43 protein-coding genes and 3 pseudogenes are annotated in these 49,266 nt (G+C 60.2%); 24 read left to right on the top strand and 22 right to left on the bottom strand.

What is annotated here, in order from left to right:
• On the bottom strand, window positions 1–737 hold a 737-nt coding region (locus IC66_RS0107895; protein ID WP_038947283.1), incomplete at its 3' end, for an outer membrane protein.
• Between the two features lie 107 nt (window positions 738–844).
• Here IC66_RS0107895 and IC66_RS0107890 point away from each other — a divergent pair.
• Window positions 845–1,441, top strand: a complete 597-nt coding sequence (locus IC66_RS0107890; protein WP_038947282.1) for an addiction module antidote protein — start codon at window positions 845–847, stop codon at window positions 1,439–1,441.
• Between the two features lie 462 nt (window positions 1,442–1,903).
• Here IC66_RS0107890 and IC66_RS48180 read toward each other — a convergent pair whose 3' ends face one another.
• Complete coding sequence (locus IC66_RS48180) at window positions 1,904–2,098, bottom strand: hypothetical protein (protein WP_244429092.1); 195 nt, start codon at window positions 2,096–2,098, stop codon at window positions 1,904–1,906.
• 169 nt (window positions 2,099–2,267) lie between these two features.
• Between IC66_RS48180 and IC66_RS0107875 the strand changes: the two are divergent.
• The 5 genes and pseudogenes from IC66_RS0107875 to IC66_RS46145 form a co-directional block, all read left to right on the top strand.
• Window positions 2,268–2,501 (top strand): annotated as a pseudogene (locus IC66_RS0107875) (ERF family protein); the annotation flags it as partial.
• A 32-nt stretch (window positions 2,502–2,533) separates the two neighbouring features.
• Window positions 2,534–3,112 (top strand): hypothetical protein, encoded by a 579-nt coding sequence (locus IC66_RS0107870; protein ID WP_038947279.1) that lies wholly within the window; start codon window positions 2,534–2,536, stop codon window positions 3,110–3,112.
• A gap of 263 nt (window positions 3,113–3,375) precedes the next feature.
• Window positions 3,376–5,052 (top strand): recombinase family protein, encoded by a 1,677-nt coding sequence (locus tag IC66_RS0107865; RefSeq protein WP_049806486.1) that lies wholly within the window; start codon window positions 3,376–3,378, stop codon window positions 5,050–5,052.
• 713 nt (window positions 5,053–5,765) lie between these two features.
• The gene (locus IC66_RS0107855; RefSeq protein ID WP_038947276.1) at window positions 5,766–5,972 is read left to right on the top strand and encodes a hypothetical protein; all 207 of its coding nucleotides are present in this window, start codon (window positions 5,766–5,768) and stop codon (window positions 5,970–5,972) included.
• Between the two features lie 589 nt (window positions 5,973–6,561).
• A complete protein-coding gene (locus IC66_RS46145; protein ID WP_157158039.1) occupies window positions 6,562–6,729 on the top strand; it encodes a hypothetical protein in 168 nt (55 codons plus the stop codon).
• A gap of 418 nt (window positions 6,730–7,147) precedes the next feature.
• Here the strand turns inward: IC66_RS46145 and IC66_RS0107850 are convergent, their stop codons facing one another.
• Window positions 7,148–7,711 carry a D-glycero-alpha-D-manno-heptose-1,7-bisphosphate 7-phosphatase gene (locus IC66_RS0107850; RefSeq protein ID WP_038947275.1) on the bottom strand — a complete coding sequence of 188 codons (564 nt, stop codon included), beginning with the start codon at window positions 7,709–7,711 and terminating at the stop codon, window positions 7,148–7,150.
• A gap of 1,688 nt (window positions 7,712–9,399) precedes the next feature.
• Here IC66_RS0107850 and IC66_RS0107835 point away from each other — a divergent pair.
• On the top strand, window positions 9,400–10,341 hold the full coding sequence (locus tag IC66_RS0107835) for an NAD-dependent epimerase/dehydratase family protein (protein WP_370093412.1): 942 nt from the start codon (window positions 9,400–9,402) through the stop codon (window positions 10,339–10,341).
• 610 nt (window positions 10,342–10,951) lie between these two features.
• On the opposite strand, the gene fcl is transcribed toward IC66_RS0107835, so the two are convergent.
• Both fcl and gmd read right to left on the bottom strand, forming a co-directional pair.
• Entirely contained in the window at window positions 10,952–11,905 is a 954-nt protein-coding gene (fcl, locus tag IC66_RS0107830; protein ID WP_038947272.1) for a GDP-L-fucose synthase, read from the bottom strand.
• On the bottom strand, window positions 11,886–12,956 hold the full coding sequence (gene gmd, locus IC66_RS0107825) for a GDP-mannose 4,6-dehydratase (RefSeq protein ID WP_038947271.1): 1,071 nt from the start codon (window positions 12,954–12,956) through the stop codon (window positions 11,886–11,888). The genes fcl and gmd overlap by 20 nt, the downstream gene beginning before the upstream one ends.
• Before the next feature lie 447 nt (window positions 12,957–13,403).
• Between gmd and IC66_RS47055 the strand changes: the two genes are divergently transcribed.
• Complete coding sequence (locus IC66_RS47055; RefSeq protein WP_049806485.1) at window positions 13,404–13,712, top strand: hypothetical protein; 309 nt, start codon at window positions 13,404–13,406, stop codon at window positions 13,710–13,712.
• On the top strand, window positions 13,642–14,925 hold the full coding sequence (locus IC66_RS0107815) for a glycosyltransferase family 4 protein (RefSeq protein ID WP_083859272.1): 1,284 nt from the start codon (window positions 13,642–13,644) through the stop codon (window positions 14,923–14,925). Before IC66_RS47055 ends, IC66_RS0107815 begins: the two co-directional genes overlap by 71 nt.
• Here the strand turns inward: IC66_RS0107815 and IC66_RS0107810 are convergent.
• The 3 genes from IC66_RS0107810 to IC66_RS0107800 are packed head-to-tail and all read right to left on the bottom strand — an operon-like array spanning window position 14,922 to window position 17,560.
• Window positions 14,922–16,019: a DegT/DnrJ/EryC1/StrS family aminotransferase gene (locus IC66_RS0107810; RefSeq protein ID WP_038947268.1), complete on the bottom strand. Its 1,098-nt coding sequence runs from the start codon at window positions 16,017–16,019 to the stop codon at window positions 14,922–14,924. The genes IC66_RS0107815 and IC66_RS0107810 overlap by 4 nt on opposite strands.
• Window positions 16,020–16,031: 12 nt before the next feature.
• Window positions 16,032–16,502, bottom strand: coding sequence for an acyltransferase (locus IC66_RS0107805; RefSeq protein ID WP_038947267.1), 471 nt, complete (start codon window positions 16,500–16,502; stop codon window positions 16,032–16,034).
• The gene (locus IC66_RS0107800) at window positions 16,499–17,560 is read right to left on the bottom strand and encodes a Gfo/Idh/MocA family protein (protein WP_038947266.1); all 1,062 of its coding nucleotides are present in this window, start codon (window positions 17,558–17,560) and stop codon (window positions 16,499–16,501) included. Before IC66_RS0107800 ends, IC66_RS0107805 begins: the two co-directional genes overlap by 4 nt.
• 327 nt (window positions 17,561–17,887) lie before the next feature.
• Between IC66_RS0107800 and IC66_RS0107795 the strand changes: the two genes are divergently transcribed.
• From IC66_RS0107795 to IC66_RS0107765, 7 genes are all read left to right on the top strand, one after another.
• Window positions 17,888–19,243, top strand: coding sequence for a hypothetical protein (locus tag IC66_RS0107795; protein ID WP_063712056.1), 1,356 nt, complete (start codon window positions 17,888–17,890; stop codon window positions 19,241–19,243).
• Complete coding sequence (locus tag IC66_RS0107790) at window positions 19,230–20,543, top strand: hypothetical protein (RefSeq protein ID WP_038947264.1); 1,314 nt, start codon at window positions 19,230–19,232, stop codon at window positions 20,541–20,543. Before IC66_RS0107795 ends, IC66_RS0107790 begins: the two co-directional genes overlap by 14 nt.
• Entirely contained in the window at window positions 20,491–21,732 is a 1,242-nt protein-coding gene (locus IC66_RS0107785) for a CgeB family protein (RefSeq protein WP_244429090.1), read from the top strand. Before IC66_RS0107790 ends, IC66_RS0107785 begins: the two co-directional genes overlap by 53 nt.
• A 116-nt stretch (window positions 21,733–21,848) precedes the next feature.
• Window positions 21,849–22,295, top strand: a complete 447-nt coding sequence (locus IC66_RS0107780; RefSeq protein WP_038947262.1) for a hypothetical protein — start codon at window positions 21,849–21,851, stop codon at window positions 22,293–22,295.
• Entirely contained in the window at window positions 22,292–23,410 is a 1,119-nt protein-coding gene (locus IC66_RS0107775) for a DegT/DnrJ/EryC1/StrS family aminotransferase (protein WP_038947261.1), read from the top strand. Before IC66_RS0107780 ends, IC66_RS0107775 begins: the two co-directional genes overlap by 4 nt.
• Window positions 23,407–24,174 (top strand): class I SAM-dependent DNA methyltransferase, encoded by a 768-nt coding sequence (locus IC66_RS0107770; RefSeq protein ID WP_038947260.1) that lies wholly within the window; start codon window positions 23,407–23,409, stop codon window positions 24,172–24,174. The genes IC66_RS0107775 and IC66_RS0107770 overlap by 4 nt, the downstream gene beginning before the upstream one ends.
• Window positions 24,171–25,382 carry a glycosyltransferase family 4 protein gene (locus tag IC66_RS0107765; RefSeq protein ID WP_038947259.1) on the top strand — a complete coding sequence of 404 codons (1,212 nt, stop codon included), beginning with the start codon at window positions 24,171–24,173 and terminating at the stop codon, window positions 25,380–25,382. The genes IC66_RS0107770 and IC66_RS0107765 overlap by 4 nt, the downstream gene beginning before the upstream one ends.
• A gap of 6 nt (window positions 25,383–25,388) precedes the next feature.
• On the opposite strand, the gene IC66_RS0107760 is transcribed toward IC66_RS0107765, so the two are convergent.
• A complete protein-coding gene (locus IC66_RS0107760; RefSeq protein ID WP_038947257.1) occupies window positions 25,389–26,852 on the bottom strand; it encodes a hypothetical protein in 1,464 nt (487 codons plus the stop codon).
• A 445-nt stretch (window positions 26,853–27,297) separates the two neighbouring features.
• Window positions 27,298–27,606: a hypothetical protein gene (locus IC66_RS46140; protein WP_157158038.1), complete on the bottom strand. Its 309-nt coding sequence runs from the start codon at window positions 27,604–27,606 to the stop codon at window positions 27,298–27,300.
• On the opposite strand from IC66_RS46140, the gene IC66_RS46135 reads away from it, so the two are divergent.
• Window positions 27,601–28,449: a hypothetical protein gene (locus IC66_RS46135; RefSeq protein ID WP_157158037.1), complete on the top strand. Its 849-nt coding sequence runs from the start codon at window positions 27,601–27,603 to the stop codon at window positions 28,447–28,449. The two genes, IC66_RS46140 and IC66_RS46135, sit on opposite strands and share 6 nt — an antisense overlap.
• A 44-nt stretch (window positions 28,450–28,493) precedes the next feature.
• Here the strand turns inward: IC66_RS46135 and IC66_RS0107750 are convergent, their stop codons facing one another.
• The 5 genes from IC66_RS0107750 to IC66_RS0107730 form a co-directional block, all read right to left on the bottom strand.
• On the bottom strand, window positions 28,494–28,943 hold the full coding sequence (locus tag IC66_RS0107750) for a VOC family protein (RefSeq protein ID WP_049806483.1): 450 nt from the start codon (window positions 28,941–28,943) through the stop codon (window positions 28,494–28,496).
• Window positions 28,943–29,884: a class I SAM-dependent methyltransferase gene (locus IC66_RS0107745; RefSeq protein WP_038947254.1), complete on the bottom strand. Its 942-nt coding sequence runs from the start codon at window positions 29,882–29,884 to the stop codon at window positions 28,943–28,945. The genes IC66_RS0107750 and IC66_RS0107745 overlap by 1 nt, the downstream gene beginning before the upstream one ends.
• A gap of 11 nt (window positions 29,885–29,895) precedes the next feature.
• On the bottom strand, window positions 29,896–31,761 hold the full coding sequence (locus IC66_RS0107740) for an HAD-IIIC family phosphatase (protein ID WP_157158036.1): 1,866 nt from the start codon (window positions 31,759–31,761) through the stop codon (window positions 29,896–29,898).
• A 60-nt stretch (window positions 31,762–31,821) separates the two neighbouring features.
• A complete protein-coding gene (locus IC66_RS0107735; protein ID WP_038947252.1) occupies window positions 31,822–32,058 on the bottom strand; it encodes an acyl carrier protein in 237 nt (78 codons plus the stop codon).
• Between the two features lie 94 nt (window positions 32,059–32,152).
• Window positions 32,153–33,043, bottom strand: a complete 891-nt coding sequence (locus IC66_RS0107730) for an AAC(3) family N-acetyltransferase (protein WP_083859271.1) — start codon at window positions 33,041–33,043, stop codon at window positions 32,153–32,155.
• A 210-nt stretch (window positions 33,044–33,253) separates the two neighbouring features.
• Between IC66_RS0107730 and IC66_RS0107725 the strand changes: the two genes are divergently transcribed.
• Window positions 33,254–34,219 carry a glycosyltransferase family 2 protein gene (locus IC66_RS0107725; protein ID WP_038947250.1) on the top strand — a complete coding sequence of 322 codons (966 nt, stop codon included), beginning with the start codon at window positions 33,254–33,256 and terminating at the stop codon, window positions 34,217–34,219.
• Between the two features lie 9 nt (window positions 34,220–34,228).
• On the opposite strand, the gene IC66_RS0107720 is transcribed toward IC66_RS0107725, so the two are convergent.
• The 3 genes from IC66_RS0107720 to IC66_RS0107710 are packed head-to-tail and all read right to left on the bottom strand — an operon-like array spanning window position 34,229 to window position 36,874.
• Window positions 34,229–35,152: a transketolase family protein gene (locus tag IC66_RS0107720; RefSeq protein ID WP_038947248.1), complete on the bottom strand. Its 924-nt coding sequence runs from the start codon at window positions 35,150–35,152 to the stop codon at window positions 34,229–34,231.
• Window positions 35,149–35,979 (bottom strand): transketolase, encoded by an 831-nt coding sequence (locus tag IC66_RS0107715; RefSeq protein ID WP_038947247.1) that lies wholly within the window; start codon window positions 35,977–35,979, stop codon window positions 35,149–35,151. The genes IC66_RS0107720 and IC66_RS0107715 overlap by 4 nt, the downstream gene beginning before the upstream one ends.
• Entirely contained in the window at window positions 35,945–36,874 is a 930-nt protein-coding gene (locus IC66_RS0107710; protein WP_038947245.1) for an NAD-dependent epimerase/dehydratase family protein, read from the bottom strand. The genes IC66_RS0107715 and IC66_RS0107710 overlap by 35 nt, the downstream gene beginning before the upstream one ends.
• Before the next feature lie 175 nt (window positions 36,875–37,049).
• Here IC66_RS0107710 and IC66_RS0107705 point away from each other — a divergent pair, with 175 nt between their 5' ends.
• The gene (locus tag IC66_RS0107705) at window positions 37,050–38,003 is read left to right on the top strand and encodes a sulfotransferase family protein (RefSeq protein ID WP_038947244.1); all 954 of its coding nucleotides are present in this window, start codon (window positions 37,050–37,052) and stop codon (window positions 38,001–38,003) included.
• The gene (locus tag IC66_RS0107700; RefSeq protein WP_038947243.1) at window positions 37,993–38,880 is read left to right on the top strand and encodes a phosphotransferase family protein; all 888 of its coding nucleotides are present in this window, start codon (window positions 37,993–37,995) and stop codon (window positions 38,878–38,880) included. The genes IC66_RS0107705 and IC66_RS0107700 overlap by 11 nt, the downstream gene beginning before the upstream one ends.
• On the opposite strand, the gene rfbG is transcribed toward IC66_RS0107700, so the two are convergent.
• Entirely contained in the window at window positions 38,881–39,948 is a 1,068-nt protein-coding gene (gene rfbG, locus IC66_RS0107695) for a CDP-glucose 4,6-dehydratase (protein ID WP_038947242.1), read from the bottom strand.
• Entirely contained in the window at window positions 39,945–40,715 is a 771-nt protein-coding gene (gene rfbF, locus IC66_RS0107690; protein ID WP_038947241.1) for a glucose-1-phosphate cytidylyltransferase, read from the bottom strand. Before rfbF ends, rfbG begins: the two co-directional genes overlap by 4 nt.
• A gap of 188 nt (window positions 40,716–40,903) precedes the next feature.
• On the opposite strand from rfbF, the gene IC66_RS0107685 reads away from it, so the two are divergent.
• From IC66_RS0107685 to IC66_RS46130, 3 genes and pseudogenes are all read left to right on the top strand, one after another.
• Entirely contained in the window at window positions 40,904–42,469 is a 1,566-nt protein-coding gene (locus tag IC66_RS0107685) for a hypothetical protein (protein WP_038947240.1), read from the top strand.
• A 152-nt stretch (window positions 42,470–42,621) separates the two neighbouring features.
• Window positions 42,622–43,170 carry an acyltransferase family protein gene (locus IC66_RS43225; RefSeq protein ID WP_157158035.1) on the top strand — a complete coding sequence of 183 codons (549 nt, stop codon included), beginning with the start codon at window positions 42,622–42,624 and terminating at the stop codon, window positions 43,168–43,170.
• An 813-nt stretch (window positions 43,171–43,983) separates the two neighbouring features.
• Window positions 43,984–44,557, top strand: a pseudogene (locus IC66_RS46130) (SGNH hydrolase domain-containing protein).
• 15 nt (window positions 44,558–44,572) lie between these two features.
• Here the strand turns inward: IC66_RS46130 and IC66_RS0107665 are convergent.
• The gene (locus tag IC66_RS0107665; protein ID WP_038947236.1) at window positions 44,573–46,225 is read right to left on the bottom strand and encodes a hypothetical protein; all 1,653 of its coding nucleotides are present in this window, start codon (window positions 46,223–46,225) and stop codon (window positions 44,573–44,575) included.
• Between the two features lie 170 nt (window positions 46,226–46,395).
• Between IC66_RS0107665 and IC66_RS0107660 the strand changes: the two genes are divergently transcribed.
• A complete protein-coding gene (locus IC66_RS0107660; protein WP_038947235.1) occupies window positions 46,396–47,436 on the top strand; it encodes an acyltransferase family protein in 1,041 nt (346 codons plus the stop codon).
• A 121-nt stretch (window positions 47,437–47,557) separates the two neighbouring features.
• Here the strand turns inward: IC66_RS0107660 and IC66_RS0107655 are convergent.
• A pseudogene (locus IC66_RS0107655) lies at window positions 47,558–49,266 on the bottom strand (M10 family metallopeptidase C-terminal domain-containing protein); the annotation flags it as partial.

The following is a 49,266-nucleotide window of genomic DNA, read 5'->3' as shown; positions in this document are numbered from 1 at the left end:
AGCGAGGTCGAGATCGTCTGGTTCCAGCTGTTGGCCCGGACGCTGTTTGCCAGCGGCAAGTCGCCCACGTTGGTGAGCTCGGTCTGGGTCTTTGCGCTGTAGAAGGCCGAACGATATTCAGTCTTCATGAACCAGCCGGGCGAGTTGATGCCGAAGAAGTTCAGGCTGTTCTCTACACCACCACCGACGAACCAGCCGTGACGATCGTAGCCATTAAGATGGACACCAGCGTCAGCACCAGCCAAAGTCATGAAGTTGGTGCGGCCGAAGTGAGCGCCAGAGTAGCCGCCGTTGACGTAGGTGAGGACATTCGGAGCGGCCAACCAGCCGAGGCGGACACCCGCAGCCCAAGAGGTTTCCAGCTTCTGGGTACCAGTGATGTCGAAGATCGGGTCCTGGATGGTAGCACGGATGCTGCCGAACTGCGCATCGCCGAACACGCCCGCAACCCAGGTGCCGTTGAACTGCCAGTCGTAACCAGCACCGACAGTGCCGAACCAGCCAGAACCACCCTGGCGCTGATCGATCGTGAGCGGAATGCCAGTTGCAGTATCGCGGATATGCTGGTCAGCATTGGAGAGGCCGCCGCCACCACCGCCGAAGACGTAGAAGCCGGTCCAATTGGCGACAGGCGCAGCCATGGGAGCCTTCGCATAGGGACGGGCGGCAAGGTCAGCAGCCGAGGCCGAACCGGTCATGGCAGCAACCGCAGCCAGAGCAATCAAAATATTCTTCATTTTCGTGGTCCCCAGTCAAAGCGGTCATGTCTGATAGGGCTAATCTAGACTAGTCGGTTGGAAATGCTGTAGCTCGGCGGCCACAGTGACGGACAAACCCTCCCGCGATGCTTGCAAGCAATAGCGCAAATATAGCCGATTTGGTCCGCGACAATCCGGCCGCTATATCCGCTTATCTCACTGAAAGCTTTGCAGAAAATGACGCATCAAAGGCGCAGAAGGCGCTGAGTGCGGTAATGAAAGCCCAAAATGTACAAATCTTGGCGCGGGACGCTGGCTTACGGCGAGACGCCCTCTACAGGACGTTTGGCGGCCGAATCGACCCCCAGCTCAGCCGGATTCTCAAACTCCTCGACGCCATGAACGTAAGGCTCAGTGTTGTGCCCGGGCCGGATGGCTCCGACACTGTTGCGGGGCGCCTAAGTGAAGCTTTCGCTCGCGCAGACCCTGCGGACGCCATCTTGGGATTGAGTGAGGTGGTCAAATCTCAGAACGTGAGCGCCCTAGCCCTTAAACTCAAAATCATGCGGACCACGGTGTACAAGACGTTCGGTGGAACTGTCGATCCGACACTAAGCCGAGTCCTCAACCTCTTCGCAGCTCTGCAAGTGACATCGAAGTTTGTGACCATTGAGCCCAAGGCCACGCCCCCACGCCCAAAGCTCGGCCGACCTAAGAAAACCCGGGAGGGCAACGGTGGCTAAGAAAAAGCGAACGCCTGATAGCTTGGCCGGCTTGTGAGGCAAGACTCCACCGGACGGCTAATCAGCATCTGTCGCAGCGCGACAGAAGGCCGGTATCTGCCAGCAGACTTTGGCCAAGAAGCTCGGACGGCTGCAATCGTGCATCGCCAAGTACGACGGGCGAACGGCGGATCGACGTCGTGGAATTTATCGCCCAAGCTCTAGGCGTGGATCCCGTGAAGCTATTGTGGGGATTGCTGTCGGCAAAAACGCCTGAGTCGACGCTCAAGCAGCCTTCTCGCCCGGCCGGTCAGCATTTGGCGCGCGCTGAGAAGCTTTGCGCAGCAAGGGAAGCGGCGCGGCCGATTTCCAGAACGAAGCCAAGTGCCCCGCGTCAATCTTCCTTGAGACTGAGCGAGCGAACCGCTCGCCCCTGTTCCGCCAAAGCGGCTCGCTCATAGCGCTCCAGCCCTTGAAGCCGTTTTAGCTCTGCCGGAGTTGGCCGACCAACAGTGCGGCCATCATCGCCTGCCGCAAACTGCGGAGCCGCAGCAGCGCGAGCTTGGACCGCGCCAGCGCCATCGCCGCATCGGGCGTGACCGGATGCCCGAGCCCCCTAGCAATCGCGACGGCAAGATTCTCGATCTCGGCAGCATCGCCGATAGCACTCCGCGCCAACCCATGGCGCAAAGCATTTTGGCTCGACCTTGCCTTGCCGGGCGCCGTTTTCGGCCCCGTGCTGCGTTTCGCATTGCTGCGATTGGCTTCGATTTGTCGAATGGACGCCATGTCCGGGGCCCTCGGCCGATGCTGATCGTGGCGGCCGAAAGCTTGCTCCAATGCATTGACCCCGTGCGATGCCCATCATCTGAAATTCGCTCAAGCCCGGGCGCTCGGCCGCAAGGTCAGCGATGAGTTCACCGTCCCGCTGTGCCGCGCCCATCACGAGGAGCTGCATCAGCATGGCAACGAACGGGCGTGGTGGGCGAACCTGCAGATCGCGCCGCTGCCGGTGGCGCAGGAGTTGTGGGCGGCAAGCCCCGTCCACGATCCCGCCAACCTCGCCCTGAGCGCCGCGTAGCTTGCGGCAAACCTGGATTCGGAGGCCGCCGGATGAACGGTCTGTTCCAAATCGGGCGCGAGCTCACCGTCACCGCGCTGCTGGTCGAGTTTGAGTCCTTGGCGCCGTCGCCCCTGCTGTTGCCGGGCGAACAGCTCGAACACTACCAGGCGCTCCAGCAGGCGATCTTTGCCGACCTTGCGCCGCGGTCCGCCATCGAGTGGCTGCTCGCCATCGACGTCGCCGAGCTGTCCTGGGACATCCAGCGCTACCGCATGTTGCGGCATAAATTGCTCGAGACCTATCGCCAAAAGGCGGTTGAGGCGGCGCTGCGGCGCATCGACATGGTCGGAATTGATCCCGAGTTCGAAGCGGAGGCCGAGACCTACACGCTACAAAATGCCCTGAGCTGGCGGTGTGACCCCGTCGCTGCGTCCGAGATCGACGCGCGGCTTGCGACTTATGGCTTCGACCAACACGCCATCACCACCGAAGTCTACGTGCAGGCGCGCGAGGTCCTGGTCATGTTCGAGGGGCTGCTCAACGCCGCACAAACCAAGCGCATGCTGCTCCTTCGCGAGATCAGGAATCAGCGTTTCCTCAATGGACCGCTGCGCCAACCGCGCGTCTGAGGGGAGACCGAGCCAGAGCGCCAGCGCGACCGAGACCCGTGCAGAAGCCGGCGGCCCTGGCAAGCGGCGCATTGCATCTCTATCAACCGGGCCGGCATGATGCGGCTGCGTTGCTCGGCCGAATGGTCGCGACCGAGCGCCAGAATCGAACCAACCCTTCGCAGGCGCAATACGAAGGCGACACTTTTCCAAGCGATCCTTCTTGAAGAGCCGAGTCCTGAGGAGTTCTATGCCGCGGTAACCTGCGTCGGACGAAGGTGAAAATGAGTAATGCGCTCATCGTCCACAAAGCCCATCTGCCCAAGTCGCTCCTCGGCGTACGGGCAGCTCAATATCTCCGCATGTCGACCGACCGGCAACAATACTCGATTCAAAATCAGGCCGCCGTCATCGCGGCGTACGCGCACGCCCATAACTTCACGCTTGTCCGCACTTACAAGGACGAGGGCGAGAGCGGGTTACTGATCAAGAACAGGACTGGCCTGCTTCAATTGCTGGAGGATGTCGAGAGCAACCAAGTCGATTTTGGCCATCTCCTGGTCTACGACGTCAGCCGATGGGGACGCTTCCAGGACGTTGACGAAAGCGCGCATTACGAGTTCGTTTGCAGACGCGCTGGCATCAAGGTTGCCTATTGTGCTGAGCAATTCGAAAACGACGGCAGCATGCTTGCGAGCATCGTCAAGAACATCAAGCGGGTGATGGCGGCCGAGTACAGCCGCGAGCTTTCGGCGAAAGTCTACGCCGGTCAATGTCGGTTTGCGCGGCTCGCCTACAAGCCATGCGGTCGCGCCGGCTACGCTCTGGTGCGAGAGCTCGTCGATGAAAAGATGCAAACCAGACGTGTGATGAGGAAGGGGGAGCGAAAGTACATCCTCACTGACCACATTCGCATAAGACCCGGTGCCCCGAAGGAAATCGCGGTCGTGAAGTGGATATTCGACAAATTCTTGGAGGTCAGATCCGAGACGGTCATCGCTTGGGAGCTCAACCGGAAAGCGCTCGCCTCGAGCACTGGCTTGCCATGGACCCGCGCTGCGGTCGGCATTGTTCTTAGAAATGAGAGCTATATCGGAAACCTCGTCTTCAACCGAAAGTCTCAAAAGCTACGGCAGGCGGCAGTGAGGAATCCGCCTGAACAATGGATCAGAACCGAGGGCTGCATCGAACCCATCATCGATCGCGAGGTCTTTTTCAGAGTCAAGAAGATCATCGAGGAACGCCGCGTTGATCTCTCCGAGCAGCTGTTGCTTGTCCGGCTGCGCCGAACCCTACTCAAAGAAGGCCGTTTGACCCCGGCCATCATCGATCGAACACCGGGATTGCCCTGCTCGGCGACCTGTCAAATACACTTTGGCAGTTTTCGAAACCTCTATCGATTGCTTGGTTACACACCGAAGCGGAATTACGAATATCTCGACGCTCGTCCTGCCTGGTCCGAGTTGAGGTCAAAGCTTGTCCAACAGGTCGCCGCCGCGATTAGGGCGGCAGGCGGGCGCATTGGTTCGGGCGGCTGGAGCGATTGCCTGCGGGTGGACGGGACCGCCTGTCTCTCCGTTAGGGCGGCCCGCTGGACCCCTGGTCGAAAGCCAAGCCATGCCCCCCACTGGAGCATTCAGCGCGAGACGTGCCTCCCTGACGGCTGGATTGCCGCTATCCGGCTAGGCGAGCACAACACAACCGTACTCGATTACGTATTGTTGCCGACCGACGGCAAAGTAAGGCGCACGATCCGCTTTTCCGAATCATCGCGAGCGCGGCGGGGAATTGCGAGCTTCAAGACGATCGATGGCCTCGTTCACGCCATCACCCGACGACTAACAAAGCCGGATCCAGCCTCCCGCGCCACGCAGAGGCCAAGGAGCAAGCGGCCGAAAGCACCTCATCTCAAAACCAGCAACATCCACCGACGACGTCGACGTCCGGCAAACCGCTTTTAAGAACTTGTGCCGACGCTCAGGGTCAGCTTTGATGCTCGCATTTAGGATATGCCTACAATGAGTGTCCAATATGAGTGTTAAGTCGATTGTCGCGAAAATCCTAAGGGACGAACTCACCTCTTTGGGCATCCGGTCGCTGACTGTCCAGGAGTCGGAGAGGATCGCTGCTCGCATCTTCGAGCGGATCACTGAGCTCGAATTGGAGCTTGCCGCTCGTGATTTCGCCGCCGTAGGCCCAGATCGCGACTAGCCTCTTCTCGAGGTGCTGCTTCGACGAGCGGCCACGCAAGTATTGGGCGCCACCGAGCCGGCCCGACCTCCGTCGGCAAGTTGCAGAGCGCGGATCGCGTCAGGCTCGAAAGGGCGGGTGGTACCGACCGGGCTGCTGCCGGGTCAGCAATCTCAGCTTCGGCTGCTGTAAACCACAACGCCGTCGTCGCCGGCCGCAGACCGTGCATGGATGAGCAAAAAACGGGCAAGCCCCCCGTTTAACACTGGCAAGCCGCCGTGCTAGGGACAGCAGGCGACCACCACGCGGTCGCAATCTCAGTTAACTCCCGCCGGCTCCCAAGTCGGCGGGTTTTTCTATGAATCTTAAGACCGATGAGACGCCGATCCGGACTGGCGGGACATTAATATGGCTTTAACACCCGTTGTGCAGCGGCGCCGGCTCATATAGATAAGGCCTTCAGCGTCAGTTGCGTTTGAGAGTCATGATTACGTACAAACAGTACCACATTGATCGATTTGAGCACGGCCAGCGGGGCTGGGTTGCCCGCATCACGCGGGCGGATGGCCAGAACATCCGCACCATCCTGCCGGCTTCTGAACATCCCTACCTTGATACGAAGCCCACCGCTTCCGCAGAGGAAGCCGAGAAGCTCGCCAAGGAAGGCATCGACTTCGGCGGGGTGGTTTAACGGGCCCCTCATCAGCACGTCTGCACCTTGCAGCGATCTCGCCGCAGTCAAATCGCTCGCGTGGTCGTGAGGTGCATCGCCCTTTGATTGAGAGAGCGCGGATTGTGAATCATGCACCGCCAACGGCCAATTGTTTTCCAGCCGATCACCTGCGGCTTATAGCGAGATACCCCGCTTCCCCAGCCACGCCAGCGCGGCGGAGCAAACGGCTGAAAGCAGAGCGGTCCAAAACCAGGACCGTCCACGGGCGGCACTGATCGAACGCAGATATAAGAAAGCTCCAAGAAGCTTCCCGTAGTTCCTTCGGAATTCTCCGTTAAGCTTGGCTAGTTCCGGCAGATCGGACAAAGCCTTGCATTCGTCGGCCATTGGCTGGGCTCCATTAGCGGCTGGACCAGCACCTCATAAACCACTGTTTTGCCCGACAGAGCAAGCGAAATTTCGGTTTTTTCGATGCACGCCGTTTGGCGACCACTGACCCTCGTAGGCCGGTTGTCTAGCGATATGCCGACGTAAGTCACAGGGGCGCCTACCTCAGACTGGAATCCGGCCAGCGAGGAACTTCATCCGCGGGCCGGGATCGACGGAGATGCTGCCGCGCCATAGCGTAGAGCATAAAAAGGCCGATGGTGATGGCGACGGCCAGCAGTGGGAAAATGTAGTTCATGCACGCTCCAAGGCTTTGAAAATATTATTAGCAGCAGAATGCGAGCTGTCCAAATTGGACGAGATTTCCCGGGTTGCCCGCGCATTTTGAGTCCGCCTCGACGCTCCCGACCCGCTTGTGATCTCATACCTCGTGCCGCTACAAGCGTTTGAGCCCAAGTCGACAGCAATCTCATTTCCTTCGTTCAGCGCCCTCGACCCCGACCAGGATCAGACCTAGCCCGAGGAGTTCGCGGGATTTTCTTGACTCCTGAGTTAAGTCAGATCTTGAAGTGCAGCTTCCAAATTCGCGCCCTTGAGCTCCCGGGCAAAAGCTGCATCGAGCCCAGTAAAACCAGGACCAACGGTTTAGACCATGCCGATAAGCGTTGCGGCTTGCTATTGCTTTCCCAGCGAGCCGGTACTGTTCGCTGCATTTGCGCGATTGGCTTCGATTTGTCGCTTTGGCGCCAACTTTCTCCCGGATTTCAGCAGCTTGCGATCGATCCGTCGATTGCGAAATAACGGCATCAATCTTTCGTTCCCGAACCTCTGCGGTGCGGCAGTATTTGAGGCGGGGGACCGGGGGACCACTCCGTTAACAGCCGGCCGATAAACGAATGGAGGTTTGACCCATCAAATAGGTAGGCCGCGATGCCAGCCGCTTGCGCCGCATCAAGATCACTCTGCTTGTCGCCGATCATGAAGCTAGCATCGATATCAACTGGGTACCGCTCAAGCAGGGCTCTGATCATCCCCGGCTGCGGCTTACGACAGTTGCAGAGGAGACGGTAACGCTCAATGAGGCCATCGGGGTGATGTGGACAAAATTCGAACGCATCGATATGCGCGCCAAAGCTTTCAAGCTCACGCGACATCCATTCGTGCAAATTGCGAACATGCCGCTCCTCGTAAAATCCCCTCGCAACTCCTGATTGGTTCGTCACGACGAATGCGAGATAACCGGCATCATTGACCGCTTTGACGGCCTCTTGGGCTCCGTCAACCCATCGGATCTTGTCCGGGTCAAAAGCATAGCCGTCGTCCTCATTGAGGACGCCATCACGATCAAAAAACACTGCCGGACGCTTCAAAGCTCAGTGGTCCAAGTTGTAGGAGATATCCTCCGATCTTCTGACAATGACTACTTCATTTCAATATGTCGCAACGGTCCGACCGGTGCTCTTTATACACCTTAACAGCTGCTCTTTGCTGCTCATGCGAAAATTGGGTGAGTTTTGTCACTTTGGAACTAAGCAGCCTGGTCGTCCTTTGCCCAAAGCGCGTGAAAGCAAGGAGCCATTCTCTCCCGTTAAATCGAGCAACAATGCTGCTGCAGAAAGAACTGGCCTTCATCGGTGATTGGAGCGGTACTGAGTCGACAGGGCGCCTACGTCGATCATTGCGCCGGTATCCCGCCTCGCGGACGCGGGCTTTAGGCATTCGGCCGCGGCCCTAACAATACATGTGGTGACAGCCGCCCGCAGCTCGGTGCTCTCCCGGTGGCGGCATATGGGGCGAGAACAAGATCCACGCTGATCCGCTCTATCAGCCCTCCTGCTCACGACCGAAAAGCAGTTCTGGCGCTCTGTCCAGAGCGGCGAGCCGCCCATCCTCTCCAATTCGAGACGACCTGTCCGCGCCCGGAAGCTGTCAAGGTCGCGATATGTCGACCTTTAACCAGCGGCGACCTAGGTGGTGACGCGAGAGTCCCATAGCGGACACGAGGCTGCCAAGGCCGATCTGAAAAAGCTGATGCCGGAGGATGCACGTCGACAAGGTCGGCCTCGCCTTCCCCAAAGAGCCCGCCGCGGAAACGAAGCAAGGATACCTCGCCTTTATTCGGACCCAGGGTTGCCTTTACCAGAAGACCCCCGCTGATGCACATCACTTGAAGTTCGCTCAACCACGGCCCCTGGGACGACCTGATGGAGCAATATGCAGATCTCGCCTCTTCTGATCGTTGGGGTGCGAGTCCCGTCCATCCAACGAACGGAGCGGCCAGTTGGGGCACAGTCGTCGCATCCCTATGACGCGAGGTCAATGAATGGTTTGTCAGCCTCTATCGCAGTAGCCGAACGTCTTGCCTCCTCAGTTTGAGGCGCCATGTCCACCGCCGCATTTTCTGCCCAGAGAGCACCAACCACGCCGAACTCGCATGGCAGATGCAACACTATCGAGTACTGCGTCATAAGCCCCTGAATACCTACGGCCAAAAGGCTATTGAGATGACCCATCCCCGCTTCGATCTTGCGGGCACGCCCACCTCCAGGATGTGGCTGAAATCTACACCATCCATAACGCGATGGATTGGCAACTAGATGCGTCTGCTGCGATCGATCTTGAAGCCCGTCTTCGACCGTATGGCTTCGATCATCATGGGATTAGCATGGAAGTCCACGTTCAGGCGCGCGAAACTCGTTCGTTATTCGAAGCGCTCCTAAAACGGCACACAGTTTCGACGCCTAATGCTGCTGAGAGAGATGAACAATCTTCGCCGAAACTGCAAACCTCTGCTCGTAACTGAGATGAGTCGGAGGGGAGTAAAGCTGGCCCCTCGGGTGCTATTCCAGGTCGCAATACAACGTGCCTGGCTCTTCGTGTTGGAACCCGCTTTTGCTCCTCATCGGGACGCCCTTGTCCTTAGTTGATGCGGGATCATCTTGTTGAATAAGAGATGACCACGAATTATTTGAGTTGTGAGAATGTGTCTCAACGCGCAGATGCGTCGCACGACACGGCAGAATCTGTAGCAGTCAGCATTTGCCAACGAGGATGGAACATGATGCCCGATAGAGTGCTCGTAACCGGAGCGAACGGTTTTATCGGTCGTCATGTTACACCCACTTTGGAGCGCGAAGGATGGTCGGTCCGGCGTGCTGTCCTTCACTCCGAGGGCATAGACAATGAAGTTGTGATCGAATCCATCGGACCCAACACCGATTGGTCAGCCGCACTCGAAGGTATCGATTGCGTTGTGCATCTCGCCGCCCGTGTACATCACAAGTACGAGGAGCATGCGGTCCAACTTTACCACGATGTCAACACTGCAGGCACGTTGCACCTGGCGCGCCGTGCTGCGATGGCGGGAGTGCACCACTTCATCTTCGTCAGCACAGTTCTTGTGCATGGCCGCAGCAATGATGGCCGTGCGCCTTTTAGCGAGGTTGATCTCCCCACACCGCAAGGGCTCTACGGCAAGTCCAAGGCGGCGGCGGAAGCTGGGCTAAGGGCGCTGGCGCGCGAAAGCGCCATGAAGATATCGGTGATCAGGCCGCCGCTCGTCTATGGTGCGGGTGCGAAGGGTAATTTTGCGCTGCTCACGCGAGCCGTTAATTTGGGTCTGCCATTGCCCTTTGCAGCGATCCAAAATCGTCGGGCCTTCCTCGCAGTGCAAAATCTCTCGTCCTTCATCTTTTATCGGCTGGCACATCCGGATCGTGAGGGCAACTTCGATATCTTTCTCATTGCCGATCACGAGCAGGTCTCGACTCCCGAATTCATTGAGCGCCTAGCAATGGCGTCCAACAAGAAACCACGGCTGCTTAGCGTACCGCCGAAGCTACTTTGCAGACTATTTGACCTGATCGGTCAGCAGGGTATCCAGGACAGCTTGATCGGGTCGCTTCAGCTCGATACCTCCAAAGCGATCGCCACGGGATGGCGACCGCAAGTTCCGCTCGACGAGGGTCTGCGGCTCGCCTTGCAAACCCAACGCTCATAGATGCCGCGCAGCGCGGCAATCAAACCAATCTAAGTTGGCCCAATATCTCCTCCGGGTGATGACAATCTTAAACTGCGGGATGCATGCTTACCGGTTCCACTATTGGGCCATGAGCTGATAAGGTTCGCGGGTTAACAGGGCTTTGTAACAACTTCCCTGGAGAAACAACGTGCGTTTCGCTCACCATGGAACGTAGAAGGCGACAAAACCGACGGTTGCAACTAGCAACGCTATCCAGAGCAAAGCCCTGATGGATGCCCAAACGCTTCCTGCCTGGCTTCTTAGATCTTTCGCATTTCGCCGGGACACTAGACCATTCACTCCATTCCCTCACTAAGCTAGCTGCTTGCTGCGACTGCTAGAGCATGCGGGCAGTCCCTTCGGTGTCAAGGTGTGGGATGTAGTTTCTCGATGATTGCGTTCTGTTCAACTCTGTCGAGGCTCCGCGCTTGTTCCAGGCCGATCATCTGCATACGTCGAACTATTATGTGCCCGGTTCGATGTGACTAGGCCGAAGCGCTGATGAGTTCGGTTGTGATTTGGACCTGCTAGCGATTCACCGCGAAATAGTTGCGAGCAACTCCAGGCATGCAACTGACTCGATCAACGACTACAAGCTGGTGGAGTATGTCAACGAATATTCCTGGTAGACTTGCCGTAACCCGTGTTCGAGCGGCGTCTTGGCGCGCCAGCCGAGCTCGGCGAGCCGGCTAATGTCGAGTAGCTTGCGCGGTGTGCCATCGGGTCGCGAGGTGTCAAACCTAATCTCGCCTTGATAGCCCACGACCGCCGCCACAACGCGCGCGAACTCAGCTATCGTGATGTCTTCACCAGAGCCGATATTGATCAAGTTTGATCCGGAATAGACTCTAATGAGATGTACACAGGCATCCGCCATGTCATCTACATGGAGGAATTCGCGCCTCGGCTTGCCAGTTCCCCAAACTGCTACGCATTCTGCGTGCGCGAGTTTTGCTTCGTGAAAGCGGCGGATCAGCGCGGCGACCACATGGCTGAGTTCAGGATGATAATTATCACCGGGGCCGTACAGATTGGTCGGCATCACGCTGATGAAGTCGCTGTTGTACTGTCTGCGATAGGCCTCCACCATCTTGATTCCTGCGAGCTTGGCGATCGCATAAGGTTCGTTGGTTGGCTCCAGCGGACCTGTGAGAATGGAGTCCTCGCGCAGCGGCTGTGGCGCTAGCTTCGGATAGATGCAGGACGACCCAAGAAACATAAGCTTCTCAATGCCGTTCATATGGGCAGCATGGATTACGTTGGCCGCGATCGCGATATTCTCGTAAATGAACTCGGCACGCAGCGTATTGTTGGCGACGATACCGCCGACCTTTGCCGCGGCTAGGAAAACTACCTGCGGTCGTGTCTTGGCGAACCAGTCGAATACGGCGGCCTGGTTGCAGAGATCGACCTCGCACCGATCTGCCGTGACGAGTTCGACGTCCTCCCGCGCCAGCCGACGCACGAGGGCGCTGCCAACCATCCCGCGGTGGCCGGCGACGAAGACCTTCTTACCCTTCAGCTCAAAAGCTGCGCTTACCATTGCCTGCGTCTCGTTTCGCCTCGGCGAGATCACTCGTCATCATCTCTTCGACTAGTTGGGCAAAGCTCCGCTTCGGTTTCCAGCCGAGCACATGGCGCGCCTTGCTGGCATCGCCGACGAGAAGATCCACCTCGGTGGGCCGGAAATAGGTTGGATCGACTTTCACGACAGTCTTGCCGCTAATAGTATCCACGCCGATTTCCTCGACGCCCGCACCGCGCCATTCGATGCGTCGGCCGACTTTGGCAAATGCAAGCTCGACCAACTCTCGTACCGAATGCATTTCGCCAGTGGCGAGCACAAAATCATCAGGCTTGTCAGTTTGGAGGATCATGTGCATGCCCTCGACATAGTCCCTAGCGTGCCCCCAGTCGCGCTTTGCTTCGAGATTGCCTAGATAAAGCGCGTCCTCTAGCCCGATCTCAATGCGAGCGACGCCACGAGTTATTTTGCGGGTAACGAACGTCTCGCCGCGAATTGGGCTCTCATGGTTGAACAGAATGCCGTTGGACGCGAACATGCCATAGGCTTCTCGGTAATTCACCGTGATCCAGTAACCATAGAGCTTGGCGACGCCGTAAGGAGACCGCGGATAGAACGGCGTCGTCTCCTTCTGCGGGATCTCCTGTACGAGACCATAGAGCTCGGAGGTCGAGGCTTGGTAGAATCGTGTGTCCTTCTCCATACCAAGGATACGGATCGCTTCCAGCAAACGCAGCACGCCAACTGCGTCCGCGTTGGCGGTGTATTCGGGACTCTCGAAGCTGACGCCGACGTGACTTTGAGCTGCAAGGTTATAGATCTCCGTCGGTCGGATCTGCTGCACCAGACGGATCAGATTAGTCGAGTCCGTCATGTCGCCGTAATGCATCAGGAATGGTACGTCGCCGACATGCGGATCCTGGTAGAGATGATCGACGCGTGCAGTGTTGAATGAGGACGAGCGCCGCTTGATTCCGTGGACGATATAGCCAAGCGACAGCAAATGCTCGGCGAGATAGGCGCCGTCCTGACCCGTCACGCCGGTGATGAGAGCGACACGTTGAGTCATGACCGACCTTGTTCCCACAGGTTCGAATTGATGGATCAGGGGGCCAAACGAAGCGCATTTCCCCGTGCCTCTTCTTTGGCCATATCATCCAGCGCCGTCAACCCCGGCAAACGGCCTGCAAACTGGGCTGCCGGAAGCGCGGGGACGGATTTGACCTGGAACACAATCGTGGTACTGAGCGCTCAGGCGGTTGGCCGCCGCGACGATTTCGCCCCCTAACAAAGATACAAGCTTCGAGCCTAAATGCCCCGCGACAGAGAGAGCCCAGCGATTGTCCAACCGCTGCGCCCGGCTGTCTTCTCCGATCACGCCAGCATTCCAACTGTTGACACCGACTATTTGTGCGAGGTCGAAAATTCGACTGGACCGAAGCGCGATTGAGGCCGTCAAAGAGACCAACGAAGCCGGCTATTTTGCATTTGTGATTACCCACAGTCGAGCATAGCGATGGGTTTCCATGAGAAGACCGACATACATCGGCTGCACGATTGGATGGCGGGTGAACCAGAGGCGCAGGGTGCACGCATCGGTGCTTTCGAATATGGTCCGTCTCATCCCTACGGATGCATCGAGCGGTACCTGCGTGTCAGTGAACGCCGCATGGCGCAGCCTGGCATGACCATCGACCTTCTGAACAAATTTCCAGGCGACGCGAGCGGAGGGCCCTCGACCTTCGAAGCTGCGCATGCAGCAGGTCTTCCAGGCCGCGACGGAATTCTGCGGGATTTCATCCTGCCGCTGCTGCGGAATGGATAGCGGCGTGGCAAAAGCTCCTAGCTTCATTCTCGCAACGGAATACTATCCGCCCGACCCGAGCACGACAGCGATCTATCTCGGTGCGATCGCCAATGCGATCGCACTCGACATGCACACGGTTGTCCTGTCGGGGACATACGGCTCTGCAAAGCAGAACTCCGGCAGCGACACGCCCGATGTGGTCGAGATCGCAAATTGGAGACCTCCCAAACAGGCTCTCGTCAGGCGCCTCATCGCGAGTTCCGCGTTAGCGATACGTTTGTTCTGGGGCGTCTATAGACGCGCAACGCCGGGTGACGTTGTGATGTCGGTCACCAGCCCCTTTACACTACCCTACGCGATTACACTTGCAGCAAGGCTTCGGGGCGCTAGGACGGCACTCCTGATCTACGATCTCTACCCGGAGGCTCTGATGGCTGCCGGCCTGGCGCGCCCGACATCGCTCGTCACACGCCTCTTGCGTATGGCCAATGGCTGGCTGTTTAGATCCTTGGACGCAATCTTCGTCATAGGCCGTGACGTCCCTCCGCTGCTGCTGCGTTATCAACACGTGCTTGCAGATACCATCCATTTCGTGCCCAACTGGACATTGCTGCCGATCGGGTTCCGTGAGCCTAATGACGCCAGCGATTTCAGGAACCCCTTCTCGGCTTCGTTTATCGTCGGGCTCTGCGGAAATCTCGGTTTCACGCATGCGCCTCGCACCGTGTTTGAAGCCGCACGGCTTCTCCAGCATGAGAGGCACATACACTTCGTCCTGTCCGGCTGGGGCATGGGCTGGAACGAACTGAAAGCCCTTCACGCCTCGGAAAATCTGAAAAACGTAACCTTGCTGGATCCGGTGCCCGAGGAACAGCTTGCTGAATTCCTTGCGATGGCCGACGTCTGGATCATCCCTTACCGGCGAAATGTCGCCGGGGTCTCGATCCCAAGCCGGCTCTACAATCTCCTCGCCGTCGGGCGGGCCGTCATCGTTGGAACGGAACCGAATTCGGAAGCCGGGCTTGCCGTTGCTGAGGAGGACATTGGTTGGGTCGTCCCCCCGGAGGATCCGATCAATTTGGCGCAGGCGATCTCGGCTGCCGCATCTGATCGTGCGGAGACGCTCGAGCGCGGCCGCAAGGCGGCCGTCGTTGCGCTGAAGTACAGCCAGCAATCATCAACTCAGCGCTACCGTGACATCGTGCAGCGCTTGCGCGAGAGCAACGACTAGAAGTTCTTGATCAGCCTGATGACCTCTTCCTGTTGCTCGCGCGTGATTTCCGCAAACATTGGCAGCGAAAGAATCTTGTTCTGATCGTCAAAGGCCATCGGAAACTGTTCAGGCTTGTGTCCAAGTCGCGAATAGGCAGGAAGCAATGGCAGGGCCGTCGGGTAGTTGATCGCCGTCTGCACCCCATTCTCGGCCAGATACGCCGCGAGAGCGTCGCGCTTCCGGTGCTTGATCGTATAGAGATGATAAACATGAGTGCGGCCGGGCGCTACGCGAGGCACCTCCACGCCTTCGAGTTGATTAAGGCCGGCATCATAGACTGCCGCAGCATCCTGGCGCGCCTTGGTCCAGGCCTGCAAATGCCTGAGCTTTGCCGACAGGATCGCCGCTTGCATTCCGTCGAGCCGGCTATTGATGCCTTCGATCAGATGCTTGTGCTTCACAAGGCCACCATGGCGAGCCAGCATGGTCATGTGCTCGGCGAGCGCAGCGTCACCAGTCACGACCGCACCGGCATCGCCGAAAGCGCCCAGATTCTTGCCGGGATAGAATGAATAGGTCGCGGCCACCCCGAACGTCCCGACCGGCTGATCCTTGTACTGCGCCAAATGCGCCTGGGCGCAGTCCTCGATGACCCAGAGGCCGTGTTTGCGCGCGATGACCATGATCGCCTCCATGTCGGCCGGCTGGCCGAAAAGGTGCACCGGGATGATGCCGACGGTCCTCGGAGTGATCGCCGCTTCGATCGCCGCAGGATCGATCGTGAACGTCTCGCCATCGGTGTCGCAGAACACGACCTGCGCGCCGGCATGAGTGATCATCGCGGACGTCGATATCCAGGAATGCGCCGTCGTGATGACCTCGTCGCCCGGCTTGACCTTCAGCGCCGCCATCGCGAGGTAGAGCGCGTCGGTGCCGTTCGCACAGGACACACAGTGCTCGACACTCGCGGCGGTCGCGAACTCTCGTTCGAAGGCATCGACATAAGGCCCCCGAATGAAGGCGCTGTCGCGGACGACCGCCGCGATCGCGTCATCGATCTCATCCTTGATTGACTGATATTGGAGCCCGAGATCCGCGTAAGGTACCGGCATGATTGCTATTCCCTAGGTCTTGCTCTTGAGGCGGCGGGCAGGATTTCCGGCGTAACTGCCGGACTCGGTAATGTCTTTTGTGACCACTGAGCCGGCTCCAATCACGACGTCGTCCACAATTGATACCGGCATGATGGTGGCGTTCGAGCCGATCGAAACCCGATTGCCGATTTTCGTCGAGCGCCACAATTCCCGACGTCCGCGCGCTGGCCCGCCGGTCGCAAACGTGTCGTTGATGAACATAACGCCGTGCCCGACGAAGCAATCTTCCCCAATCGATACCAATTCGCAGATGAACGCATGCGATTGCACTCGCGTGCGAGCGCCGACAACGACGCCGGCCTGGATTTCGGTGAAGGGGCCGATGAAACAATCATCGGCGATCTCGCAGCCATAGAGATTGCAAGGTTCGACCATTTTGACGCGCTGACCGAATTTGACATCGCGCACGCCGACCTGGTGAACTTGCGGCTGGCCGCTCACGAGAGCACTCCGAGCTTGCTCCGCCGCGGCTCGAAGCGAAGCGCTACTTCCTGCCCAGTCTCGATCGACTCGTAGAGAGCAGATATCAGCTCAAGGCTCTTGCGGCCTTGCAGACCGTCGACCAGTGCGGCGCGCTGATTCAACAAGCAATCAACGACGTGCTGGTAATAGGCATGGTGGCCGAAGCCGTAGACGTTGGGCGGATTGACCGAGAATTTCTCGATTACGACCTGATCGCTCGGCAGCGGATCGACGAAATTCCAGTGCCTGATCTGATTGACCGCGAAGCCCGCGATCTCGACCGTTCCCTTCTCACCCAGGATCGAGAGCGAGCCTTCGAGATCCTTTGGACGAACCGCCGTGGTCGCCTCGATGATGCCGAGCGCGCCGTTCCGGAATTTCAGCGTCGCCACCGCCGTATCTTCGGTCTCGACCTTCACGAGCGCGGTGGTTGCCCGGGCGTGGACGCTCACCACGTCGCCGAAGAACCATTCCAGCATGTCGATGTGATGACTAGCTTGGTTCGTCAGCACACCGCCGTCATAGGCCCAGGTGCCGCGCCAGGCGTCCTGATCGTAATAGGACTGGTCTCGGGACCAGCGCACCCGCACGGTGCCGAGGACAAGCCGCCCGAATCTTCCGGCGTCCAGCGCCTCGCGCGCCTTGACGACCGGAACGTTGAAACGATTCTGCTTCACCACGAACAGCTTCACGCCAGCCTCATCGCAGGAGCGGATCATGTCGTCGGCATCCTGAAGCCGAAGCGCCATCGGCTTTTCGACCACGACGTGCTTGCCCGCCCGCGCGCAGGCGATCGCGTGCTCCGGGTGCATGCCGCTCGGCGTCAGAACCGCGACGGCGTCCATGTCGGAACGCGCGAGAAATTCGTTCAGATCGTCATGGGCCGGGACCGAGAACTTCGTGGCGACGGCATCCGCGCGTGCCTTGACCTTGTCGCAGACCGCCACGAGGCGCGCGCCTTCGATTTGACCACTCCCCAACAACTCCGAGTGACGCTTCGAGATACGTCCGCAACCGAGCAGGCCAAATCTGATCATTCAGGTCATCCTCACGATCGGCACTGCCGCACGAAATATTCGTCCTGACCGCGCGCTGAAGTAAAAGCCTATATTCGAAAATTCCGTTATCAATCAAGCCAATAATGCACCTGCTCTGAATTGCCGGCTGTGCAAAACGAGCTCCGGAAGACCTCAGGCCGCCACCGCCGGCGGGGTCGCGAAGGCGCCAAGTGCCTAACCGCGCTTCCTAACCGGAGCCGGAACTCCAGGTCGGCGGCCGACCACAGATCGGCTCGGCTATCTGTGGCCACGCCGCACCTTCCATGATACGGAGCACGCGATACTCTGCAGGACGCAACCCCACCGATGAAAAGCACCGACGTTTCAGCGCCGTCGCTGTCGGATGTCCGATACCGACTGACCATCCTGATCGTGTGCCACGTCGCGGCTTGCTGGGTTTCCCTGATTTTCGTGGGTGAATACTATCGGCGCCTTCTGCCCCTGGCGGAGAGCAGCCTACCTCGCGCGCTAACCGCGGCAGCCGTGGCCGCGCCATTTGCCGTGTTTTCGGTTCTGTTCGTAAGGCAGCGCTTCAGCTTCGGGTATGCACTCGGCTTTTATCTCTTCACGCTGATCCTGAGCTATCTTTGGCTGATCGAGTTCTCGACATTTCACTACGATCATCGCACAGCCGCAATTTCAGCCTTTGTGTCCGGGGCCGCATTTCTCATTCCCGCGCTGCTCCTCGATCGCCCGGCTTTTCCCTGGCGATTGAAATTAACGGCCCGGCAATTCGACACTCTTCTATGGGGCATTCTAGCGATATCGACCGTTGTTCTCGCGATCGGGGCGACCTTCAACCGGCAGCTGGTCAATCCGCTTGATATCTACCAGTATCGTGAGCAAATCACGCTTCCTAGGCCCCTTCTGTACGCCATCGGCATCGTTTGCGGAGCCCTGTTGCCGTTTGCCTATGCCAGCTTCTATGAGACGAAGCGGTACGCATATGCAGCGATCTGCCTGCTGGTTCTTGGGCTGTTTTATCCGATCACGCTGACGAAACTCGCGCTGCTCGCGCCGGGCTGGCTGCTGTTTCTCACGCTCCTGTCGATCTATTTCGAGTCGCGAACCGCGACCGTTCTCTCGCTTCTCCTGCCGGTGTCCGCGGGATTGATTTTGGTGCTGGCGCACAAGCTTAGGCTGCTGGCAGAGTACCCTTTCCTAATTTATTTCGGCACCGTCAATTTTCGTATGATCGGAATGCCCGCGAGCGCCCTCGACTTTTACAACGATTTTTTCTCAACCCACGAGCTGACGCGCTTTTGCCAGATCGGCGTGATCAAGATGCTCATATCATGCCCGTACACGGATCAGCTTTCCATCTACATGCAGGATAGCTATCGCCTGGGTTTCTTCAACGCCTCGCTGTTTGCGACGGAGGGTATCGCGTCGGTCGGCACCCTCCTCGCGCCTGTCGCGGCTCTCGTATGTGGGCTGGTGATCAGCCTCGCGAACCGCGCTTCCGCCGAACTCCCAGAACGTTTCGTGCTGGTGTCAGGCGGATTGCAGCTCCATATTTTCCTGAACGTGCCCTTCACCATCGCGCTCGTGACCAATGGCGCAGCAGTCCTTTTTCTACTCTGGTACATTGCACCGCGCGCTGTACTGCAAAATGCCGGGCCGACATCCTCTCAGGGCCACGACGACGATGACAATTTCTGATCAGTTCAACACGTCGCAGGCACCCTTACTTGCACTTCTTGCGATTCACACGGTCGCCTGCTGTGTCTCGCTCGCGGTAGTCTTGCAGCTGTACGGCTATCTCCACCTCTTCAGCTGGAACGTCTCTCACATCGGCCATGCAGTGCTTCTCGCACTTCCTGTTGTCGCTGTGGGATGCATGATGGCCTTCGCAAGATTCAGCTTTGGCTATCTACTCTCGTTCTACGTTTACACAGCGGTTCTCGGTTACGTTTGCCTCACTCCTTTTTCGAAGTTGGAATACGATCACAGCCTGCCTGTCTTTTCGGCGATCATCTCTGCCGCAGCATTTCTGGTCCCCACCCTCTTTCTCAGATGGCCGATCAAGCCGAGACACACGATCTCTGTAAAAACTCTGCGTCTCCTCATCGCTGCGATTGCCGCCGTAACCCTGGCGATCGTCGCCACTGGCGTCTTCTACAATTTCAAACTGGTGGGGTTTACCGACATCTATCAATTCCGGGACGAATTGAGATTTCCGCCCCTCCTTCAATACGCCATGGGAATTGCGTTAGGAGCGCTGCTCCCGTTCGCCTTTGCCTGCTGCATCGAAATGCGGGCCCGCACCGCCGCGGTAGCGATACTGCTCCTCTTCGTAGCCCTTTATCCGGTGACGCTGACCAAGACAGCCCTGTTTGCACCGGCTTGGCTCGGTCTCCTGTGGTTCATCTCCACCCGCCTCGAGCCAAGAGTTGCAGTCATCGTGTCACTGCTCGGTCCGATAGCGCTGGGAGTCGTCCTGGCAATACTGTCCGAGTACGGACCGGTTCCGCGGTCGATTTACCTGAACTACTTCGGAACGATCAATTTCCGAATGATCGCCTATCCATCGATCGCACTCGACGTCTACAACGACTTCTTCTCGCGACATGACCTCACGCACTTCTGTCAGATCTCGGTGATCAAGCGTCTGGTCACCTGCCCATACAGCGAGCAACTCTCTCTGGTCATTGCGAAGAGTTACCCGGCGGGTAATCTCAATGCATCTTTTCTCGCGACCGAAGGGGTCGCATCAGTCGGCAGCATTCTGGCACCGGCGAGCGCGCTTCTCGCCGGACTCATTCTCTCGATTGGGAATCACCTCTCGGAGGGCCTGCCGCCCCGGTTCATCATCCTGTCGAGCGCGATGGTGACGCAGATATTCCTCAACGTACCGCTTTCCGTCTTGATGATAACGAACGGCGCCGCCATCTTGTTTTTGCTCTGGTATGTTCTGCCGCGACACGCTTTCGCGGATCTGCAGCACCGATCAACGTCGTGAGGACTGGAGTTCGATGCGCACGCTCGTCCTGAACGCCGACTATCCGCGGTTCCTCGCGTGGCTATATGGTCGTCACCCCGGACTGGATACGGCCAGTTACGCCGAACAGATGGCCGCGCGAAACGCGAGCCTGTTCGGCGTCGCGGATTTCTATTCGCGCAATTTCACGGCATTGGGCCACCAGGCCGCCGACGTCCACGTCAACAATCTGTCCCTGCAATCGGCCTGGGCGCGAGAGCACGGAATGACGCTCGGCACGGACGCCGGTCTTGGCGCCAGCAGGAAGCAGCGGCTACCTGGCTGGCTCCAGCGTACCATCGCGCCGCTGAAGCCGGCGCTGCGGCCGTGGGCCCGACGGCTCGGCCTCAGCCCGCGGCTGAGCGAGCAGGCCGAACGCGTCGTGCTCGCGCAGATCGAGGATTTCAAGCCGGAGCTCATCCTCAACCAGGACGTCTTCTACGTCAGCACCGGACTGGTGCGACGCATGAGGGATCTGGGCGTGCGCGTCGTGATCGGACAGGTCGGCATCGAGCCGACCAAGGGAGAGGACTGGAACGCGTACGACCTGATGCTCTCGCAGCTGCCCAGGGTTGTCGGGTCGTTTCGGGCGGCCGGCGTTCGCGCGGAGGTCTGCCACCTTGCCTTCGAGCCGGCCGTCCTGGATGCGCTGTCTTTGGCGCCCACTCCTGACATCGATGTCTCCTTCGTCGGTTCGGTATCGGAGGATCACCGGGACCGGATCGCGCTTTTGGAATTCGTCGCAGAGCGCCACGACCTCAAGCTATGGGGCAACATTCCGAACTCGCTCCCCGTGACTTCTCCGCTTCGCCGATGCTTTCAGGGCGAAGTATGGGGTTCCGAAATGTACGATGTGCTGCGACGATCGCGGATCAGCCTGAATTCCCACATCGACATGGCCGGCGAGGAGGCCGGCAACATGCGGCTGTTCGAAGCCACCGGCGTCGGCTCTTTTCTGCTGACCGACTTCAAGCGAAATCTGCACACTCTCTTCAAACCGGAGCGGGACGTGGCGGTTTGGCGGTCGCGTGAGGAATGTTCCGCGGCCATCGAGCGTTACCTCGGGGACAACGAGAAGCGCATGGAGATTGCCGCGAACGGGCAGAAGCAGACGCTGGCGAAGCACACGTTCCGCGGGCGCGTCGAGGAAATTCTCCGCTTCATTCAGTAAACGCGGTAAAATCCGAAAAGCGGGCATTACTCTTGACGATTTCGGGGAAAATGGCCAAAGTCGCCGGCACAAACGCTAACGCGTTGTAATATAATCGTATTCTGGAAAAACGGCAGATGGAACACGTCGAACACGTCCGATTCGGCGACCAGCTCTATGCAATCATCGTGCGCGCTTCGTTTCGCGAGGCGGGCATCCATTTCTTCTCGACGCCCGAACTGTCGCAGCAGCTCGCGTTCATGAGCCATCCAGAGGGTAAGAGCATCGCGCCGCATCGCCACAACAAGGTGACGCGCGAGGTGCATTACACGCAGGAAGTCCTGCTGATCCAGAGGGGCAAGCTCCAGGTCGACTTCTACACCGTGAGCGAAGACTATCTCGAGAGCCGCGTTCTGTGTGCTGGCGACATCATTCTCTTGTGCAGCGGCGCACATGGTTTTCATGTGCTCGAGCCCGTCGAGATGTTCGAGGTCAAGCAGGGCCCCTATTCCGGTGAGAACGACAAGACCAGGTTCGACGAAGTCGACGCGTCGCAAATTCGGATCAAGGGCCCGGGCCTGTGACCGGCTTCATCCCCGTCAATACCCCGCTGCTGGACGGCAACGAAGCCGAATATCTGGCTGAATGCGTTCGTACCGGCTGGATCTCGTCGGAAGGCCCGTTCATCAAGCGTTTCGAGCAGGAGATGGCTCGCGTCGCAGGTCGGCGCCATGGCGTTGCCGTGACCAACGGCTCTGTCGCGCTCGACATCGCAGTCCATGCCCTCGGGCTCGAACCCGGCGATGAAGTCATCATCCCGACCTTCACGATCATCAGTTGCGCCGCCGCCGTGGTCCGCGCCGGCCTCGTCCCTGTCGGGGTGGACTGCGATTCTGCGACATGGAACATGACCGTCGAAGGCGTGGAAGCTGCGCTCACGCCGCGCACCCGCGCGATCATGCTGGTCCACATCTACGGCCTGCCGGTCGATCTCGAACCGATCCTAGCGCTCGCCCGCAAGCACAACTTGGAGGTCATCGAGGACGCCGCCGAGATGCACGGCCAGACCTATCGCGGTGCGCCCTGCGGCAGCTTCGGCGCTGTCTCGACCTTCAGCTTTTATCCGAACAAGCACGTCACGACCGGTGAAGGCGGCATGATCCTCACCGACGACGACGCGCTGGCTGACAGGCTGCAAAGCGTGCGCAACCTCTGCTTCCAGCCGCAGCAGCGCTTCATCCACGAAGAGCTCGGCTGGAACGCGCGCATGACCAACCTGCAGGCCGCGCTCGGCGTCGCACAGATCGAACAGCTGCCCCGCACGGTCGAACTCAAGCGCAGGCTCGGCAGGCTGTATGACGAGCATCTCGAGGGCGTGGCTGGTATCCGCCGTCCCGTGGCCCGCACCAATTATGCTGACAACATCTACTGGGTCTACGCCATCGTCCTTGACGACGACGTTCCGTTCGACGGCACGGAGGCGATGCGGCGTCTGGGCGAGAAGGGCATCGGCACGCGGCCGTTCTTCTGGTGCATGCACGAGCAGCCGGTGCTGCGCCGGATGGGCTTCATGCTCGACGAGTCGCACCCGGTCGCCGAACGCATCGCCCGCCGCGGCTTCTATCTGCCGAGCGGGCTGGCGTTGACCGAGGACGAGATCGCCCGGTCAGCGAACGCGCTGAAGGAGATTTTGGCGTGACCGTGTTTGCGGACTATGCCCCCTGGTACGATCTTGTGTACCAGGACAAGGATTACGCGTCCGAAGCGGATTTCGTCGAACGGCGCCTGCGCGGCCACGCTGTGACATCAGGCAAGCTTCTCGATCTTGGCTGCGGCACGGGCCTGCATGCGATCGAATTTGCCCGGCGCGGCTGGAACGTTGCCGGTGTCGATCTCAGCGAGGAAATGGTCGCCAGGGCAAGGACCCGTGCGGCCGATGCCGGGTTGCCCGTTCCCTTCCGCCAGGGCGATGCCTGCGAGATCGGCCCGGAGCGCGACTGCGATGCGGTCGTGTCGCTGTTTCACGTGGCGAGCTACCAGCGCGATCTCGCAAGACTCGAGGCGCTGTTCAGAACGGCCCACGCGGCGCTCAAGCCGGGTGGGGTCTATCTCTTCGACTACTGGTATGGCGGCGCCGTGCTGGCGCAAGGCGTCGAGACCCGGGTCAAGGTGATCGAGCGCAAGCCACTGCGGCTGACCCGCATTGCGCAATCGGACCATGATGAGGCCGACGCCACGGTCTTCGTGAACTACACCTTGTTCTGCGAGGACACCGACCGCTCGATCATCCGTCGCGTCGACGAGACGCACCGCATGCGCTACTGGTTTCCGTTCGAGATCGAAGCGTCCCTCAGGGCCAGCGGATTTGAGCCGGATGGCAACTACGCCTGGCTCACCGAAGACACGCCGAACTCCAAGACCTGGGCCGCCTATTCGATCGCCAGAAAGAGACTGTCGCCGTGAGACCGTTGCGACTGGCGGTGATGCTGGAGCAGGCCCTCGAGGTCGGCGGCGGGTTTCAGCAGCCGCTGAACGACGTCCTCTGGCTTCGCGACTGGGCCGCCAAGTCCAACAATGAGATTGTCGTCTACTCGCCCTATCCGAAAACCCAGGAAATCCTGAAGGAGTTCGGTATCAAGGCACGCCTGCTGAAATTCGGCATGCTCGATTACGCCTTCCTCTTCCTTAAATATTGCAAGCCGTTTGACCTCGTGCAGCTTGGGCTGGAGCTGAAGTCACCCTTCGAGCGCGCTCTGATCCGTGACGGCATCGACGTCGTGCATTTCACGTCGACCTCGAAGCGGCATCTGCTGCTTTATCAGCTTCCCTTCATCATCACGATCTTTGATGGCTGCCATCGTGACGCTCCAGAATTCCCGGAAGTGCGCGCTTTCGGAGAGTTCGAGCGACGCGAAATCCTGTTCGGCCTCGGCAGCATGAAGGCGGTGCTTGTGCTGGTCAATGCACCGGAACTGGTCGAGGATCTCTCGCGGCGCTATGCCGTCGAGAGATCGCGCATGGTCTCGATCCCGTTCTCCCCTTCGATCTATGTCTCATCGGCCGGTAGCACCGACAGCGGCGCCGACGACGCCGTGCTGAAAAAGTATCGGCTCGAACGCGACTATCTGTTCTACCCGGCTCAGTTCTGGCCACACAAGAACCATCTCACGCTGCTGTCGGCTCTTGCGAGGCTTCGCGAGCAGGGCCGGACTGAGCGGCTGGTGCTGTGCGGATCGGATCGTGGCGGCCGCGAAAAGATCGACGCGGCGATCGCCGCCTACGGGCTTGCCGGCCAGGTCACGATACTGGGCTTCGTGGAGTCCTCCGAGCTTGCCGCCCTTTATCGGGGCGCGGCGGCCCTCGTCATGCCCAGCTATTTCGGTCCGACCAACTTGCCCCCGCTCGAGGCGTGGGCCGTAGGAACGCCCGTGATCTATCCCGAGGCGTTCAAGGCACAGGCAGGCGATGCCGCGATCCTGTTCGACTATGACGATCCGGATTCGCTGGCGAACGCGATCATCAGCTTGCGGACCGAAGGAACGTCCTTGCGGCTGCGCAAGGCGGGTGAGCGGCGGCTGCAGCAGCTCGCCAGCGAGACCGAGCTCGGTCAACAGCATTTCGGGCAGCAGATGGACCGCCTCAAGCATCGCCTTGCGCTGATGCCCCGCTGATAACAGTCAATGCGGAATGCTCGCGATGAGCTTGTTCCGGATGCCGTTTCTTGCCAAGGGAGAGCAGATCAGCGCCATGCCGGCGAGCCACACGGTGCATTGCAGGACCAGACCGATAAATCCGGTTGCGGGCACCACATAGCGCGCAAGCATCCCCATCCCCAATCCCGCAGCGACGACCGCCAGCATCATTCCGAACAGAAGCACCGCATGTCGAAGCGGGTGCTGCAGTGTCTGGACGAGCAGAAGCGAGAACAGGACCCCCAGCTGACCCACCGTATCGCCGGACGTTAGGCTGATCGCGGCCCCCAGCGGGCCAAGCGCCGGAATCAGGAACGCCGCAAGGCCGAAGAAGATCGCAATCTGAAGTGACTTGGTCCACAGCAGCAGCGTGCCCCTGTTGCTGTAGCTTGCGTAGCTCATGGCGAATGTTGCCGGCGTGACGAGGCAGGTGCCGCCGATCAGCACGATGGCCAGTGTCGCATCATATGGAATAGCGCCCGCAGTCCAGAGCTCGAAGAACTCGCGCCAGAACGACAACAGGCCACCCGTGATCAGGCTGACCGTGAAGGTCACGATGAATAGCCCTCGCGCATACAGGGCCCGCAGGCTGTCCCGCGCCCCCACGGCGTGGTCGTGGCCGAGCTCCGCCGCAATCGGCAGCGAGAATTGGTAGCAGAGGCCGCGCAGGAAATTCGCGACGGTCCTGGTGAGCACCCATTGGGCGATCGCCGCCCGGTCGGACACGAGGGCTCCGACGAGAAGCACCGAAAGGTACGACATTCCGACCTCGGCAAAATTCATGACGCCGAACGGAAATGCACCGGCGAATTGTGCCCTCGCCCACCTCCAGGAGACACGCCGCGGCAGCCCGCTGAGAAACGGGAATTGCCGTCTCAGGTCGGAGAAGAGGATGAACGCGGAGACGCCGACCTGCCCCGCAACGAACGCGAGTGCCATGACCAGCAGATTGCCTGTCAGGAAGACCGCGATCACCTGCGCGAGCTGGCCAAGACCCGTCCCCCACGCCTGCACAGCGACGACGCGGCCGTACAGACCGCGGGCCCGGAAGAGAGAGCTGGCAAGGTTCACCGGCAGCGTGGTCGCAAGACCAAGCGTCACGATGGCGAATGTCAGGTCGAAGCCAGGCTCGTTGCGAAACCCGAGGACGCCGGCGGGATTCACCAGCACCAGCAGGATGCCGATAATGGCGATCAGGCCCGCGACGACGCCAATGAACAGCAGCAGGACACCGGCGAAGTAGCGGCGCGTGCGACGATCGGCGTCTGCTTGCGACTTGAAGGAGAGAAAACGATTCAGGCTCCACGCATGGAGGCCGGGGTCGGCAGCCTGCACCAGGCTCCCCGCGGCGAAGATCGTGAGCCACGCCGAGAGCGTTTCATGCCCCAGATACCTCAAAAAGAACGGAATGAGAACGATCTGCTGCGTGAGCGCGAGCAGAACGATCATCGAATTCGCCGACCACCCACCCAGGATGCGGCGAACGCGGCTTGGGCCGGATTGCGTCACGACGTGCACGAGCGAGGCAGTTCGATCTGCTGGAAATGGCACGTCTGGCCAATCACTGTCCCGCTCCGAATATGCCGCTGTTCCATCGCCGGGTTAGCCTTAGTATTCCGCTCGTCCGCGCACAAGCAATCAGATTCCGGCTTGGACGAACGTTGCGGAATTGGGTAGTGACACGCGCTCCATCGGGATGACAGAGGGCCGAACGTTGTCGAAGATCCTTGCGCGAGTGGGCCACCGGGACATCACGCCGCGCGACCGCCCGGTCCGGCTTGCGGGCTATCCATCCCGAACCGCCCTCTGCGCCGACATTCTCGATCCCATCGAGGTCGGAGCAATCTTGTTCGAGGGTCCTGGCCGTCGAGCCCTTCTTCTTTCCTTCGACCTGCTACAGGTCGGCTCGGAGCTTCAGAATCTCGTGGTCAGCAAGCTCGAGAAGCGCGGCTTCGGCCGCGACGAGATCGTTCTGCAAGCGACCCACACACATGGCGCTCCCGCGACCGACAAGGCCTGCGCAGCGCTCGGCGTTCCGGACGAGCGGTATGTTGCAGAGCTTGGCGATGCCGTCGACGAACTTGTCGGACAAGTCCAGAGACAGGAGCCTGCGGAAGTCTCGTTCGAAATCTTCGAGGGCCAGCTCCGGCACGCGATCAACCGCCGGCGCTACTGGCCGTTCCCGACGATCGGCAGAATGCACGGCTTCAATCTGACTAGCATCGCCTTCTCGCCGAACCCGAAGGGGCCGAAGAACGAGCTCGCGACCGTTCTGCTCATGCGGGACGTCCGCGACGATCGGCCCATTGCACTGCTCTGGCATTACACCTGTCACCCGACGGCAGTCATCCCGACCGATGCGATCAGCGCCGACTTTCCCGGCAAGGTTCGCGAACGGCTTCGCCAGCGGCTCGGCTCCATCCCGTGTCTGTTCCTGACGGGATTCTGCGGCAACATCAGACCGCATATCGTGCCCGCACCGCGCGCAATTCCCCTTCGCGAGCACTTCCAGCGATTGGTGCGAATTGTGTTCTTCGGAAATCTGTTCCCGTCCCTGTCCGTGGATGACTGGCGTCGCTGGAGCGACAGCCTCGCGAGCGAGCTGGACGAGATCGCGCAGCGGCCCGCGGCAAGAAAGTTCAACCCGCAGCAGCTGCGGGTCGGTTCAGCCAGCATCCCGCTGGACAACTTCTTTCACGGTAAGGCGCCGCCCAAGCCCCTCTGCGCGCAGGTTCTGGGATTCGATGACGCGCTTGAGATCGTCGGCCTGTCGGCCGAACCGTCGGTCGAGTGGGAGACCGAGATCGGGAAAGCCATGCCCAAGCCACCGGGATGCATCCGCCTTTACGCAGGTTATCTCGGATCGCTTTGCGGCTATCTCCCCACGGCCGCACAGGTCCCCGAAGGCGGCTATGAGGTCGAGGGCTTTCAATCCCTCTTCGGATTTTCCGGCCATTTCGATGCCGGCCAGATCGGCCCCGCGGTCTTATCCTGCGTGCAGAGTGCATTCGAAGCAGCGCGCGACGGTCTTCGCCGCGCCAGCTGACCCAAGCCCACGATCAGGACGTCGTCGCGCGGCCGGACGGACCTCTAAACCGGAACAAATTCGCGGGAAGCACCTTCGCTCTCGATCAGCTCGACGACAACGAACTCCTTGGTCAGAAAAAACTGCACCGGGGCGCCGTCGAAGGCTATCGCGGGTTTTGCCGCACCCGTTGGCGTCGCACCGCGCGCCCGGAAATAGTCGGCGGCGACCGCCAGATTCCCGACCCGATAGGCGACCTGATTGATCACGCCCCTGCCGGACGCCGCGATCTTCGCCACCGGAGAATTGTCCCCGAACGGCGCAATGAGCTCAAACATCACGCCACCGGCGTCGCGCAGAAACTGGACCGAAACGCCAAGCACGTGATCGTCATAGACCTTGGTGGCCGCGACTATCGGCAGCAGAGAGCAGACATTGGCAAAGCCGGACTTCACGTCCCGCACGACCAGGCCGACATGGTCGAAGATCAATTCTGGGCGCGCGGGAGACGACATCAGTCCGGTCTTGCAATGATGCAGGCGGAGATCGTCAGCTTGTGCTTCCGCGCCTGCTCCATCGTGTGGTTCGTCATCGGGAAGAACTCCGCGCGTTCAATCTCGAAACCGGCCGCACGAACCGCCTCGACCGCGTCTTCCGGCGAGCGCAACAGATACAGGTGGTCGGGCGCTGGGCTGTTGATCGGAACATTCACGAACAGTCGGCCGCTCGGCTTGAGCAGCGACCGCAACTTGATCAGGGCACCCTTGGGATCTTCCAGATGTTCGAGAACCTCCGAGAAGGTGAGGCAATCGAACTTCGCGCTATCGTCCGGCACCGCGTACAGATCCTGTAGAACGAGCTCGGGCTTCTTGCCCGACATGCCCATGACCGTCAGCGCATCCCAGGTCTGGCCGATGCTCGCCTTGCTGACGTCCCAGCCCTTCACACTGCCGGACCGCTCGTCCTTGAGCGCCTGATAGAGCAGCAGCCCGTGCCCCGGACCGATCTCAAGATAGTCGTAATTGGCAGGTGCCTGCTTCAGAAACACGTTGCGATAGAACTGATAGCAAGCCGTGTGGTTCGACCAGTAGATCTGGGTCAACAGCAGGCCATCCATGTAGTGGCCCATGTATTCGGTATCGCTATAGACGAGGCGATTGGCTTCCTCGAACGTCTGGAGCCTGTATCGCCCCTTCCGCCGGAAGAAGATCTCCTCTTCCCGAACGATCTTGCAGATGAAATCGTATCCGTCGCAAATCTCGCCAAGGCGCGAACGGGCGATCTGTCGAATCTGGCTGGCCAGCTCCTCGAGCGTGGTGAAGTCCTCGGCCGACGCATGCGAGAACCGCGTCTCGAGATAGGCACGATGCGCCGGCGTCCGCTCATACTGAATCCGCATCAGTGCGGCGAGCTGCGGAAAACGCTGTTCATCGATCAGGCTTGATGCCGTGCTCAAGATATTCTCCCTCAATGCGCGCCAACGGCATCGCGAATGCGGATGGGCGGCTTCTTGTCCTGATAAGTTCTCACCGAGAGCTCCCAGGTGGTCTCGCCACCGGGACGCTCGCCGGTCAGCTCGAATCCCAGATTGCGGTAGTGATCGGCGACCATCATGTTCTTCTTGCTCGGGATGTAGATGCCGCGCACGACCCCCTTGCCCAGCTCCCGTGCACGCGCAACCAGCAAATCCAATGTCGCCTCGGGGACGCCACGTCCAAGGACGCGGCACGACATCAACCAGGTATCGATCTCGATCGCATCGGTGCCGACGTCCGCGATGACGACGCCAATCATGCCGTTGTCACCAAACGTGTCGCTGAGCCGCATCTGCATGGTGATGCGGCGCGGATCGGTCTCGGCGGACGCGACATCAGCCTCCGAATAGCGCCGGGTCGTCAGGTTGAACTGGTTGGATTTGGAGATCAATTGCGCGATCCGCTTGCGCCCGATCGCATCAAACGGGTTGACCTGCAATTCCATATCGAGCGACTGGAGATAGTCCTCCTGACGCGCGAACGACTTCAGCTGGGCCGTGCGACGGGCATCGGCCCGGTAATATGCCGCCCGGTCACGATCCTCGGCCGTAAATCCCGTGGCCTCGAAGTAGCAAGCGGACTGGAACACCGGGAGCCACTCCGTCACATCCTTGGGCACTTCGGGCACGGCGACCTGAGGCAGGGCAAAGCGGATTTGGGCACGTTCCGCGGGATTGTCGTCCAGGAAGACAAAGCTATCGAGACCAAGGCTCAGAATCTCGGACAACGCCTGTAGATTGGCCGCCTTGTCGGCCCAGTTGATCTGGAAAACGGCGATGTCTTCCTCGACCAGCACCATCTCCGGATGCGTGCGGAAAGCATCCAGGGCAACGCTCTCCTCGTTCTTGGAGGACACGCAGAGCACGATGCCGCGGTCACGCAATTCCTTCGCCATGGCCTGGAGCGCGCAGTGAGCCTCCCCAACCGGACTTCCAGGGCCGAGCAGCAGATTCTCCTTGCCGTCGTCGCCGACGATCCCGCCCCACATGGTGTTGTCGAGATCGAGCACGAGAACCCGGCGCGACTTGCCGAATTTCAGCGCGACCAACCTGACCAGGTGCTCGGCATAGAGCGGCGCATTCTCTGGCGCGAACGGATACTTGGCCAGTGCCCAGTGCCGTGCGGAGTGCCAATTGTCCTGCCCGGTCCTTTCGGACAGCATTGCAACGTCGAGCAAAAGGTCGCCGCTGGACCTCACGAACTCGGACAATCCAGCATTCACCCGGCCGACGAGGTCAACGTGCGAGCCCGGTATCAGCCGGTCGACATGCAGCCTGACGTGCGCGGGATCCGGCGTCAAAGTCTGAAAGATAACGGGCCTCTTGAGCGACGAACCGATGCGCTTGCGGATGGCACGCAGGCGATCGAGCGCCCGGTCCGCGATTGCCGCGGCGGCCTCGGGATTCCCGGGCGCCGGCCGCAGGCCGAACGCATGCACGTCCATCGCAAGAACGACGATATCGGGACCGAACGCGACGATGCCGTCACGATCGCGCTCCAGCAAGACCTCAGGATCTTCGTATTCCGAGATCATGACATCGACACGCAGACCATGCCGGAGCCCGGTGCCGATCAGCGTCTCTCTTATATGCCGCGCGGTCGAATTCGAGAGCAACAGAACGCGGACGGCTTGCAGGCCGTTCTGTCCCGTCGAATCCTGAACGCCGGAGAGGCCCATTGCGAGCCGCCGCAAGCCGCCTGCATCCCATTCGTACTGCGCCAGGCGAATCAGCTCGGCGACACTGCTGCCGCTAAGGCCGCGGGTTCGCTCGATGTCACCTGCCGTGGGCTGTGGCAACCACCTCATCATCGGCTTGATCACGGCAGGCTCGCTCGTACTGAGAAGAACTGGCTAACGTCACGCGGCGATCATCGAGATCAAATCGCCCACCGAGCGAATGTTCTCGATCTGCGCAGCCTCGAACTCTTGATCGAACTCTCTTTCAACCGCGGCGACAATGCGAATTGTCGCAAGGCTATCCCATCCGTCCACGTCGTCAGGGGTGGACTGCGGCGAAATCTGCAAATTCGGGAGATCGAGTTCCTCCCGGAAAATTGCCTGCAATCGGCCAATGACGTCTGCCTGCTTATCCACTGATCAAGCCCTTCGAGGTTGAGAAACGCCTTCATATACTTCGGTCCGCTCCGCTTCAACCGGAGTTTTCTCCTTTAATTTCAACGCAATAGCATCACGCAAGAAAGCGCCTGTGCAAAGGCAAGCGGTACATGCTGATACCACGCCGTCCGAGGGAAACACCGGTCATGATCGCGTTGCGGGCCGGAATCGACCACATCCACAAGTTCGACAGGCGAAATTCAATGTACTGATCGCGAGGATAATGGCCGCCGAGCCAAGCCGCGTCGAATGCGCCGTTTCGGTTGAGATAGGTGTGCGTCCCTTCCTGGCCGTCGCGGGTGCGCCAGCGATACGTGGTCGTGCCGTGAAAAACCGCTGCGAAATCCGGGCTCTCGTGACGAAGGATGCTCTCGACGGCGTGCAGCGGCGTCAAGGTCGTCAGAAATCTTCCGACCCCCAGCCCCACACAGATGGCATCGAGCTCCATCAGTCTCTGATAGGGGGATTCGGGATCCCACGGCGTTTCCGTGGTCTGGTGGTCCCTGACCAGAAACTCCGCCTGCGGCCCCAACGCAATGACGGAGGACGAGTTGTGAATGCTGCGCTTGACGCCGCGGTAGCGCCTGAATGTCTCCGCGATGAGTCCCGTGGACACGGGTTCCCTGTGGATTTCCAGAATCCTGCGATCATCGACAACGAGAGGAATCGCGGACATCACCAGCGTTCCATCAGGGCCGATCAGTTCGAGCAGCAAATCGATCACCGACGACGGTTTGCCGGGAAAATTGTAGAATTCGTTCCAGGAAGATTGCACCCACACGGTGGCGCCAGCCTTGATACCCAGCCTCTCGAAGGCCGACCGCAATTCGGGAACCGAGATCGGATCCTTGAAGAACCTCTTTTCGAGGGCAAGCCTGCGAAGCCGGACGTAAGACCGCAGGTCCTGTCGGCCCAATATCCGCCGCAAGCTGGAAATTACGAATTGGCGAACTGAGGCTGACATCTCTAGCAGCGTGGACCCTGGTGTAGATCGTCAGCTATCAGGCCGCCTCGGCGATGTCGACCGGATCCTGAAATTTCGGATTATCACCCCAAGTGGCGGCTTCCGGGCCGATTTGCAACCGAGGCCCGGCCGGTTTGATTCACAACTGGCATTGCGGTAGCAACGTTCGCCATCCGGCCCATAGCCCGTTGCTCGTCGAGGAAGACGATTGTGAAGACAATCAGCGTTATCACGCCCTGTTACAACGAAGAGCTGAACGTGGGGGATTGCTACGAGGCGATCCGGCAGATCTTCGACAACGATCTCAAGGGCTACCAGCGCGAGCACATCTTCTGTGACAACGCCTCCGACGACCGCACGGTCGAGATCCTGCGCGAAATCGCGGCTCATGATCCGGCGGTCAAGGTGATCGTCAACGCGCGCAATTTCGGACCGCTGCGCAATACCTATAACGGGGTGATGGCGAGCACGGGCGACGCCGTCCTGCTGTTCATGCCGGCCGACCTTCAGGACCCGCCGGAACTGCTGCCCCAATTCGTCAAGCTGTGGGAAGCCGGCAACGAGATCGTCTACGGCATCCGCGCGGTCCGGGAAGAAGGCCGGCTGATGCGCGGAATGCGGGACGCCTATTACCGCGTGCTGACCCGATTCTCCGAGTTGAAGGTGCCGCCGGGCGTCGGTGACTTCCAGCTCGTCGACAGGCGCGTCGTCGAGGCCATGCGGCACGTTCGCGACGCCTATCCGTTCATGCGCATGATGACGTTCGAGTGCGGCGGCCGCATGGTCGGCGTACCCTACACCTGGCGCGAACGCAAAAAAGGGTTTTCGAAGAACCGCGCCAGCGCGCTGATCGATCAAGGGCTCAACGGGCTGGTGTCCTTCACCACGGCGCCGGTCCGCTTCGGCCTGCTCGCGGGCTTTGTCATCTCGGCCGTGAGCATTACCTACGCCATCGTCAACTTCATCGTCGGCCTCGTGCTCTACCAGAAGCTCGCCGAACCGGGCATCCTCACGCTGATCGTTGCCATGTTCTTTTTCGGCGGCGTGCAGCTGTTCTTCATGGGCATGATCGGCGAATATGTGCTCGCGATCTACGGACAGGTGCGCGAGAAGCCCGTGGTGTTCGAGCGCGAGCGTGTCAATTTCGGCCCGCCGCCACCTTCGTCGGGTGCGTGAGGCAGCCCCTCAGCGCTTCGCCAGCGACTGCTCGATCCGCGCGACGATGGCCGGCATTGAAAGGCCGGCGACATCCAGCAGCGCCTCGCGCGACCCTGCGCTGGACGTCTTGCCGCCCTGCTCGGGAATGCCCATGCCCGTAATCGGCGGCCGGACCGCGTCTCCGGCAAACGCGCCCGCGACCAGGCCGAACAGGCCGCCGCGCAGGATGTGCTCTTCCAGCGTCACGATGAGCGAGGCCTCGCGCACGGCGTCGCGGATCGCGGCCTCGTCGAGCGGCTTCAGGCAGGAGACGCTGACCACGCCGACGTCCCTGCCGCGCCCGGCGAGTTCGCTGGCGGCCTCCAGCGCACGGGAGGCGATCGGCCCGGACGCGAGGATAACGACCTCCCGTCCCTCACGCAAAACCCTGGGCTTGCGCAGATCGGTCACGGCGGCGCCGAGGTTCGGCTCCCCCTGACGGCTGAGCCGCAGATAAGAGGGCTTGCCGCTTCCTGCGATCAGACGCGTCGCAGCCCGCACCTCCATGGGGTCGCAGGGCACGAACACCTCGATGCCCGGAAGCATCGACATGATCCCGGCGTCTTCCAGCGCATGGTGGGTATAGCCTTGGCTGCCATAGGCATAGCCGGCGCCGACCGCGACGACCTTGACGTCGGCACCGTGGTAGCAGACGTCATTGCGGAGCTGCTCGAGGCAGCGCAGCGTCGGGAAGTTGCCGATCGAGTAGATGAAGACGGTCTTGCCCGACAGCGCGATGCCGGCGGCCATGCCCGCCATGTTCTGCTCGGCAACGCCGACATTGAGATAGCGATCGGGAAACTTCGCCGCGAACGGCTCCAACACGGAGTAGCCGAGATCGCCGCAGAGCAGCCAGATATCGGGGTTCTCGCTCGCAGCTTGCGACAGGCTCTCGATGAACGTCGTCCTCATGCGCCGACCTCCGCCAGCGCCTGCGCCAGCAGCTCATCCGAGGGCGAGCGGTAGTGCCACTCGAGCTTGTTCTCCATGAAGCTCACGCCCTTGCCCTTCACGGTGTGGGCGATCACGACGGTCGGCCGCCCCGACGGGGCAGGCACGGCGCCCAGCACGCGCTCAAGCGCGGCGATATCGTGGCCGTCGATCTCCTCGACATGCCAGCCGAACGCCTTCCACTTCTCTGCGAACGGGTCGAGGTTCAGCACCTCTGCGACCGAGCCAAAGCTCTGGATCTTGTTGAAGTCGACGATGACGCAGAGATTGTCGAGCTTGTGATGGGGCGCGAACAGGATGCCTTCCCAGTTCGAACCCTCGTCGCATTCGCCGTCGCTGAGCAGGCAGAACACGCGACTGCCGGCACCGGCGGAACGTGCAGCGAGCGCCATGCCGATCGCGATCGGCAGCCCATGGCCGAGCGAGCCGGTCGAGACCTCGACCCCCGGAACGGCGTGGCTGACATGCCCGGTGAAGATCGATCCGTCGCGGCAATAGGTGTCGAGCTCGAACAGCGGGAAGAAGCCGCATTCGGCGAGCGTCGCATACATGATCGCGGTGGCGTGGCCCTTGCTCAGCACGAAGCGGTCGCGGTTCGCGGAATGCGGCTCGGCGGGATCGAGACGCAGGACCTGCGTATAAAGCACCGCCAGGATGTCTGCCATCGAGAGGCAGCCGCCGATATGGGAAGCTTTCGCGGCGTGCACCATCCGCAGCGCGTGTGCGCGAATGCGCCGCGCGAACTCCTTCGGTTCAGGACGATTTACGGGAAGAGTTGGTCGTGTCATGCCAGTTTACCGTTTCGCGTAGTCCATCGTCCAACGCCACTTCGGGCTTCCAGCCCAATGCGAGCATGCGCGAAACGTCCGCGGCCAGGATCATAACCTGATCGGGACGGTACGCCAACTCGCCGAAGCCCAGCACGGCACCGGGATCGACAAGATTGCGCAACCGCGTCACCGTCTCGCGCAGCGGCGGCGCTTCCGGGCTGCCGACATTGAAGATGCCGCGCGCGCTCGCATGCGTCGTCGCAAGCCGGAAGGCGCTCGCCGCGTCGCGCGCGTGCAAAAATCCCCAGCGTTGCTCGCAAGCCGTCAGTGCCATGTGCTCTCCGGAACGCAGGTTCCGGATCATGCTCGGAATCAGCCAGTAGTCCGCATCCTTCGGCCCATAGGTCGAAAAGATCCGCAGCCAGGCTGACCGAAGACCCCTCTCCTCGCATAGGCGCATCGCCATCGATCCGGCAGCGAGCTTGGCCATGCCGTAAAGCGTCGTCGGCCGCGGCGTATCATCCTCGCTGATCGCGCGATCATAGGGGCCGTATTCGGCCTGCGACCCGGCTCCGACGAAGATTTTGGCGCCGGCCTCGGCTGCAAGTTCGACGAGTCCGACCGTATCGGCCACATTGGCCGCCTGGACCGGGCTGTTGCGATCGCTGCCCGCAACGCCGCGCCAGGCCATGTGGACAATCGCCTCCGGCGCAAAGGCCTTGAACGGCCCGCGCAACCCGTCCGGCTGTTCCAGAACACCGGGAATCACGTGCAGGCGCTCTGCGGCCTCGCGGAGACGCCAGTTCGCGCTGTCCGGACGCAACAGAACGGCCACGTCGTGCCCCCGTTCCAGGAGGTCCGCAACGAGGTAGGAGCCCAGAAAGCCGCTCGCGCCGGTGACAAAAACCCGCATGGCCCCCGGTAGATCAGCCGCCTGGACCCGTCAATCTCCCGCTTCGGGAATTGCCCCGGGATCCCCCTGATGGAGCTGGGGACCTGGCCTCTCGGGCACCATCTGAGCTTGATTATCCGGCCCATGCGGCTAAACGGGGGGCAGAATTGACGTTCGACGACACAGGGGTAGATGCATGAGCGATTTCAGGCTGGCCATGGTTTCCGCGGGCTTCGAGCACGGCGGCAACGTCACCCATCGTCACTTCGACGGCCATCCCGACCTGCTGGTCTATCCCTTCGAATCGCAGCTCGGCAACCGCAACTTCAACGACTTCCTCGCCTCGGTCGAGCGCGTCCAGTACCGCTATCCCGAATTCCCGGAGGGGCTGACGGCTACCGAGCTCTACGAGCAGATGATCGACGAGGAGCTGAAAACCTTCCTGCGCAAGCGCAACGGCTCCAAGTTCCGCGACGCCGACTGCGTGCTGGACGAGAAGAAGCGCGTCGCCGAATTCGTCGGGCTGTGCGGCGAGGCGCCGATCCCCCGTCGCAAGGTCATCGAGGCCTTCTTCCGGTCGACCTTCACGGCCTGGGAGAATTATTACACCAAGCCGCGCCCCGGCATGGTGCATGTCGGCTACTCGCCCGCCATCGGGATCGATGCCGATCGCATGGTGCGCGACTTTCCCAACGTCCGCATCCTGCACATCGTGCGCAACCCGTTCTCGGCCTATCGCGACACCAAGCGCCGTCCGTTCCCGCAGCCGCTGACCAAATACCTGATCACCTGGAACATCTATCACTCGACGGTCGAGATGTTCGCCAAAATGTATCCCGAGAACGTGCGGATCTTCCGTTACGAGGACCTCGTCGACGACAAGCGCAAGTTCATGATGGACGCCGCCGCCTTCATCGGCGTGCCGTTTGCCGACAGCATGCTCTATCCGAGTTGGAACGGCGTCGAGATCAAGGACTCCATCGCCCCCTGGGGAACCGTGCTCAAGAGCACCAAGGACTACAACAAGGCCGTCATCGAGGAGCTCTCGGACGACGAGCGCAAGCAGATCGCGCAGGGCACCGCGGCGCTGGCCCGCCATTTCGGCTACGACCAGATCGACTATCTGGGCCCGCTCTATCGTGCTGGGTAAGATCGCGTTCTTCGAAACCGACGACCGCCCCGACATCGCCGCCGACCGCGCGCGCATCCAGCCCGCGCTGCTGCAGCATCTGCAATCATCCGGCCGCGATATCAGCGTGACGCCGGCACTCGGCGGCACGCTCGGCATCTGCTTCGATGCCGTGATCGCCGGCGAGAAGCGGTTTCTCAAGACGCATCTACCGGGCCCAGACGCCCGCGGGAGCCTCACCAGGGAAGCCGATATTCTCGTCCGGCTCTATGGCACGGCCATCGTGCTCGGCCGTTTCGAGGCTCCGCTCGCGGACGGAACGAGCCGACTCTGCCTGCTCATGCCCGCTCTCACCCCGCTATCCGCTCCGATCGAGCCCGCAAATGCCATTGCGACGATACGCGAATGCAGTCAACGGTTCGGTGACTGGCGGCCGGACGACCTGCCCGCGTTCGAGCAATATCTCGCCTCCGCCGCCCGCGCGTTGAAGACCCTGTCCGAGCGCGGCCTGCTCAGCCACGCAAGCGCAGCCGAGCTCCGTCGCCTGATCGCGCGGCTCGAAGACCGTTTGCCGTCGCCGCCGCAGACCGTCTGCCACGGCGATTTCGGGCCGAAGAACATCATGCTCGAAGGCAACGTGTCGCGCGTCATCGACTGGGAAGACGCCTTTCTCGGCATCGCCGGCTACGATTATCTGTACTGGCTGACCTTCATGGAGAACCGGCCGTTCCTGCAAACGGCGGCGTTCGGACGGACGGGCCTTCCGGGCGAAATCGAGCGCGCAATCCTCGCGCTCGTCGTGCTGCTCAAATCGTATCTCGCGGTCTGCTCAGGCGCGTATCTGAAGCACGCGGTCTCGCCGCAGGAACGCATCGCCGAAATCATCGAGCTGCGCTGATCACGCCGCCTGCGCGGCGCCGACGACCTGGTCGAGCTGATCGAGCGAGAATGCGCGCAGGTCGCGGCCCTCGCGCAGCGCCTTGTACCAGCCGACGGTCAGCCGCAGCCCCTGCGCCAGATCGAGCCGCGGGGTCCAGCCGAGTTCGCCGCGCGCCTTGGCGCAATCGAGCCTGAGATAGGCGGCTTCGTGCGGATGCGGGCCGGCATCGGCGGTCCAGCGCGCGCCCCCGCCCCATTGCGCGATTAGGTGCTCGACCACCTGTCCCACCGGCACTTCGCTCGCGGCATCAGGACCGAAATTCCAGCCGCCGACGAAGCGCTCGTCGCCCGCCAGCCGCTCGACCAGCGTCAGATAGCCCAGCACCGGGTCGAGCGCATGCTGCCAGGGCCGCACCGAATTGGGATTGCGGATGCGCAAGGGCTCGCCTGCGAGGAACGCCTGCATCGCATCGGGCACCAGACGGTCGCGCGCCCAGTCGCCGCCGCCGAACACGTTGCCGGCACGCGCGGTCGCGACGCGCGCCGCGCCCGGCGCCTTGAAGAAGCTGTGGCGATAGGAATGCGTCACGAGCTCGGCGCAGGCCTTGCTGTTGCTGTAGGGATCGCCGCCGCGGAGCCGGTCGCCTTCGCGGAAGGCGGTGCCCGCGCCGTCGTTCTCGTAGCATTTGTCGCTGGTGACGTTCAGGATCACCTTCACCGAGGACAGCGGCCGCGCCGCCTCCAGCACGTGCACCGTGCCCATCACATTGGTCGCAAAGGTCTCGACCGGTTCCTCATAGGAGGGACGCACCAGCGCTTGCGCCGCCATGTGGATGACGATGTCGGGCTCGGCTTCCGCCATTGCGGAGCGCAAGGTGCGGAGATCGCGGATATCGGCAACGCGGTGCTTGATGTCGTCGGCGATGCGCGCCGCGACGAACAGCGCAGATTGGTGCGTCGGCGGCAGCGCATAGCCGTAGACGTCGGCTCCGAGGCGGCGCAGCAGCAGCGCCGCCCACGCGCCCTTGAAGCCCGTGTGGCCGGTGAGAAAGACCTTCTTACCGCGCCAGAATGCCGGATCCGTCACCAGACCCTCCATTTGGCGCGGTTGCCGGCCCACTCACCCTCGAGGAAGTTACGATCGCGCAGCGAGTCCATCGGGTGCCAGAAGCCGTGATGCACATAGGCGCGCAGATCGTCGCCGCGCACGAGCTGCTCCATCGGCTCGCGCTCCCAAATCGTGTTGTCGCCTGCGATCAGCTCGCCGACCGACGGCGATAACAGAAAGAAACCGCCATTGATCCAGCCGCCGTCGTCATTGGGCTTTTCCTCGAAGTTGACGACCCGGTCGCCATCGATCGCGATCGCGCCGAACCGCTTGGCCGGCCGCACCACCGAAACGGTGGCGCGCCGCCCGTGCGCCTTGTGGAACGCGATCTCGGCGGCCAGGTCGATGTCGGCAACACCGTCGCCATAGGTCAATGCGAAGAAGGGCTCGTCCGCGACATAAGGCAACACCCGCTTCAGCCGGCCGCCGGTCTGGGTGTCCTCGCCGGTGTCGACGAGCGTGACCCGCCACGGCTCGGCCGTCTCGCGATGCACTTCCATCCGGTTCTCGGCGATGTGGAAGGTCACGTCGGACATATGCAGGAAGTAGTTCGCGAAATACTCCTTGATCATGAAGCCCTTGTAACCAAGGCAGATCACGAAATCATGGAAGCCATAATGGCTGTAGATCTTCATGATGTGCCACAGGATGGGCCGGCCGCCGATCTCCACCATCGGCTTCGGCCGCGTGCTGGTCTCCTCGGCAATGCGGGTGCCGAGACCTCCCGCGAGAATGACGACTTTCATAGAAACCCTGCCGAGATCCGGGAAAATACTTGCGATTGAGCACTGGTTACTGCAGGCATTTTAAGCCGTCAATTGGGGCGCGGGGCGATCAGAAGGTCCCACTTCCCCGACGGTGTCGACATATGGCGGCCAACATCGCTATGGTCCGACTCGCAAGCCGCCCCTGATCGCCAGCCACAGACCGAGTCATGCAAAAACAGCCCCGTCGGACGCTAGTACTCCTGTTTGCGACTGTCCTTGCCGGTCTGTTCATTCTGCAATTCGGAACTTTTATCGACCGCGCGACGCCGGCGCTCATCGACGATCACGACATCCTCTATCCGCTGGGCGACCAGCCGACCGCCACGCTGCACGAGATCTGGACTGATCTGAAGAACACCGACGAATACCAGGAACTGGCGAATAGCGGATCGGCCACGCGATTTCGTCCCGCTTTTTATCCCCTCAAATCGATCAAGACCTACCTGTTGGGAAGCAACATTCGCCTGTGGTACATCGCAAATTTTCTGCTCTACTTGGGCACCACGACCCTGCTTTTTTCACTCGTCCTTCGTACTTTCGGTATTCCAAGCGCGCTGGTGTTTGCCGCGCTCTATCTCGGTCACAAATCATGGGCCGATATCTTTCCCCGGCTCGGCCCGGTAGAAATCGAATGTATCCTGGTCGGGACATTTCTCATCTGGCTGCTCTGGCGATGGATCGAAACTGGAAGAGCATCCGCCCTTTGGCTCGCGATACCGACGGCCCTGCTGTTCGGAGCGACGAAAGAAGCTGATTCACCTATGTTGATCGCGATCGGTGGGCTGCTGTTGGTTTCCGGCTTCCTGAGCGGTACCAAGCGAATGGTCTCGGCGGGCGCTGTCCTGGTCGTCACAGGCGCGATCGTGTTCGCGATCATGTTGCGTATCACCGCGACGGCAGGCACCGGACTTGTCGCGCCGTGGGGTCCATTGTGGTCCTACCGGCATCATCACAACAGGGATGCACTCGCGTGGCTCGTCCTTGTCCCGATCCTCGTTTTGGCGGCCGCTGCGATCGCGCGTCGCTCCGGCTGGCTGAAGATGAGCCGGGGCGAACTTGCTGCACTCGTGCTCGCGGCGCTTTCGGTCGAAGTCCTCAGATTGACGCTCTACTATATTAGCTTCTCGATGACATACGGCGGGCAGAACGACGCCATCGGCATGCGGTACGGCTATCCGCTGGCTTTGATGCAAGGCATTGTCGCAGCCGTTGTGTTCGGCAGGCTTGCAAAGGACGGCGACCGCAGAGTCGCGTTACTCTCGGGAGCCACCGCGATTGGCTGCTTTGTCGCAGTCCTCTTTGCCAACCACGGCCTCTTTTCGCCGAACACGTTCGCGACCCGGGACTGGTGGCTTCGGTTCAACACGGATGCGGACAATACCGTCAGCGAAGCGACGAGGCTTCTCTATGAAGCCCGCAAGGAGAACCGGAATCCGGTGCTGATCGCGACCGGTCCTGCGCTGGAATGGGAGCCGAAGCTTTCCCTCATCCTCTTCCTGAGGCGAAAAATGCCCGATATGGTCGTGTACTTCGACCCGAATGAGCAATCCTCGAATGCGCTACATTACAGCAAGTTGTCGATCAAGCTGGGCGGGACTCCATTGCCGCCGGAGACGCGGGCATCGCTCGTCGAACGAGGCTGCATCCTCGTTCACGTCGACGAGCGCGAAGCAGCAGACCCAAATTGCAAGGTGTTGAACATCACCACCATCAACGGGCGGCCTGTACCCTAGATGCAACAGCGCACGACGCGGAAGCATTCGTGCCGAGTTTCTCGATCGTTCGCATGCGGCCGAATGTCCCCGGTCTCGCTTCGCACAAATTAGAAGCTCTCCCCAAGTAAGGTTCCTTCCCCCTGTTGCGAACTGAGCATCACGAGACGACATTGCCTTTACGCAAACACGAAGCACAATATCGCGCAGACATTGACGGCCTGCGAGCGATATCTGTCCTGGCCGTCATGGCATTCCACCTCAAAATCGGGCTGTCGGGAGGCTTCACCGGCGTCGACGTGTTCTTTGTTATTTCCGGATACCTCATCGGTCGGATTGTATATTCCGAGGTGGCCGGGGGAAGCTTCTCACTCTCTCGTTTTTATGAGCGCCGTGCCAGGCGCATTCTACCCGCACTTCTTGCGACGATCGCAATCAGCTGGTTCGTAGCCGACCGCTACCTCTATGCATTCGAGATGGGCGACTTCTCGAAATCGGCAGTCGCGTCAATCCTGTTTGCGGCCAACCTGTACTTCTATGGGGCGAGCGAATATTTCGCACCAGCCGCCGAGACCATTCCGCTGCTTCACCTTTGGTCTCTGGGCGTGGAAGAGCAGTTTTACCTGCTGTTCCCCCCGACAATAGTTCTCCTGGGACGATATTTGCCGCAGTTCTCCTGGGACGATATTTGCCGCGGCTGGTGTTTGCGACGCTTGTCCTGATGTGCCTGGTTTCTCTTTTTGCGTCGCAAGTTTTGGTTTGGTCGCATCCTGATGCGGCCTTCTATCTTCCGATCAGTCGGGCCTTCGAGATATTATTCGGCACTCTGGTCGCCCACACACTCTTTCCCCCGTTCAAACAATCGCTTGGTATGCGAACTCACGGCAATCCTCGGATCCGCGTGCTTGCTGTTTTCAATGGTTTTGTTCACGAAAGACCTCCGCTTTCCGGGCATCGCGGCCGTTTTGCCCTGCGCCGGCGCAGCGATGATCGTGTGGTCCAGTCAGTCGAGCACCACTCGGATATCCCGGTTGCTTGCCTGACAACCACTGGCTTACGTCGGCAAGCTCTCCTATTCACTCTACCTCATCCACTGGCCCGTGATCGTCCTCGGCGCGCTGGCCCAGCCGACTCTCCCCCATCCCGTCTTCGCATTTGCGGCTGCTTCGGCGTCGTTCGTCCTTGCGGCCATCAGCTTCAGGGTGATCGAAACTCCCCTGAGATACGGAACTCTGACTAGACAATATTGCCTGCCAAAAGCGGCTGCCGCCATGTTGCTGGCCGGGCTCTTGCCTGCATGGACCCTGACTAAGCTGAATGCGCCCGCGTCAGCTGATCCGTCAATCAACCGCGTCTTGAGTTTTAATTTTTACAATCCGTGAACGCGATTTCTGGCTCGGGAGTGCTTTCTCGATCCGGAACAAACATTCAGCGATTATCCAATTGACAAGTGCATACCCGCATCGATCAGCACGGGTGCGATACTATGGGGCGACAGCCACGCAGCCCATCTCTATTTCGGGCTGCGAGCAGAGATGCAAAAATCGGCTATTCCATTTGGCATGTTGGCATCATCGGGGTGCCCGCCGATCGCCGATCTCGATATCGAACAGCGGCCGAACTGCAGGGATGTGAACAGAGAAATTCTGCCTTTCCTGCTGCGTTTGAAGCCTCGCTTGGTCATTCTATCCGCAGCATGGCATATGAACAGTGAAATTGCCGTATGGCTAAAGACAACGGTGGATCAGCTTGAGCAGGCGGGCATTAAGGTGGCAATCGTCAGTGAAAGCCCTGCTTTCAATACCCGCGCTCCCAACATTGCCGCCGCCCACCTCGAAGCTGGAAGGCCACCGATTGCACCTGTGACAGACACCAACATCGAGACCATGAAAACTACCGACTCGATTCTGTCCGCTGCTTTCGGAGCCGCGCCGGGGGTTCTTCCTGTTATCTCCGCTCAAGACGTTCTGCTCGGAGAAGGGCTGCCCTCTGCTAACGGGCGATGGCGTCCCTCTCTATTTTGACCATTCGCACCTCACGGAGGAAGGATCAACCGCTTACGCAAAAGCGCTCTTGACCACGATGGTCGATACGGGAATCAAGTTTTGAGCCTGTGATGCGGTATCAACATGGCGGCCTCTCAACGAGAGGTGCGTATAGTTCCACGACGCTGCCATCGACAGGGTGGGTAAGATTATCGATGAGCGCTCGGGATGCAAAGTCGAGCCCCAGGCCTTCCCACTCCTCCTTCTTCAGGGCATGGCCGCCTGTTCCCAAAATCAGCCACGCGCGCCGAAGACGTTCGGGGCCAACCATCCTCAGATATTCACTTGCAAGACGATGCGATGACGGATAGCCGGCAAAGATCCAGGGAAAGACGGGCATACGGCCGCCAATCGCAAAGACCGCGCCCGGGACTTCGCCGCTGAGGTCGATGGCAAGGTCGCCAAGGCAAAAACCGTGGCTCGCGACATCGCTCTGCAGCGTATGAATGAACTGTCGAGTACGCTCATCAAGCTTCAATGTGGAGTCCGGGCCGATTCTTGTTGGAAGAGTTTGCAGCATGATTGGGGTCGCCAATCGATAAGGCGATGTCAGACCCGCGGCAGTCGCCCTATACACGAGATAAACGCCGACGAAACAAGCCAGCGTCAAGCCGAACGAACGTGGAAGCACCAGAGCCGTGGCGACCACCAGCACCATCAATGACAAGCCCGGAAAGAGAGCGACCTGAAAGCACACCCTCCCGGCGCTTCCCAACGTCGCGGCCCAAGGAATGAGCCCGATCAGGGCAAGAAGCGCAATCCATTTGAGACTGATGCCCCGTCGACACGCGATTGAAAGCATCGCGAATCCGCCTCCGCCAAGCACAGAAAGAACATGGCAGTTGCCCGGATCAAACGCTCGCCGCAGGAGTGACAATCCGAGCAGGACTATCGCGAACAAAGCGATCAGCTCTCCCCATCGCGCGATGACGGTTCGCCCGGAGCAGCGGGCGAACATGCATACCAGCAGCAATCCTCCACTCGCCCACCAGACCCACCCATCACGAAGAAATTCGGTTTGCTGATCGCGCATCGAAAAGGGGTTCGGGTGGGATCCGCCAAAAACGACGAAATAGCCATTGATCTGGTTCAGCATCGTTCCGAGAGGAAGGCTAGCTGCCAGCACGACAAGAAAGCACAAGCCGAACAGGATCGTATGACCGAGCTGCACCAGTCTGGCCCGATTGCCGGGGAACGCGCATAGCACGCCCACAAGATAGATCGCGCCGTACGCCATGACATTGGGAGGCCTGGTAAAAAGCGCGACGGCGATTGCAAAAGCTGCGGTGAATGCGGAAACGACAGGGAGTGACTCCAAGAGCACCAATCCCAATGCCAACATCCAACCGGCGACCAGGACGAGCCAATTGTAAGACGGCGTGGGAAGCCAATACGTGTAGTAGAGGAACGGAGCCAGCAAGGCCGTACCGGCGATCAGGATCGCATCTGGATCCCGCCAGGACAGCTTCAATCTCGTCACGACAGCCCAGCCCAATGAAACGCCCAGACCGGCGAGAATAACGGCACCGAGGCGGTTGAACGCCGACACGGATTCGCCCGCGAGCAGGTACAAGGGACGAATGGCGTAACTGAAAAGTCCTAAGACCAGGTCATATTCCGCTGGCCTCTGGGCCAGCATCAAATAGAACGCCTCGTCGGTGAAGTCGAAGCCCCTGTCCATCTTCAGGATCAGGTTTGAGGCCAGAACGACCGCAAAAGCCAGCACCGCCACGGCTGCGACAAAACGAGGCCGCGAGATTAGTAGGGCAAGATTTCGATGAATAGGCATTTGTTCTTTAGGTCCCGACGATCGATATTCCCCGAGTCCCCCGGCCCGCCTCGATCCGCAGCGATCGAGCCCTCCCATTTGACGATCTGGCTGGAATATGACATGGCGGCGGGATGGGATGGTTACGCTTCTTACTGGCAGCTGTCGTCGTCGCTTACCACTGCCAATTCCATCGGGTATATCAGACGGTCGGCGGCCTGGCCGCGGTCGAGGCCTTCTTTTTCGTGAGCGGCTTTTACATGGCGGCCGCCTATCCAAGATATCAGGGGCGGTTTTCGGCGCTGCTCTTCTGGTTGAGCCGATACCTCAGGCTGATCCCTTTCTACCTGACCGTTCTTACCTTGACCTGGCTGTTCTGGCTCAGCGGCCTGGCCACGAACAAGACTGCCATTTTCAATGCGTTTGGCGCAGCCGATGCCCCCTGGCTCGCCAACATCACTTTGCTAGGCCAGGATCTGATCGCGATCAACGAGCGAACCAATCTCCTGCTTCCGGTTCGCCAATCTTGGTCTATCAGCGCAGAATTGGCCTTCTACCTGCTCACCCCGTTACTTCTGAAATGCCGCAATCGGCAGCTGATCGCGATCGCCTTCCTATCATTCACCCTCAAAACATACTTTGTGATCTCTGGGAACTGGAGGAGCGCCTATTTTCCTTTCTATTCGCAGCTTGGCTACTTTATCCTCGGGATAGTACTGTTCAGGCTCCGCGATGGGCTAACGTGGCCGAAATCAACTGCAGCTCCCCTGCTCTTGTTGACCTCAGCCTATCTCTGCGTTAGCCATTTTGCAGCCTTTGAACTCGACGGCATCTTGCCAAACGTAGCAATGATCGTGGCGATCGCCATCTCGATGCCAACTGCCTTCGCGCACTCCAACCAGCCGATCTCGAATTTTCTCGGTGATATTTCGTACGGCGTATATCTGGTACACGTTCTGATTATCGAAGTGCTGATTTCGTTGGGATGGTTCACCTACGACGCAGCTTCGCGACCGGCAATCGTCGGGATGTTCATCCTGGTGCTGTCGCTTTCAGCGCTCACCGCCGCGATTTTTGAGATCGTGGTTCAAGAGCGGATCGATCGCTGGCGCCGAACGACGTTCTACGGTGGCGCAGCACCTCAAATCAAAATCAACATGCAAGAATCAGCATAGCGTCGCCGCAATCGCTCCGCCGAAACGACCCCCGGATCCGTTTGCCCGTTCGACATTGCCTTCGGCATCGACGATCGGCATTGCGCGACTGGCTCGCGCAGCGATCGCCCGACGCCCGCCGTCAGACAAGCAGCGGATGATCGAGATGCAGAGCGGCCAGATACTGGGCCAACGTCAAGGTTGCGATTGCATCGTGCAGCTGCTCGGCCGGCGACACTGCATTGGCGACGTCTGGATTTGGACCAGGCATCGCGTCCGGAGTGTCGAAGTGGAAGCTTGCAGTATTGGCAGTATCAGTCGCGAAAGCGAAACTGCCTGCAGCCGGAACCGCAGCCAACGGCGCCGAGGCATGAACGCCGATCGTCCCGTCCCCGTTGAAGTCCTGATGAAGGCTGCTCTCCGCTTGCTGCAGTGTTGCGCTGGCGCCCGAGAGCACACCAGTGTCGCTGCGATAATTGCCGCTGCTATCGGTGTGCCAGATGATGAACTGGCTAGAGCCAGGCGCCTTCCACGCCACGTCAAATCCGCTCGCGGTCTGCTCTGCGCCAACCGGCGTCCAAACGCCGAACTGCCCGGCCACGACCGGCGAACCGACGTAGGTCAACTCTGGTCCAGGACCACCGCCTACGGGATTCATGCAGAAATTCGCGCCGCTCTGCACCAGACTCGTGCTTCCGAAGCTTTCGATGGCCGTCGCAGTCGCTGCAACGGGGCCGACTGTCCCATCCCCGTTGAGATCCTGATGAAAGCTGCTCTCCGCCTGCACCAGCGTGCCACTGGTACCTGACACAACTCCCGTGTCGGTTTGATAATCGCCGCTGCTGTCGGTTTGCCAGATGATGAACTGACTCGTGCCTGGCGCTTTCCAGGCAATCTGATATCCATTCGCGGTCTGCTCGGCGCCGATCGCCGTCCACACTCCGAACTGCCCCGCCACCACCGGTGCTCCACCGTATTTCAGCGCGGGTCCCGTCCCACCCGCAACCGGGTTCATGTAGTAGTTACCACCGCCGTTCTCGACGAGGCCGGTCGCACCTGACGTTTCAATGGTCGTGACCGGCACGCCAATCGTCCCGTCTCCGTTCAGATCCTGATGCAAGCTGGTCTCTGCCTGCTTTAGCGTAGTGCTGTTGCCCGACACCACGCCGGAGTTGGTCAGATAATTTCCGTTGGCGTCGGTGTGCCAGATGATGAACTGACTGGAGCCGGGCGACTTCCATGCGACGTCAAATCCGCTCGCGGTCTGTTCGGCGCCCACCGGTGTCCAGACTCCGAACGCACCCGCCGTGACCAGCGAGCCACCATATTTCAGATCTACCTTTACCCCGCCGCCGACCGGCGACATGTAGAAGTTGCTGCCACTCTGAAACAGGCTCGTGGTGCCTATCGCCTCGATCGATACAGGGGGATTGGCGAGGGCGCTGCTCGAGAGCGTGCCGTCGGCAAACTGGAAATACTCAAGGTTCGTGACGGTGTCGGTACCATCGGGTGAACCCGACCGCAGGTCGACAAGGGAGAAGGTTTGCGTCGACGAATTGTATGTAACGGCGTAGTTGGCCTTGTTGCCCGAATAGACCACTGTGTCGGTGCCGGCACCGCCGTCGATGGTGTCGTTGCCACCACCGCCGGTGATCGTGTCGTTGCCGCCTCCGCCCTTCAGCACGTTGGCGATGGCGTTGCCGATGATGGTGTCGTTGCCCGAGCCTCCCGTGACATTGTCGATGTAGGAGCGTACATCGCCATTGTAGAGATAGGCGTTGTAGACGTTGCCGGACGCGTAATGGCCGTTGCCGAGATTGGCGAGCTGCACGGTGGAGAACACCGACGAGG

The organism is Bradyrhizobium genomosp. III (assembly GCF_000261705.1).
GTDB classification, from domain to species: Bacteria; Pseudomonadota; Alphaproteobacteria; order Rhizobiales; family Xanthobacteraceae; genus Bradyrhizobium; species Bradyrhizobium ottawaense.
The sequence above is the reverse complement of the archived record's forward strand: the minus strand, read 5'-3'. Positions and strand labels throughout refer to the sequence as shown.

Coding starts and splice junctions, on each gene's coding strand:
- IC66_RS0107710 (WP_038947245.1), bottom strand. CDS start 36,874: ATGCGGGTTTTTGTCACCGGCGCGAGCGGCTTTCTGGGCTCCTACCTC.
- IC66_RS0107705 (WP_038947244.1), top strand. CDS start 37,050: ATGAGCGATTTCAGGCTGGCCATGGTTTCCGCGGGCTTCGAGCACGGC.
- IC66_RS0107855 (WP_038947276.1), top strand. CDS start 5,766: ATGATTACGTACAAACAGTACCACATTGATCGATTTGAGCACGGCCAG.
- IC66_RS0107870 (WP_038947279.1), top strand. CDS start 2,534: ATGAACGGTCTGTTCCAAATCGGGCGCGAGCTCACCGTCACCGCGCTG.
- IC66_RS46135 (WP_157158037.1), top strand. CDS start 27,601: ATGCACGGCTTCAATCTGACTAGCATCGCCTTCTCGCCGAACCCGAAG.
- IC66_RS0107865 (WP_049806486.1), top strand. CDS start 3,376: ATGAGTAATGCGCTCATCGTCCACAAAGCCCATCTGCCCAAGTCGCTC.
- IC66_RS0107790 (WP_038947264.1), top strand. CDS start 19,230: ATGACAATTTCTGATCAGTTCAACACGTCGCAGGCACCCTTACTTGCA.
- IC66_RS0107760 (WP_038947257.1), bottom strand. CDS start 26,852: ATGATCGTTCTGCTCGCGCTCACGCAGCAGATCGTTCTCATTCCGTTC.
- rfbF (WP_038947241.1), bottom strand. CDS start 40,715: ATGAAAGTCGTCATTCTCGCGGGAGGTCTCGGCACCCGCATTGCCGAG.
- fcl (WP_038947272.1), bottom strand. CDS start 11,905: ATGGTAAGCGCAGCTTTTGAGCTGAAGGGTAAGAAGGTCTTCGTCGCC.
- IC66_RS0107835 (WP_370093412.1), top strand. CDS start 9,400: ATGATGCCCGATAGAGTGCTCGTAACCGGAGCGAACGGTTTTATCGGT.
- IC66_RS46145 (WP_157158039.1), top strand. CDS start 6,562: ATGCTGCCGCGCCATAGCGTAGAGCATAAAAAGGCCGATGGTGATGGC.
- IC66_RS0107660 (WP_038947235.1), top strand. CDS start 46,396: ATGGGATGGTTACGCTTCTTACTGGCAGCTGTCGTCGTCGCTTACCAC.
- IC66_RS0107715 (WP_038947247.1), bottom strand. CDS start 35,979: ATGACACGACCAACTCTTCCCGTAAATCGTCCTGAACCGAAGGAGTTC.
- IC66_RS0107720 (WP_038947248.1), bottom strand. CDS start 35,152: ATGAGGACGACGTTCATCGAGAGCCTGTCGCAAGCTGCGAGCGAGAAC.
- IC66_RS0107750 (WP_049806483.1), bottom strand. CDS start 28,943: ATGTCGTCTCCCGCGCGCCCAGAATTGATCTTCGACCATGTCGGCCTG.
- gmd (WP_038947271.1), bottom strand. CDS start 12,956: ATGACTCAACGTGTCGCTCTCATCACCGGCGTGACGGGTCAGGACGGC.
- IC66_RS0107685 (WP_038947240.1), top strand. CDS start 40,904: ATGCAAAAACAGCCCCGTCGGACGCTAGTACTCCTGTTTGCGACTGTC.
- IC66_RS0107730 (WP_083859271.1), bottom strand. CDS start 33,043: ATGTCAGCCTCAGTTCGCCAATTCGTAATTTCCAGCTTGCGGCGGATA.
- IC66_RS0107795 (WP_063712056.1), top strand. CDS start 17,888: ATGAAAAGCACCGACGTTTCAGCGCCGTCGCTGTCGGATGTCCGATAC.
- IC66_RS0107785 (WP_244429090.1), top strand. CDS start 20,491: ATGTTCTGCCGCGACACGCTTTCGCGGATCTGCAGCACCGATCAACGT.
- IC66_RS0107810 (WP_038947268.1), bottom strand. CDS start 16,019: ATGCCGGTACCTTACGCGGATCTCGGGCTCCAATATCAGTCAATCAAG.
- IC66_RS0107800 (WP_038947266.1), bottom strand. CDS start 17,560: ATGATCAGATTTGGCCTGCTCGGTTGCGGACGTATCTCGAAGCGTCAC.
- IC66_RS0107780 (WP_038947262.1), top strand. CDS start 21,849: ATGGAACACGTCGAACACGTCCGATTCGGCGACCAGCTCTATGCAATC.
- IC66_RS0107815 (WP_083859272.1), top strand. CDS start 13,642: ATGCAGCAGGTCTTCCAGGCCGCGACGGAATTCTGCGGGATTTCATCC.
- IC66_RS0107890 (WP_038947282.1), top strand. CDS start 845: ATGCTTGCAAGCAATAGCGCAAATATAGCCGATTTGGTCCGCGACAAT.
- IC66_RS47055 (WP_049806485.1), top strand. CDS start 13,404: ATGGGTTTCCATGAGAAGACCGACATACATCGGCTGCACGATTGGATG.